This is a genomic window from Streptomyces sp. DH10 (genome assembly GCF_029813805.1).
GTDB lineage: Bacteria > Actinomycetota > Actinomycetes > Streptomycetales > Streptomycetaceae > Streptomyces > Streptomyces coeruleofuscus.
In genome coordinates this window covers 57,672-114,548 of the sequence record NZ_JARVKU010000005.1, presented here as the reverse complement: position 1 = coordinate 114,548, position 56,877 = coordinate 57,672, and the positions used below count along the sequence as shown (strand labels likewise).

Here is a 56,877-nt window from a genome sequence, read left to right as displayed (position 1 = left end):
TGGGCGGCCCCACCTCCGGGTCGTCCGGGCCGACGGGTACGAACTCGGCGGCGTAGCCGTGCCGTTCGGCCACCGCCTCCGCCCAGGCCCGGAACTCCGAGCGGGTCCACTCGAAGCGGTGGTCGCCGTGCCGGACGTGGCCGGCCGGGAGGCTCTCCCAGCGCACGTTGTACTCGACGTTCGGGGTCGTCACGAGGACCGTCCGGGGCCGCGCTGCGCCGAACACGGCGTACTCCAGGGCGGGCAGCCGGGGCAGGTCGAGGTGCTCGATCACCTCGCTGAGCACGGCCGCGTCGTACCCCTTGAGCCGGTTGTCGGTGTAGGCGAGCGAGCCCTGGAGGAGCTTGACGCGCGCGGCCTGCCGCTCCCCCATGCGGTCCGGCTTCAGCCGCCGGGAGGCGATGGTGAGCGCACGCATCGACACGTCCAGTCCCACGATCTCCGTGAACGCCGGGTCCTTGAGCAGTTCCTGCACCAACTGGCCCTGGCCGCAGCCGAGATCGAGCACCCGGGCGGCCCCGGACGCCTTGAGGGCGGCGGTGATCGCCGCCCGGCGCTGCACGGCCAGCGGGGTCGGCCGCTCCTCCGTCTCGGTCTCCGCCTCGACCGCGTTGTCGATCTCCTCGACCTCGCTGTCGTCGGCCTCGGCCAGCCGCACCAGCTCCAGCCGTTCCGTGGCCTGCCGGGTCAGCGACCAGCGGCGCGAGAGGTAGCGGCTGGTGATGAGCTTCTGCTCCGGGTGGCCGGGCAGCCAGCCCTCACCGGCGCGCAGCAGCTTGTCGACCTCGTCGGAGGAGACCCAGTAGTGCTTGGCGTCGTCCAGGACCGGGAGCAGGACGTAGAGGTGGCGCAGGGCTTCGGCGAGGGTGCGGTCCGCGGACTCCAGTTCGAGCCGGACGTAGCGCGAGTCGCCCCACTGCGGGAACTCGGTGTCCAGCGGCACGGGCTCGGCCGTGACCGTCCAGCCCAGCGGTTCGAAGAGCCGCCGTACGAGCCCCGGGCCGCCGCGGGCGGGCAGCGCCGGCACCTCGATGCGCAACGGCCGGGGTACGCCGGGCAGTTCGGGCCTCGCGTTGCAGACGCCCTTCATCGCGCTGGAGAACACGCCGCTCAACGCCACGGCGAGGAGGGAGGAGGCGGCGTACGGGCGGTCGTTGACGTACTGCGCGAGTGCCGCGTCCGGGGCGCCGCCACGACCCTTGCCCTTGCCGCGCCGGACCAGGGCCACCGCGTCGACCTCCAGCAGCAGCGCCGCCGTGCAGCGCTCGGCGTCCGCCTCGGGGTAGAGGACGTGGGCCGTGCCGTAGGACGTGGAGAACGCCTGCGCCTTCTCGGGATGCTTGTGCAGCAGGAAGCCGAGTTCGGTGGCGGGGCGCTCCGGGGTACCGATGGTCGTGATGGTCAGGAACACGGTGGATCGACCTTTGATCAGTGGTCTGAACTGCGAGTACGCCTCACCGTACAGAGCCGGCACCGGCAGCACCCGGGAATTTTCCGCTAGCCTCGCGATCGACCGGGCGTTCGAGGGGGATTCAGGAAGAGCGCCCACGCACGCGGAGATGCGGAGGCCTCACGTGACAGACGCCGGGACCAGCGGGGGACAGATCGACACCGGCAAACCCCACTCGGCACGCATGTACGACTACTACCTCGGCGGGAAGGACAACTACCCGGTCGACGCGGAAGCCGCCGAGCAGGTGATATCCCTCTTCCCCGCCGCCAGGGAAATGGCGCTGACCAACCGGTTGTTCATGCACCGCGCCTCCCGGCTGCTGGCCGGGCGAGGGGTCCGGCAGTTCCTCGACATCGGCACCGGCATTCCGACCGAGCCGAACCTCCACCAGATCGTCCAGGGGATCGTGCCGCAGGCCCGGGTGGTGTACGCGGACAACGATCCGATCGTCCTCCGGCACGCCCAGGCGCTGCTGCACAGCGCGCCGGAGGGAAAGACCGCCTACGTCCACGGCGACGTGCGGGAACCGGGGAAGATCATCTCGGTGGCGCGGGAGACCCTCGACTTCACCCAGCCGGTCGCGCTGTCCCTCGTGGCCCTGCTGCACCTGGTGGGCGACGAGGACGAGCCCGGCCGGATCGTCCGCGAGCTGCTCGAACCCCTGCCGTCCGGAAGCTACTTGACGCTCTCCCACGCGACGGGCGACTTCGACCCGGAGACCTGGGAGCGGGTCGTCGAGGTCTACCGCAAGGGCGGGACGGCGGCGCAGGTGCGTACCCGCGACGAGTTCTCGGCGTTCTTCACGGGCCTTGAGCTGGTGGAGCCCGGGGTGGTGCTGGCCGGTCGGTGGCATCCCGAGCTCGGTGAACAGCGCGAGGGTGCCGGCGGGGGCGACAGCGGGGGCGACGAGATGCCCCTCTATGTGGGGGTGGGCCGCAAGCCGTGACGGACGGCTGTCCGGCGGACCGCGCTCCGCGCCGATCCGCCGGACGCTCATCCTGCGTACGGTGTTACGACAGCTGGGACTGCACCTGCGACGAGATCAGCTCCAGGTGGTCGAGGTCGTCCAGGTCGAGGACCTGGAGGTAGATGCGGCTCGCGCCGACCTCGGCGTAGCGGCCGATCTTGTCGACGACCTCGGCCGGGGAGCCGGCCAGGCCGTTGAGCTTCAGCTCGTCGACCTCGCGGCCGATCGCGGCAGCCCGGCGGGCGACCTCCTGGTCGTCCCGGCCGACGCACACGACGAGGGCGTTGGAGTAGGTCAGGTCGTCACCCTTGCGGCCGGCCTCCTCCGCGGCGGCGCGCACCCGGCCGAACTGGCGCTCGCTGTCCTCGACGGAGGCGAACGGCATGTTGAACTCGTCGGCGTACTTGGCGGCCAGCCGCGGGGTGCGGGTCGGGCCGTGGCCGCCGACGAGCACGGGGACCTTCTCCTGCGCGGGCTTGGGCAGCGCGGGAGAGTCCGTGAGGTCGTAGTAGGTGCCGTGGAAGTCGTAGGTCTTGCCGAGCTCCGTCGACCACAGGCCGGTGACGATCTCCAGCTGTTCCTCGAGGCGGGCGAACTTCTCCTGGGGGAACGGGATGCCGTAGGCCTTGTGCTCCTCCTCGAACCACCCCGCGCCGAGGCCGAGTTCGACCCGGCCGCCGGACATCTGGTCGACCTGCGCGACCTGGATGGCGAGCACGCCGGGAAGCCGGAAGGTGCCGGCGGTCATCAGGGTGCCGAGCCGGATGCGCTTGGTCTCGCGGGCGAGTCCGGCCAGGGTGATCCAGGCGTCGGTGGGGCCGGGCAGACCGTCCACGGAGCCCATGCGGAGGTAGTGGTCGGAACGGAAGAATGCGTCGAAGCCGAGCTCCTCCGTGGCCTTGGCCACGGTGAGCAGAGTGTCGTAGGTGGCCCCCTGCTGGGGCTCGGTGAAGATGCGAAGATCCATGGTTCCATCCTGCACGCCGGGGTGCGCGACGACGAGTTCGGACCCCCGTCCCGTCCGGTCCCCGGTCGGGTGAAATTACATCCATACCGCCGGTCCCGCGTGACCGGGCCAGTGACCGGCCTCGTTGGTGATCGTTGGCTCGGGCGGAGCCGGAGCCCCCGGCTTCCGCACCGGCCTCGAGCGCCGGGGCGTCACCCGCGTCGGCCTCCCCGGGGGCCAGGGGCCGAGGAGGCCGTCATGTCCGAAGAGACCGTGCCGCAGCAGGGCGGGACCGGGCAGCCGAAAGGGCTGTTGCAGCAGATGGAGGAGCTGATGGCGGCGTTGAACGCGGACCTGTCGGCGCTGGACGCGGATCTCCAGGCGGCGGGGGACGCCGACCGGAGGCCGGGCGAGGAGGAGCCGGTCGGCTGAGGTCCGCTCCGCGGGCGGGCCGGGGGTCGGCCTTCCGCAGCCGCGAGGGCCTGTCCGGCCAATCCCCGTCGTCCGCCCGGAGGGCGCGGGCGCCGCGGCGCGGGGCCCCTGCTCGAGCGTAGCCGAAGGCTTGGGAGAGCGCGCGACGCCAAACGCCGGAGCGGCCTCGATGCCGGTCCCCCGCTCGAGCGCAGCCGAGAACTCGGGAGCGGGCGCGTCAGGCGCCGTGGAGCAGGCGGGGTTGGTCGGACACCCCCTAGCCCGCCTCCCTCTCCGGTAACACCTGTTCCCGGTCCGCGAGTCTGCGGAGCATTTCCAGGACGCGGTCCCGGGACTCGTCCGCCGCGTCGATGGCCTCCATGCACTGCCAGTACGTGCCCTCGTCGTCCGCGGCGCAGGCGAGGCCCACGAGGGCGATGCCGACCTCGCCGAGGAGGCCGCCGAGGTACATCAGGGTGTGGCGGGCGTCGCCCAGCTCGGTGAGCTGGCCCGCCCGCAGCTCACCGGGGGCCAGTTCGGGCGGGTCCAGGACACCGCAGCCGCGGCCCGCGAGCTCCGTCAAACCCAGTGCCTCGCCGCGCAGTTCGGGCGGGCCGGCGACCGCGAGGCGACTGCCTATCGCCTGTGCCAGGGCCTGCGCCTGCCACACTTCGGCCAGGATCCCCGGCACGTCGCCGCCCGCGGCCAGGGATCGCCTGCTCGTCACGATGAGCCGCACCGCGTCCATGCGCTGCCCCCGTTTCTGTCCGACGCGCTCCGCGCGTCCGTCCGCCCGAACTCCCTTGTTCACTACCCAGAGTGAAGGGGTGTGAGACGAAAAGCCAGAGGAAGACGGAAATCTCGGGACAACAATTCGGATTCGGGCCGCGCATTAGTTACTCAGAGTACAAGTGGACTGGGCGACTCCTAGATCGGGAACCTCCGCTCGTTCCGGTCGATCTTCGCGTCCAGTGCCGCCAGCGGATCGATGCCGAGCACCTCGCACAGCTGGAGCAGATACGCGAGCACGTCGGCGACCTCGTCCGTGACCCGGTGGGCGGTGTCCGGGTCGTTCATGACGCGGGCCGACTCCTCGGGTGTCAACCACTGGAAGATCTCGACCAGTTCGGACGCCTCCACGCTGAGCGCGGCGGCCAGGTTCTTGGGGGTGTGGTACGGCTGCCAGTTCCGCGCGGCCGCGAACTCGGCCAGCCGGCGTTGCAGTTTCGCCACGTCGAGAGGTTCTGTCACGGCTCCAGGTGTACCACCGTGACGCCGTCCGTCCCGGCGGCCCATGACGCGTCGCTCACCGCGCCGACCAGCCGGATGTGGCCGCGCTCGCACATTCGGGCCGCGAGCCGCAGCAGTTCGCCCCGCTGACCGGGGTCGAGTCCCCGGTCGAGGCCGTCGGCGAGCACGGTGAGGGTCTGGAGGGCGGCGGGCACCTCACCGGCCGGGTCGACCTCCAGCACGCCGGGCCCGGTGAGCAGCACCAGTGCGAGCGCGACGTACCTCAACTCCCCGTCGCCCAGCCGGCCGAGCTCCGTCCGGATGCCGTCGCCCCGGTCGAGCGCCGCCCGCACCGTCCCGTCGGCCGACGGCTCGGCCGGCACGTCCGCCACCGGCCCGGCGCAGCCCGCGCGCACCGCCGCGACGAACTGCGTGTGCCGCCGTGCGCACTCGGCGCGGGTGCGCCACAGGACGTCGGCGAGGTTGCCGCAGCCGCCGAGCAGCCGCCCGGAACCGGCCGGTACGGGGCCGCGCATCCGGTCGGGGTCGGGGTCGCAGGCGAAGACGGAGCGCAGGGCGACCACCATCTGTTCGGCGGCGGCCAGCACCCTGCGCTGCCCGGGCGTCCGGCCGGCCACGCGCAGCGGCAGCAGGGCGGTGCCCAGCCGGTCGTCCGGCAGCGGGCCATGGGGCACCGGAGCCGGCCCCGCCGTGTGCCAGGCGGCCTGCACGGCGCGCTTGCCGGGGTCGCGCAGGGCGGTCTCCAGCAGGACCAGTCCGCCGGCCGTCAGCCGCTCGCCCACGACGCGCAACCGTGGTTCGGCCTGCACGGCGACATCGAGCCGGACCGGACCGGCGGGCCCGTCGGCCGTGCAGCCGATGCGGAAGCCGCGGCGGCGCTGCGCGTCGGGCCGGGCCCGCTCCGGGACACAGGCGACGGGGTCCGGGAACGCCTCGCCGAGCGCCGCGCCTCCCCCGAGCCGGGCGAGCGCCTCGTACGCGCGCAGCGCGCTGGACTTGCCGCAGCCGCTCGGACCGGCGAGGAGGGTGAGCGGCCCGAGCGGGAGTGCGGCGCGGCGGTGGCCGGCGAAGGCGGACAGCCGCAGCTCGGTGATGCGCGGCCGCTCGGGGCGCGCGGTGCCGCCCGCCGGAGGGCCGGGCTGCACGAGGGGGGACGGAGCGGAGGGCTGGGTCATATCCGGACCGTAGGACTCCACCCAGGGGACGAACCGTTCCGTCTCCCCGGGCTTCCTACGAACGGGCGACCCGGCCGGCGTGCTGCGACGGGACGATCCGGCCCGCAGGGCACGTCACGTCACACCCCGGGAACCCCGACCCCCTCCATCAGCCCCGTCACCTCGGTCCCCGCCGGCGTCAGCAGGAACACGTTGCGGTCGACCCGGTGCATCCCGCTGGCCAGGCCGAAGACGACGCCCGTGCTGAAGTCGAGGACGCGCTTGGCGACCTCCGTCTCCGCGCCGGTCAGGTCGAGCAGCACCGGCACGCCCGCCATCAGGGTTTCGGCGACGTCACGGGCGTCGGCGAAGACGTTCACCCGCAGCACGACGAAGCGGCGCCGCGTCTCCGTCTCGGCCTCGGGTATGGACCGGTGGCCGACGGAGGACGGCCAGGCATCCCGGCCCCGCAGCGGCACGACCTGGGCGAGCCCCTCCCACTGTTCGTCGGTGACATCGTGGCTGTTCACCGGCATGCTCCGTCCTGGCTCGCGCTGGCTGTCTCCATCGGCCAATTCTTGCGCACGGTCACCCGTTCGGCCCAACTGCGACACGCTCCGCCACGTCGATGCACCTCACAACGGCCGGAACGCGGCTGTGTGACGGGCGTAACTCCTGGTGATCAAGCAATGTGACACCTGCGTAACGGGGGATTTGTACCGTCGACGGCATGACCACGACGCCACGGCCGCAGCAAGAGACGGAGCAGGTGCGCACCGTCTGCTCGTACTGCGGTGTGGGCTGCGGCCTCGTGCTCGACGTCGGCATGGGGCCGGACGGGCGGCGCACGGTCCTGAAGGCATCCGGTGACAAGGCGCACCCGGCGAACGCGGGCCGGCTGTGCACCAAGGGCGCGACGACGGCCGACATGCTCGCCGCGCCCGGGCGGCTGACCACCGCGCTGGTCCGGGACGACCGGGGCGAGGAGCCGGTGCCCTCGCCCGTCGCCGACGCGATCGCCGAGACCGCCGCGCGGCTGCGGGCGATCGTCGACGCGCACGGGCCGGACGCGGTGGCCTTCTACGTGTCCGGGCAGATGAGCCTGGAGGCGCAGTACCTGGCGAACAAGCTGGCCAAGGGGTTCGTGCGGACGAACGCGATCGAGTCGAACTCGCGGCTGTGCATGGCGAGCGCGGGCACCGGCTACAAGCTGTCGCTGGGCGCGGACGGGCCGCCCGGCTCGTACGAGGACTTCGATCAGGCGGACGTCTTCCTCGTCATCGGCTCCAACATGGCCGACTGCCATCCGATCCTCTTCCTGCGGATGATGGAGCGGGTCAAGGCGGGCGCCAAGCTGATCGTCGTCGATCCACGGCGGACCGCGACCGCCGCCAAGGCCGATCTGTTCCTCCAGGTCAGGCCGGGGACCGACCTCGCGCTGCTGAACGGCCTGCTGCACCTGCTGCACGCGGACGGCCACACCGACCCGGAGTTCGTCGCGGCCCACACCGAGGGCTGGGAGGCCCTGCCCGGGTTCCTGGCCGACTACACCCCGGCGGCGGTCGCGGAGATCACCGGGCTCGCCGAGGACGACATCCGCCGGGCCGCCCGGCTGATCGGCGAGGCCGGCAAGCAGTGGATGAGCTGCTGGACCATGGGGCTGAACCAGTCCACGCACGGCACCTGGAACACCAACGCCCTGGTCAACCTGCATCTGGCGACGGGCGCGATCTGCCGTCCGGGCGCCGGGCCGTTCTCGCTCACCGGGCAGCCCAACGCCATGGGCGGGCGCGAGATGGGCTACATGGGCCCGGGGCTGCCGGGGCAGCGGTCGGTGCTCGTGGAGGACGAGCGGGCGTTCACCGAGGAGGTGTGGGAGCTGCCGCCGGGGACGCTGCGGGCCGACGGGGTAGGGCAGGGCACCGTCGAGATGTTCCGGAAGCTGGCCGACGGGGAGATCAAGGCCTGCTGGATCATCTGCACCAACCCCGTCGCCTCGGTCGCCAACCGCCGTACGGTCATCGAGGGCCTGGAGGCCGCCGAGTTCGTCGTCACGCAGGACGTGTTCGCGGACACCGAGACGAACGCGTACGCCGATGTCGTCCTGCCCGGCGCGATGTGGACCGAGGCGGAGGGCGTCTTCGTCAACAGCGAGCGCAGCCTCACGCTGACCCGGGCCGCCGCGGATCCGCCCGGGGAGGCGATGGCCGACTGGCGGATCATCGCCGAGGTCGCGTGCGCGATGGGGTACGAGAAGGGGTTCTCGTACGACAGCGCCGAGGAGGTCTTCGAGGAGATCCGGCGGTTCCACAACCCGAAGACGCAGTGGGACCTGCGCGGTGTCTCCTACGAGCGGCTGCGCCGGACGCCCGTGCAGTGGCCGGCCGCGCGGGAGGACGGCCCCGAGCGCAATCCCGTCCGGTACGTGGGTGAGGACGGGCTGCGTTTTCCGACGGCGAGCGGTCGTGCCGTCTTCTTCGCCCGGCCCCACCTGCCCGCCGCCGAGATGCCGGACGACGACTATCCGTTCGTGCTCAACACCGGGCGGGTGCAGCACCAGTGGCACACGCTCACCAAGACCGGGAAGGTCGCCAAGCTCAACAAGCTGAACGGCGGGCCCTTCGTGGAGCTCCATCCGCAGGACGCGGATGCGCTCGGGGTCGCGGAGGACGATCTGGTCGAGGTCGCCTCGCGGCGCGGGCGGGCCGTGCTGCCGGCGGTGGTGACGGACCGCGTGCGGCCGGGCTGCTGCTTCGCGCCCTTCCACTGGAACGACCTGTTCGGCGAGTACCTGAGCATCAACGCGGTGACGAGCGACGCGGTGGATCCGCTGTCGTTCCAGCCGGAGTTCAAGGTGTGCGCGGTGTCGCTGGCGAAGGTGGCGACGCCGTCGCGGGAGGCGTCCGCGCAACAGGCCGCGAGCGCCGTGGGCGAGGGACCGGCCGGGGCTCTGACGCCGACGGCGGTCACCCCCGCCGGCGCCGACCCCTTCGGCCTTCAGCCCTCCCCTCCCCCGGTCCTGTCCGCGCAGGAACGGCAGTACCTCACCGGCTTCCTCGCCGGGCTGGGCTCGGGCGCCCCCGGCGTTCCGGTGCTCCCGCCCGACGCGCCCTTCACTCCCGAGCACGCCCTGTGGGTCAACGGGGTCCTCGCCGGCATGTACTCGCGCTCGGCGCCGCCGGCCGCCCCCGCGAGGGAGCCGTCCGGCCGTGAGGTCGTGGTGCTGTGGGCCTCGCAGACGGGAAACGCCGAGGAGTTCGCCACCGCCACCGCCGAGCGGCTGACCGCGACCGGGCACCGTACGACCCTCGTCGGCATGGACGAGGCCGATGTCACCGCGCTCGCCCGCACGGCGGACCTGCTGTTCATCACCAGCACCTTCGGGGACGGCGACGCGCCCGACAACGGCACCGGCCTGTGGGACGCGCTCTCCGGCGACGGCGCCCCGCGGCTGGAGGGGGTGCGGTACGCCGTGCTGGCCTTCGGCGACTCCTCCTACGACGACTTCTGCGGGCACGGGCGCCGGCTGGACGCGCGGCTCGACGAGCTGGGCGGGGTGCGGCTGGCCCCGCGTACGGACTGCGAGCCGGACTTCGGGGACTCGGCGGGGGCCTGGCTCGACCACGTGCTCTCGGCGCTGGGCGGTCCGGCCTCCGCTCCGGCCGACTCCCCGGCCTCGCGACCGGAACCCAAGCCGGAACCCAAGCCGAAGCCCCGGCCGAAGCCCGCCGCCGCGGTCGTCCGGCTCGTCGGCAACCGGCTGCTCAGCCGGCCCGGCGCGGGCAAGGAGGTCCGGCGGTTCACCTTCGACACCAGCGGGACGGACCTGGCCTACGAGGCGGGGGACGCGCTCGGCGTGCGGCCGGTCAACGCGCCGGACCTCGTGGCGGAGTGGCTGGCGGTGACCGGGCTGGACGGCGGGACGGCCGTCGAGGTGGCCGGTGCCGGCGAGGTGCCGTTCGCCGAGGCGCTGGCCCGGCACCTCGACATCACGAGGATCACCCCGGACCTGCTGCGCTTCGTCGCCGAACGCGCCCGCGACAAGCACGAGTTGCGCAGGCTGCTGCGGCCCGACAACAAGGACGGGCTGGCGCAGTGGTGCTGGGGGCGTCAGTCCGTGGACGTGATCGCCGAGTACGCGGTGCGGGCGAGCGCCGGGGAGTGGGCCGGGGTGCTGCGCAAGCTCCAGCCACGGCTGTACTCCATATCGTCCAGCCCGCTGGTCGATCCGCAGCGGGTGTCCCTGACGGTGTCCGTGGTGCGCTACGAGAACCTGCGCGGGCGTCGGCGCGGCGGGGTGTGCTCGCCGTTCCTCGCCGACGCCGGGGCGGACACCGAGGTGCCGGTGTTCGTCCAGCGCTCACCGCACTTCCGGCCCCCGGCCGACGCGTCGACGCCGATGGTCATGGTCGGCCCGGGCACCGGCGTCGCGCCGTTCATCGGCTTCCTCCAGGAGCGGCGGGCCCTCGGGCACCGGGCCCCCAACTGGCTGTTCTTCGGCGAGCAGCACCGCGCGACGGACTTCTACTACGAGGACGAGCTGACAGCTCTGCTCGACGAGGGCACCCTCGCTCGTCTGGACACCGCCTTCTCCCGCGACCAGCGCAACAAGGTGTACGTACAGGACCGGATGCGCGAACACGGGCCGGAGCTGTGGCACTGGCTGCACGACGGCGCCCGCTTCTACGTCTGCGGTGACGCCTCCCGCATGGCCAAGGACGTGGACCGGGCCCTGCGGGACATCGCGGTGGCGCACGGCGGGCTGAGCGAGGCGGAGGCCGCCGCGTACGTGAAACAGCTCGCGGCGGACAAGCGGTACGTACGGGACGTGTACTGAGCGGGCGGCGCCTCCCCGGCGGTTCCTGAGCGCACGGCAGCTCCCCGGCGGTTCCTGAGCGCGCGGGGGCTCCTTACTCGCCTCACACCCGTCTCTTCACCGCCGTCCGGGCCCCGCTCACCTGCGGCGATTAGCGTCCTGCGGCGTGTACTCGGCAGAAACCACACGGGTGGTGCCCGGCCCGCGCACGCAGTCGGCCGCGGCCGGGCCGCCGCCCCCGGCCCAGTGGCACCGCGTCCTGACCCTGCTCGCCGACATCAGCCTGCTGATCGGCACCCGTGCCGTGTGGGCGACGGCGGCCGGTCACCGGCCGGCCGTGGCCGTGGTGATCTCGGCGTGCTACGCCTCGATCCTGGCGTGCGGGGTGCTGGCCCTGGTCGTGGGCCGGGAGCGGTCGCTGGCCCGGGTGGACCTGTGCGTGCTGGTGACGGGCGTGACGCTCGCCCTGTGCGCGTGGACCGTGCTGCACCACGGCTCCGACGAGGCGCTGCTCACCACCCAGGCGGCACGGGAAGTGGCCGCGGGGCACCCGGTGTACGGGCAGCCGTGGCCCTGGCTCTTCGGCCACGGGGCGGCCCTGACGCCGACGGTGACCGGGGGCTACGACCTCACCTACGGCTATCCGCCGCTGGCCCCGCTGCTGGCCGTGCCGCTGCTGTGGCTGGGCCACGGCGGTGCCCCGGCGACGGCGGTGAGCACGGGCGCGCTGGTCGCCGGCACGGTCGTGCTGTGGCGGATGCTGCCGGCGCCGTGGCGGTCGGCGGCGACCATGGTGTGCCTGGGCTTCGGGATGCTGCCGTCGTACGCGCGGCTCGGCTACCCGGCGATCGTGGCCCTGGCCCTGCTGGTGCCGGTGGTGGTGCGCTGGCCGCGCATCGGGGCGGGCGGGCGGCTCGGGGCGGCGGGGCTGGCACGTGCCGCGTGCCTGGGGGCGGCGTGCGCGGCACAGCAACTCCCCTGGTTCCTGGCGCCGTTCCTGCTGGCCGGGATCTACGCCGTGCGGCGCGGCGAGCTGGGCGGCCGGGCCGCGGCACTGGTGGTGCTGCGGGTCGCCGGGGCCGCGGCGACCGTGTGGCTCCTGGTCAACACCTACTTCGTCGTCAGCGAGCCGGGCCCCTGGCTGACGGGGATCGCCCTGCCGCTGACGCAGGGCGCGGTGCTGCACGGGCAGGGCGTGGTGGACGTCTCGCTGTACCTGACCGACGGCAGTGACCGCCTCGACTGGTACTCCTCCGCGAGCCTGCTGCTGCTCGCCGGCCTGCTCGTGCTGTTCGTGCTGTTCGTCCGGCGGCTGGGTCCGGCCGCGACCGTCCTGCCCTGGTGCGCCTTCTACCTGGCGACCCGCTCACAGGACGGCTACTACCTGCTGATGACGCCGCTGTGGCTGGCGGCGGCCGTCACCGCTCCCGCGTCGGCGTTCGCCGGGGCGTGGCAGCCCCGTGCGCGCCTGTTGTCCGGGCCGGTGCGCCGCCCGGCCCGGGTCGCCCTGACGGTGCTGCTGCTCCTGCCCGCGCTGGGCGGCGCCGCCGTGGCGGCCACGGGTGCACCGCCCCTGCGTATGCGGGTCGTCGCGGCCCGCCACCCCACCCCCGCCACCGTCTCCCGCCTCACCCTCCAGGTCACCAACACGGACGATACGGCCCTCGCCCCGCACTTCACCCTGACGACGGGCCAGGGCATGGACCCGTACTGGCGGATCGTCCGTGGTCCGCGCACCCTGCCCGCGCACGCCACCGCCCGCTATGAACTCCGGCCGGCCAAGGGCTTGTTCATCGTGCCCCGGCCGGATGCCCGGATCCGGTTGCGCGCGTTCACGGCGTCGCCGCAGACCCTGTCGAGCACGGACGTGCAGCAGGCGGTGCGCCGGACGGGCTGACACCGCTGCGCGGGGGGCGTCAGCCGGTGGCCCGGACGAAGCGCAGGTTCGCGGTGACCGTGGTCCGGCCGCGGATCATGCCCAGCTGGTTCCAGCCCATGCCAAACTGGTCCCGGTCGACGCTGAACTCCGTCTCCAGCGTGAGTCCCGTGGCATCCCCGTCCTTCAGGCGGGCGGTGAGGGACAGCGGCCTGCTGACGCCGCGCACGATGAGCTGACCGACGACGTGCACCTGGTCGCCGTCGCGGAGCTCGGCGCTGCGGGCCACGAAGGTGATCTCGGGGTGGTGGCCGGCGTCGAAGAAGTCGGCGGACCTCAGGTGGGTGTCGCGCTTGGCGTTCTTGGTGTCGAGGGAGGCGACGTCGAAGGTCAGGGTGCCGACGGCGGACCCGTCGGGCCGGACCTCGCCCGAGCCGCCGATCACGCCGAAGGCGCCCTTCACGGTGACCAGGCCCCACATGGTCTTGTGCTGGATGCCCACGGTCGAGGCGGTCGTGTCGAGCTGCCACAGTCCGGTTTCCACGGCGACGGTCATGATCCTTCTCCACTCTTGTCGTTCAAATTTGGATGACTGCACGCTAGCGGCTCGTCCAAAATTGAACAACCCTCTGTTCCAAATTTGGACGACAGGTAGGCTGGGACGCATGGCCGACCACCAGGAGCACCCCGCCGACCTGCCTGAATGCCCGTCCGCCCAAGGAGGCGGACTGCTGCCGGCGGAGCTGCACGCCTGGATGCTGCTGCTCGCCGCGACGGGGGCGGTGGAGCAGCGACTGCGCGCGGTCGTGAAGGAGAAGCTGGACGTCTCGCACGACGAGTTCCTGATCCTGTGCCTGCTCGCGGAGCAGCCCGAGGGCGGCCTGCGCATGACGCGCGTCGCGGAGCTCCTGGGCCGCCCGAAGACCCGCCTCACCTACCAGATCGCCTGCCTCCAGCACGCCGGCCTCGTCACCCGCAGGTCGGTGTGCGGCGACAAGCGCGGCGTCGAGGTCGCCCTCACCGACAAGGCCCGCCGCCTCCTGACCGAGGCCTCCGGCCCGCTCGCCGAGACGGTGACGCGGTCCCTCGACCGCTTCATGGGCCCGGACCAGCGTGAGGCGCTGTCCGCGCTGGTGCCGGACCTCGCCGAGGAGTCCCGCGCGGACTGAGGGAGGCCGGCCCGGCGCCCCGGGCGACGTTCTCTACACCGTCGTAGAATCCGGGAACACGGGCGCGCCGACGAGCGTTGACCCGGAGACACACCACGTATAAGGAGCCACTTGTTGTCCGCCAGACCGACGGACCCTCCAGGGCACAGTCCCCGACCATCCCGCCACGGCATCAGTGATCGCGGCACACGGCGGGGTGGTGTTCTATGAGTGCCGCCGAGGCCCTGCTGGGTCTGCTCGCCGTGTTCGTGCTGACCGCCGGCACCGGCTACTTCGTCGCCCAGGAGTTCGCTTACGTCTCGGCCGACCGGCTCACCCTCGCGCGCGAGGCCGAGGCCGGGGACAGGAAGGCCGCCCGCGCCCTGCGGGTGCTGGAGCGGCTGTCGTTCATGCTGTCGGGCGCGCAGCTCGGCATCACCGTCACCGGACTGGTCGTCGGCTTCATCGCCGAGCCGTCGGTGTCCGCGCTGCTCGAGCCGGCCCTGTCCGGGCTCGGCCTGCCCGACGCGGCGGTGAGCGGCGTCTCCGTGACGCTGGCCTTCGTCCTGGCCACGGTCGTGCAGATGGTGCTGGGCGAGCTGGCCCCGAAGAACCTCGCGATCGCCGTGCCGGAGCGGCTGGCGAAGGCGCTGGCCCCGTCGACGCTGGCGTATCTGAAGGTCGTGGGCCCTGTCGTACGCGTCTTCGACAGCGCTGCGAACAAGCTGCTGCGCAAGGCCGGCATCGAGCCGGTGGAGGAGCTGCATCACGGCGCCACGCTGGAGGAGCTGGGCCATCTGATCGGGGAGTCGCACGAGCGGGGCGCGCTGCCCAAGGACACCGCCGCGCTGCTGGACCACGCGCTGGAGTTCTCCGAGCGCACCCTCGACGAGGTGATGGTGCCGCGCGCCGACGCCGTCTTCGTGCGCAAGGACGCCGGCGCCGACGAGGCGGTCGGCCTGATCGCCGAGCACGGCCACTCCAACTACCCCGTCCTCGGCGACCATCCGGACGACGTCGCGGGCGTGCTGGGGGTGCGCGAGCTGATGGCGCTGCCCGCCGCCCGCCTCGCCGTCGCGAGCGCCGGTGAGGTGGCCCGGCGGCCGTTGCTGCTGCCGGACACGCTCGCGCTGCCGGACGCGGTGAACCGGATGCGGGAGCAGGACGACGAGTTCGCGGTCGTCCTCGACGAGCACGGCGGCGTGGCGGGCATCGTCACGTACGAGGACATCGCCGAGGAGCTGGTGGGCGACATCGCCGACGAGTCCGACAAGGTCACCGTCCTCGCCGTCGCGGACGGCGACGGCTGGCTGGTGGACGCCGGCCGCCGGCTGGACGAGGTGGCGGAGGCCACCGGTGTCGGGCTGCCGGAGGACGACGACTACGACACCGTGGCCGGCCTGGTCGTGGACCGGCTCGGCCGCTTCCCGACGGTCGGCGACCGGGTCACGGTCGAGCTGCCCGGGGGCGGGCGCGCCGTGATCGACGTCCGCACGCTCGACCGGCACGTGGCCGACCGGGTACGGATCAGCCCGCTCGCGGAAGCCGAGGAAGCAGCGGAAGCCGAGGAGATGGCGTGAGTTTCCCGATGGCGGTCTTCGTGACCGTGCTGCTGCTGATCGGCAGCGGCTTCTTCGTGGCGGCCGAGTTCGCGCTGGTCGCCGCCAAACGGCACCGGATGGAGAAGGCGGCGGCCGAGGGGCGGCGCGGCGCCGGGGCGGCCCTGGCCGGTATGCGCGAGCTGTCGCTGATGCTGGCCGGCGCCCAGCTGGGCATCACCGTGTGCACCCTGGGCCTGGGGTCGGTGTCGAAGCCGGCGATCTCGCACGAACTCGACCCGCTGCTGCGCACGCTGGGCCTGCCCACTGCCGTGAGCTATGGCGTGGCGTTCGCCGTGGCGATGGCCGTGGTGGTGTTCCTGCACATGGTGGTCGGTGAAATGGCCCCCAAGTCATGGGCGATCGCCCACCCCGAGCGCTCGGCGATGCTGCTCTCCCCGCCGTTCCGGGCCGTGGTGCGGGCCGTACGACCGCTGATCCGGCTGCTCAACGCGGCGAGCAACGCGCTGGTACGGCTGTGCCGGGTGGCCCCGCGTGACGAGCTGGCCTCGGCGCACGACCGGGAGCAGCTGACGCACCTGGTGGCGGAGTCCGAGCGGCTGGGCCTGATCAGCGCGACCGACTCGGAGCTGCTGACCCGCTCGCTGACCGAGCCGGAGACGCCGGTCGCGGCGCTGCGGATCCCGGCGGCGGAGCTCACCTGGGTCGAGGGCGGCACGGACGTCGAGGCGCTGCTGCGGCTGGCCGCCGGCCTCGACCGCACCCGGCTGCTCGTCCGGGAGAACGGCACCGTCCTCGGCTCGGTCCACGCCCGTGACGCCCTGGTCGCCAGGGCCCGGGGGCGTGCCACGACCGCCCGTGAACTGGCCCGCCCGGTGCCCGAGCTGACGGAGGCCACCACGGTCGCCGACGCGATCGAGGTGCTGCGCCGCCGCCGGTCCTCCCTGGCCGTGGTCCGTGACAGCGCCGGCCGGCTCACCGGCCTGGTCACCCTGGACGACCTGCTGGCCCGGCTGATGCAGCCGGCCGCGGCGGCCTGACGGAGCGGAATCCGAACCTCCAGCCAATCTGCACACCGTTCGCAAGGACACCGGAGGACGGCACGCCGGGCGCCAAGTCCGTGACGGGACATGGGAATTTGGCGCCGAAGTGCCCGCTTCGGGAATCGGGGCGCAATACGCATGCCTGCGACAGGGCGACGGGGTGTGTGAAGAAGTGGGAACGTTTCGTGTGCCCACGGTCATGGCGGTGAAGGCGGTGGCCGAAAAGCGCGCTGCGGCGGCGGGAGTCGGCTGGAACTTTTCTCCCGCCGAGTGCTTTGATCCTGCGCACGGCGGAGCCGTCGGTGCGGAATCTCGGTTCTGGATCCGGCGACCCCCACGCGCGCCGCCATTGCGAGACATTCACGTGAAGGGAAACACCTCCAATGAACCTCACCTCTCGGGTCGACATCGCCGAGCTGTCCGACGCCGACCTGGAGAACATCTCCGGCGGTATGGCGGGCGGTGCCTCCGCGAACCTCGCGGGCGGCCTCTCCACCGGCCTGGTCGGACCCCTGACCGCCGAGCTCTGCGGCAGCCTCCAGGGCACCCTGTCGTCGGAGGGCGGGGCGGCTTCCGGGAGCGCGGGCGTTCACACGACGTCGCTCTGACGGCATCCGCGCGAAGGGCCCCGGGAAACGATTCCCGGGGCCCTTCGCCGTGCCCAGGACTTCTCCTCGCGGTCACAAAATTGAGGAATTCGCGAAGCTCGTGACGGAATTCTGGACAGGACGGGGGTGGGTAACACCGCAGCACGGGATGGCGCAGACTTACACGGGCCCCCCAGACCCGGCGTAAAGCGATAGGACGAACCCGTGAAACCCGACTCGACCCGGACCGAAGAACTGCCGATCTACGAAAGCCTCATACGCGAACGCGGTGACGTCGTCGAAGAGGCTCGCGCGGTCGCCGAAGAGACGCAGCACCAGATGACGCAGGCCCTGAACGGCCACGCACCGGTGCAGCAGGAAGCCGGCGCCCAGCCGTAGGCATCACCCGCGGGCATCGCCCCGCCGCGGAGCCGCGTTCCCCTTGCCGAAGGCCCACGCCATCCCCGGTTCCGTCACACAGCGGAAGACGCGCCGCACGGACGGCGTGCACAGCGCCGTGACGACCACGGCCGCGACCAGGGTGGCGACGACCGCGCCGACGGGCCGGTGGACCCAGGCCGGCTCGTACCAGCCCCAGTGCTTGGCGGCCTGCGCGACGAATCCGTGCAGCAGATAGCCGTACAGCGTGCCCGCGCCCAGCGCGGTGAACCACGTCCGGCGTCCGGGCACCCAGGCGAGGAAGCAGGCGACCAGGACGGCCGAGCAGCCGAAGGCGGCCAGCGTCATCACGGGTCCGTACCAGAACGGTGCGGCCAGTTCCGGGGCGCTGTCGGCGTGGAAGAACCACGCGTAGTTCATCCGCGGCACCGCCCAGTACGCCACGCCCAGCGCACAGACGGCGACCGGCACGGCGAGGATGCGCACCCTGCGCCGTCTCACCAGCCGGAAGTGCTCCGGCCGCAGCAGCAGGCCGAACACGAAGTACGGCAGGAACTGAAGCGTGCGCTGGAGGTCCAGGTCGCGGCCGAGGGACGGGGAGAGCGTCGCCAGCATCGCGACGACGAGGGCCGTCGGCAGCGGCCACCGCACATGCCGCCAGAAAGGCGTCGTCAGCCGCCAGACGAACAGCGCCGCGAGGAACCAGGTCAGATACAGGGGGTCCAGCAGGCTGACCGGACGGTCGGGATCCTGGCTGGTCCACCGGGTGAACAGGGTGTACGCCGTCTCGAACACCACGTACGGCACGGCGACACCGGTGACCAGGCGCTTGAGGCGCCCCGGGCTCCCGTCGAAGGTACGCGAGAAGTAGCCGGAGACGATGATGAACGCCGGCATGTGGAACGCGTAGACGAACATGTACAGGGCGGTGACGGCCCTGCTGCCCGGCCGCAGCGGTTCCCAGGCGTGCCCCACGGCCACCAGCACGATCGCCAGGTACTTGGCGTTGTCGAAGAACGCGTCCCGCTGCCGCGCCGGGCGGGCCGCCGCGCCCCGTTCCCCGCTCCGAGTCGCCCGGGCCGCTTCGGCCGCCGGGCGGGCCGTCGTCACCGTGTCACTCACGGGCCCTCCCGCAGCGACTCGGAGGGGCTGTGCCTCTTCCTGCCGGGGATAAGGGGGTGGCGTCTGCGCAGAACATCGCCCGCACCCTAATCACAGGGCCGTGCCCCGGTTCAACTCGTAACGGGGGTGGATCGCTTCGGTTCATGCCCGGGTATACGTGTCCGGACGGGCGATCGTCTCCCCAGGTCTCCTTCCGCCGTCTCCCTAGGTCTCCTTCCACACCAGCACGGTCAGCACCGCGCTCGCGACCGTGACCGGGACGGCGGCCTGGTTCAGCAGCCGTATCCGCATGCTCCGGCCCGACGGGAGCCGCTTCGTCAGGGGTACGACGGCGAAGGTGCCGCCGCCGGTCCCGACGATCTCGTGGATCGGGTGGTCCGCGCGGTGCTGGTCGCCCTGGTACTCCGACATGCGCGCCTGGACGACCGCGCCCGTCGGCAGCCCGTCGATGTGGAGGCTGACGCTTCCGCTGAAACGGGCCGGGCCACGGGCGAAGACGCTCCCGCCGGTGGCGTGGTCGCCGGTCTCGTCGGCCCACTCCGTGGTGAACTCGACCGAGTCCCAGGCACCGGGTGCGAGCCGATACCCCCCGGGTATACCGAGGTTGACGTACTGGGGCATGGGGTCCTCTCCTTCCCACAGGCCCGCCGGGAGGGCCAGGGCGTCGGTCACGTCACGGCGGAAGTCGGCCATGTCGAATCCGCGCGGGTCGACCTTCCAGTCGCTCCACTCCAGGTGGCCTATCGCGCTCTTGGGGCCCCAGCCGTGCGCGCGGCAGATCGCGGCGGTGGCCTTGACGATGGCGATGTACTGGTCACTCGGCCACGGGTCCTTGCCGTCGCCCTTGTTCTCGCACTCCCAGCCGTAGAAGCGGGCGTTGCCGTCGACCGCGCCCGCCGAGCCGTCGTGCTCGTGCGTCGCGGGCGGGTACGCGCCGTACGACTCGCCGATGACGGCATTGAGCACGTCACCGTCGCCGCCGCCGGCGTGGTTGGCCCGGCCGTTGCCGGTCAGGTGGACGATGCCGTCCTTGGTGATGCATCCGGTGGCGAGCGGACCGGGCAGGGCGCTGTGGCCGTGGAAGATCAGCTCGACGACGTCCGTGCCGGGTCCGGTGACGGTGTGATGGATCATCACCCCGTGCACGGGACCCCACGGACCCTTGTGATTGCGGTTGTTGGTGCGCCATCCGCCGACCTCGTGTACGGCGCAGCCCTCGGCCTTCAGCGCGGCGACGAGCCGGGCGGCGGTGAGCGGGGTGGCCATGAGTCAGTCCTCCGTTCCAGCGCGTGCGTGCCGGTCTGAAGACGGTGCGATCGCATCTGCGGAGCGTGCCCGGCCGGGGAGCGGGTCTGTCTGCGGTGCGTGTCCGGCGGATCGTTTCACCGGAGCTGCCGCGCGGACGTCGCCAGGCTCTCACCATTCTCGCGCCGCTCGCGTCGTCGCTCACCTCGCCGTACGCCACGTCCGCGAATTCGGCGGGATTACGACCCTCGTGACGCGGCCTGGGCGGTCCGCATCACCGCAGCCCCTCGCTCACGGCGTGCTCAGAGGTCACGTGCTCGGGCGTGCACGTGACCCTCGAGGGGAAACTCGGGTGGCGCCGCGGGCAGGAGGGAGGACAGTGCATAGCCGCACTTGCGCGCGACGCGGCACGAGGCCGTGTTGTCCGCCTGGTGCAGCAGTTCCAGGCGGGTCAGGCCGCTGTCGGCGAAGGTGGTGAAGGCCCAGTCCGTCAGCGCCCGAAGGGCCCGGGGAGCAACGCCCCGGCCGCGCGCGTGCGCCGCGGTCCAGTAGCCGACCTCCGCCGACGAGGAACCGGGGGCGACGTCCTTGAGGACGGCGTGCCCCACGACCTCCCCCTCGGTGGTGTGCTCGTGGACCTCCGAGACGGCGAACGCGAATCGGTGCCCTGCCTCCCATCCGCGTTGCTGGTCCCGAACCCACCGTGCCGCACTGGCGCGGTCGTGCACGACCGCGCTCACCCAGCGGCGCAGGGCCTCGTCCCGGTGCAGGTCGACGAGGTCCGCGGCGTCGGCCGGCCTCCAGGGACGCAGGAGGAGAGCAGGGGCCGATGCCGTGGCCGCGGCGGTCAACCGCGTGGTGATCACGTCCATCTGGCGAGCGTACTCATCGTGGCGGGCGGCACCTCGCGGATCTCGCCGCTCGCCTCGGCACCGGCGATCGTGCGGGGGTGCGGGATGTTCACCGCACGAAACCTCCTCCATGGCCGAATCCGGCCCCACTTGACGGCTGCCATACGACGACGGCCGCGACTTTGACGGGACCCGCACGGAGCCGCCGCCACTGCCGTGGGCAAAGGCACCTTTCTCGCACGGCCCCCGGGCACCGCCGGGCATCATGCGGAGATGCCTGATCACCCAGCCCGGCCGCTCGCCGCCGGCGACCGCGCAATGCCCTGACCGCCTTCATCCGCCGGGCGGAGCTGCTGGAGGAATACGCCCACCTCGCCCGGCTCACCCGCCTCCCCCTGTAACGCTTCTCGCGCCCGGGGCCAAGAACAAGTGAAGTGCCCTTGACGGGACTCCGGTGCACCTTTGAGGAGGACCGGGGAGCCTCCGACGAGAAGGAGTCGTTTGTGGATGGCACGGAACGGTTACGGGGCGGGCCCGCCGCGGCGGTACGTGACCCGCGGCTCTTCGAGGAGTTCTACCGGCGCCACGTGGACGCCGTCATGCGTTTCGTGGCCCGGCGCGTCGACGATCCGCACACCGCTGCCGACCTGACGGCGGAGATCTTCCTCGCCGTCCTCGACTCGGCCCACTCCTACCGGCCCCGCCTCGGCAGCGAGACGGCGTGGCTGTACGGCATCGCCCGCAACGTCGTGTCGTCGGAGCGCCGCCGGGTGGCCCGCGAGGCGGAACGCGATCTGCGTTTCTCCGGGCGGCGGTTGCTGGAGGCCGACGACATCGCCCGCATCGAGGACAGACTCGACGCGGAGAGCCCGGGGCGGCGCGCCCTGGCGGCGCTGGCGAGCCTTCCCGAGGGCGAGCAGGCCGTCATGGAGCTGATAGCGGTCGACCAGCTCACGGTCACGGAGGCGGCGGCCGCACTGGGCATCCGCCAGGTCACGGCCCGGGTCCGGCTGCACCGGGCACGCAAGGCGCTGCGCGAGGAGGCGGACGTCAGGGCACCGGAGGCCGATCCCGATCCCGCGGCACCACAGGCCAGGTCCACGAGTCGCGCGGGGGCGGGGACCCCGGATCCGTCGCTGCTGCACGTCGCAAACGGAGGTGCCCGAGCATGAGGGCGACATTCGAAGACCGTCTCCTCGACGAACTGAAGCAGGAGATCCGGCTCCGCGAGAGCGCCGAGACCGGGCCGGCTGACGTCAGGACGGGCGAGCACGAGGCGAAGGCTCGCCTCCGCCGTTTCCCCGCTCCCCGACGGATCGCGGTCCTCGCGGCGGCCTGTGCGGCGGCCTGGCTCGCCGCGGTGGTCGTGCCCGGTTCACCGGGCGACTCGAAGGCGTACGCCGTGGAGCGGGTCGGAGACGGCAGTGTCAAGCTCACCGTGAAGGAGCAGAGCATCAGTGTCGCGGCCCAGCAGGAACTCGCGAGGAAAGTGCGTCCTTGGGGCATTCAGGTGGCCATTGACGTCCTCGCTCCCGGCCATGTCTGCGAGCGCAGCAAAGTCACCCCGCTCCCGGCGATCGACAAGCACGGCAACCGTGTACCCCTCATCCCCTTGCAGGCCGGCTGGGACGTCACCCTGCGCCGGGGCAACGTGCTGGCCTTCGAGAACACCCGGGGTGACTCCCGGCCCCGCGCGGTCGAGTTGTACGCGACCAAGCGCGAGGCCGAACCCTGCGTTCCGGTGAAGGTCTCCCTGTCCGACGCCCGAAGCGGCCCGCGTCGGTGACGTCGCGGCTGGGCTGGCTGGACGCGTTGCGCGGCATCGCGGCACTCGTCGTGGTGTTCGACCACTCGTCGTACACCTTCATGCCGGAGTTCCGGCGGGAGCTGATGCCGGAGTTCAACACCAGCCGCTACGGCATCATGGTGTTCTTCCTGGTGAGCGGCTATATCGTGCCCGCGTCGCTGGAACGCCGGGGGTGCGTCCGGGCGTTCTGGATCGGACGGCTCTTCCGTGTGTACCCCCTGTGGGCGGCCGTCGTCGCGGCGGTCCTCGTCGCCGGCGTCCTGGGCATCGCGGAGATGCCCGACTTCGGCCGGCAGGGCGCCGTGACGGTGGCCGTCGCCCACGTGACCATGCTCCAGGAGTTGCTGGGGACACCCAATCTCCTGCTGGTCCTGTGGACTCTCTCGTACGAGATGGCCTTCTACCTGCTGGTCGTCGCTCTTTTCACGGTCCGCCTGCACCAGCGGTCGGCGGCGGTCGCCGTCACCCTGGCCGTGGCCGCCGCCGTGAGCGTGGCGGCAGGGGTGGTGCTGCCGGTCTCCGCCCTCTCGGCCAGGGTCGGCACCGGCCCGCTGGTCGCCGTCACCTCGATCGCCATGGCGGTCGCCATCTGCTGTGCGAGTGCCACGTCACCCGTGCTGCGGGTGTTCGGGGGCGTGTTGGGCGGTGTGACGGCACTCGTCCTGATTCCGTTCAACGGCACGGTCCCCCTCTGGGAGGGCCTGGTGATCCTCGCCGTGATGTTCCTCGGCACCGCCGTCCACCGTGCCGAGCACGGTCGGAGCACCTGGCGGCGCACGGCCCGCGCAGGTGCCGTCGTGGCCGCCTGCGCGGTGGGCAGCGCGTACTGGCACGGCGACGGTTCCCACTTCACGCGGCGCGGCTGGATCACGGCGTTCCTCCTGGCCGTACTCACCTTCGGAGCGGGACTGGCGTGCCGCCACCGGCGGATCCCCCACCAGCTGACCGGGCTGGGAACGCTCAGCTACTCGGTCTACCTGCTGCATCCGCTCCTGCTGGCCGTGTTCGACCACACGATCGGCCGGCGGCGGCAGGACCATCCCGTCCTCGAAGCGGCTTTCTTCGCCGTACTCCTGCCCTTGTGTCTGCTGACGCACCGCTACGTCGAAGCGCCGAGCCAGGCCTGGGGCCAAAAGCTCGCACGCCTTCCCGGGATCAGCGGAACACCACTCGTTCGCGTGGATCGCTCGGCCGTTCAGCCCAGAAAAACCCCACTTCAGGCGGCTGTGCCGCATCAGCGGGACTAGCTTTCCGCCGAGTTGGACACGCACTGCCGATCGAGGGGCTCATGGCGACACATACCGAACCGGTTGCTCCGGTACCGGCGGCGGAACGCCGCGGCCCGGGCCAGGTGATCGTCTCCTGGCTGACGACGACGGACCACAAGAAGATCGGGCACCTGTACCTGATCACGTCGTTCGTCTTCTTCCTGATCGCCGGGGCGCTGGCGATGGCCATCCGGGCCGAGCTGGCCCGGCCCGGGATCCAGTGGCTGTCCAACGAGCAGTACAACCAGGCGTTCACGATGCACGGCACGATCATGCTGCTGCTGTTCGCGACGCCGACGTTCGCCGGGTTCGCCAACGCGGTCATGCCGTTGCAGATCGGCTCCCCGGACGTGGCCTTCCCCCGGCTGAACATGCTCTCGTACTGGCTGTTCCTCTTCGGTGGCCTGATCGTGCTCGGCAGCCTGCTCACCCCGCAGGGCGCCGCCGACTTCGGCTGGACCGCCTATACCCCGCTCAGCGGCGGGGAGCGCACCCCACAGGTCGGCGGGGACCTGTGGCTCATGGGCCTGGCCCTGTCCGGCTTCGGCACCATCCTCGGCTCCGTCAACTTCATCACCACGATCATCTGCATGCGCGCGCCCGGCATGACCATGTTCCGGATGCCGATCTTCACCTGGAACGTGCTGCTCACCTCGGTGCTGGTGCTGCTGGCGTTCCCGGTGCTGGCCGCCGCGCTGCTGGTGCTGGAGGCCGACCGCCGCTTCGGGTCGCAGGTGTTCAACGCGGAGAACGGCGGCGCGGTCCTCTGGCAGCACCTGTTCTGGTTCTTCGGCCACCCCGAGGTGTACATCCTGGCCCTGCCGTTCTTCGGCGTGATCACCGAGATCATCCCCGTCTTCGCGCGTAAGCCGATCTTCGGTTACACGGGGCTGATCGGCGCCACGCTCGCCATCGCCGGGCTGTCCGTGACGGTGTGGGCGCACCACATGTTCGCCACCGGGGCGGTGCTGCTGCCGTTCTTCTCCTTCATGACGTATCTGATCGCCGTGCCGACGGGGGTGAAGTTCTTCAACTGGATCGGCACGATGTGGAAGGGCTCGCTGTCCTTCGAACCGCCGATGCTGTGGGCGGCCGGGTTCCTGGTCACGTTCCTCTTCGGCGGTCTGACCGGCGTCATCCTCGGCTCGCCGCCCCTGGACTGGCACGTGACCGACTCCTACTTCGTGGTCGCGCACTTCCACTACGTGCTCTTCGGCACGATCGTGTTCGCGATGTTCGGCGGCTTCAGCTTCTGGTGGCCGAAGATGACCGGCACGATGCTGGACGAACGCCTCGAGAAGATCCACTTCTGGACGCTGTTCACCGGCTTCCACACCACGTTCCTGGTGCAGCACTGGCTGGGCGCCGAGGGCATGCCCCGCCGGTACGCCGACTACCTCGCCGCGGACGGCTTCACCTGGCTGAACACCATCTCGTCGATCGGCGCGTTCCTGCTGGGCCTGTCCACGCTGCCGTTCCTGTACAACGTGTGGAAGACCGCCCAGGAGGGCAAGCGGGTCGAGGTCGACGACCCCTGGGGATACGGGCGTTCGCTGGAGTGGGCGACCTCGTGTCCGCCCCCGCGGCACAACTTCGTCACCCTGCCGCGCATCCGCTCCGAATCCCCCGCCTTCGACCTGCACCATCCCGACGTGGCGCAGCTGGACGAGGCGGAGAACACCGGCAAACGCGATGTCGTCGAGCCCGGCGGGCACAAGGGCGAACGGCCGTGAGACCCGGCGGCCACGAAACTCCGTACGGCGATTCGCGGCACGCGCTGGCCGACGAGGCCGAGGGCTACCTCCTCGCACACGCCCATCGCGACCAGGCACGACGCGAAGCGGAGGACCTCTGCGCACGGATGCCGTGGCTGACCACGGCCCAAGCCGAGGAACTCATCGCCCACTACGTCCGCCGGCGCCTCGACGTGACCCGTCAGCTGCTGCGCAGCACCGTCCGGCGGGCCGAGGAACTGCGTCAGGAGTACGAGAGCCGCTACGCCGCCCTCCGGCACACCCTGCTCCGCCGCCACGCCGCCTGCGCCTGCGCCGTCCTGGCCTGCGCGGGCGGGGTGAGCGCCCTGACGGTCCTGCTCACCCGCTGACCAGTTCGTGTTCCGGTTCCGGCCGCGGCGCCGGCACGGCCTTCTGTTCCCACTGACCGGTGGTCCGTACGTAGCCGTAGATCACCGAGGCCATCACCAGGATGAGCAGCGGCCCGGACAGCCAGGGACGTTCGGCCATCTCCATCGGCAGATAGCGATAGGACGCCAAGAGCGCGGCGAAGACGGCCACTCCGTAGGTGACCAGCTGGACTCCCGAGCGGTCCCAGCCGCGTTCGAGCGAGCGCAGGGCGGCCTCGATCGTGACCGTGAACACCACACCGGCCACGAGGTCCACACCGTAGTGGTAGCCGAATCCCAGCGTCGCGGTGAGCGTGGCGATCAGCCAGAACGTGCCCGCGTACCGCAGCACGCGCGGGCCCCTGCGGGAATGGATGAAGATCGCGGTGGCCCAGGCCGTGTGCAGGCTGGGCATGCAGTTGCGGGGGGTGATCTCGTCGAACGGTATCTCGTGCGGAGCGGCGCTGATCGGCGGCGGCAGGTCCGGCCACAGGTTGGCCACCGCCCAGTGCCCGCCGTCGGCGCCGTAGGCGAAGATCGGGCCGACGACCGGGAAGATCATGTAGATGCCCGGCCCGAGGACGCCGATGACCAGGAAGGTGCGCACCAGATGATGGCGCGGGAAGCGGCGCTCGGCCGCCACGTGACGCAGCTGGTACAGCGCGACGACGACGGCGGCCACCGCGAGTTGGGCGTAGACGTAGTCGAGGGCGCGGGCAGCGACCGGGCCGCCGGCCGTGACGATCCGGCCCACCAGCCACGACGGGTTGCCCAGCGCGTGGTCGGCGACCGCCAGGTACGGGTCGAGCACCGTCGGGCGGGTCTTGGAGGTGATGAGCAGCCAGGTGTCACCGGTCTTGCGGCCGGCCAGCAGCAGCAGGCCCAGCCCGGCACCCTTCAGCAACAGGACACGTTCCTGGCCGGTGCGGCGCGTGACGGCGATGACCGCGACGCCCAGAATCACCCAGAACGCGCCGTTGCCGAAGGGATGGCCGTCGGTCAGATCGTCACCGACGGCCCACCGCACCACCAGGAAGACGGCGTCGATGCCGATCGCGGCGCCGAGCGCGACGTACCGTTGCCGCCGGGTCAGCACCACCATCGTCAGCGCCATGCAGGCGTACAGCAGGAAGCCCGACTTGGGAGCGACGATCACCTCTTGCACCTGGCTGGTGATCGGCCCGGGCATCCCGTAGCGGCGCGCGGCGATCTCCAGCGCGATGAGAAACCCGAGGGTCACCAGAGCTGCCGTGGTCCACAGCATCGTGCGCGGCTGGGGCCATGCGGCGAGCGCGATTCGGCGTCTTATCCGCGAGAAAATCCGCGTTGTTATAGGTATCAATTGTTTTAGTCGATTTGTTGGTTGTCATGAGTGTGATCGTCACGCGATCGAACATGCTATCGGAGTGGTGCGTCGCAACCGCTGACTTTCGCCGCCTCGCCTCCGAGCCGTCGCTCGCCGGCGAACTCAGTCGCCCACGCGGGCGCTCTCCGGAGGGTGTCCGCTCCGGAGCATGCGCAGCACAGCCCGTTCGGCGGGTCCGTGCGTGGCCGGGATGCCATACGCACCCTCGTCGCCGAGGTGGGGCAGCGCGGCGGCGACCGTCACGCCCTCCTCGTACAGCTCGATCACCCGCGGGTTGATGTAGGAAGCCCGGCAGACCGCGGGCGTGTTGCCGAGGTACCCGGCCACTTCGCGTGTGGCCCGGGCGATGGCACGGCGCCGGGCGGTCTCGCTGCGCGCCACGGGGTGGGAGACGGCCAGCGCCACGGCGGCCATGACGGTGGCGTGCCAGGTGCGGAAGTCCTTGGCGGTGATCTCCAGGCCGGCGAGTTCCCTGAGGTAGGCGTTGACGTCGTCACCGCTCACGTCGTGCCAGGCACGCCGTTCCCAGTAGGCCAAGAGCCGGTCACCGCCGCCCCGGCGCCGCAGCAACGCGGTGAGGCTGCGGCAGGCGGCGGGGTCCGCGACGGTCTGGATGATCTCCCTGCCGTGTTTGCCGGTGTAGGTGAACAGGACGGCACCCGCGTGGCAACGGGAGTGCTCGCGCAGCAGCGTGGTGAGGCCGTAGCTGCTGTTCTGTTCGGTGTACCGGTCGCTGCCGATACGGAAGAAGCCCAGGTCGAGCAGGCGTACGGCCGTGGCCAGGACGCGCTGCCGGGTCAGCCCCCGATCGCTCAGATGCCCCTCGACGGCCTCGCGCACCGCGGGCAGGGCCTCGGCGACGTCGAGCACGTGCTCGTGCTTGGCCTGCTCCTGCTCGGCACGGAACTGCGGGTGGTACAGGTACTGGCGGCGTCCGGCGGTGTCGGTACCGACGACCTGCAGATGGCCGTTGAGCCGGGCGCAGATCCACACGTCCTTCCAGGCGGGCGGTATGACCAGCCCCCGGATCCTGGCCAGCGCCTCGGGATCGCGGAGTGGCTCCCCGTGGGCGTCCAGGTAACGGAAGCCGCGTCCGTGGCGCAGGCGGCGGTACCCGGGGTCGGTGGGACGGCTGTGGTGAAGACGCATCCCTGCCTCCTCGGGCGGACTCGACCGTGCCGGGACCGGCCACTCCTCCCGTGCGGTGCCGTCCGGTACCCAGCCGGCCGTGCGCTTGTCCCTCGTGGCGCCGGCACTACACGGATGCCCGCCCGTATCGCCCATACGCCGGGCAAGCCACCGTTCGGCGCCGCCTCCGTCGGGCCGGCAGCGGCTGATCGACCGCTCGGGGCGAACCGGGCCCCGCCCGTGGCGGAGCGGGGCCCGCACGCCACGTCGCCCACTTCGGTCCTGTCAGTCCTGCTTTCCGCGCCCGGTGAGCATGTCGCGCAGGCGGTCGACCATGCCCGCACCGGGCGCGAGGAGTTTGTTGGCGGGCGGGGTGTCCGGCGCGGAGGGGTGCGGGCGGGTGGGCGCGTGCTCCTTGGCCGAGCGGACCTCCTCACCGAGCTTCGTCAGGGCATCGGCGGAGCAGACGTCGGCCAGCATCGGGAAGAGCCGGTTCTCCTCGTCGCTGACATGGGCGGTGACGGCGTTCTTCAGCCGCAGGATCAGCGTGTCGAACCGCCCGTCGCCGGGCCGGCAGTCCTCGAGTTCCTTGAGCATGCGCTCGACCTCGCTGTGGTCGGCGATCTCCTTGTCGGCGAGGTCGTCTCCCCCGTCGACGTACCGTCGCACCGCCGGGTACAGATACTCCTCCTCGGCCACCGAGTGCCGGATCAGCTCCATCGTGAGCCGGTCCGCCAGTTCACGTCGCCGCTCGTCGGCCCCGGGCAGCGCCTCGATCTGCGCGAAGAGGTCGTCCACCTCGCGGTGATCCGTGGTCAGTTCCTGGATGACGTTTCCGCCGTGTCCCATGGGTTCTCCACTCCTTGTCGTTCTCTGAGGCCGGGGGGCGCGGCCGGCGCCGTCCAGCACTCCGTCCGGCTCGCCACCCAGCAGGGATACCTGCCACGCCCGAACCGGTGACCTCGTGCGGGTCCGCCACTTCACTCCGGTGGCGGACAGCATCCGGCCGGTACCCACAGACCGCCGCCAAGTGAAAGCGAGCGGACTGGGGGAAGAAGCAGCGGCAACCGAGGGAGGCTGCCGTGGACGACGTATTGGGGCTGGGAGACGTCTTGGCGGAGGCGGAGGATGCCTCGCCGGTGGAGTCCGTCGATGTGGTGGCACGAAACCTGCTGAAGCGATTCGGAGCGACCTGCGTGTCGTTCCTCTTCGTCGACCTGATCGGGGAGGAGCTCGTACGGCTCACCACGGCCGACGGGCCGGACAACGGGCGCCGAGCGACACGTATCGGCCTGCGGGGCAGCGTGCACGAGAAGGTCCTGATGTCCCAGCGTCCGCACGTGGAACCGGACGAGGAGGGCGGCCACCGGGCCATCTCGCCGGTGACCAACCGCGGTGACTGCGTCGGGGTGCTGGAGATGACGTTGCCGCACGCCGACGAAAGGGTGCTGCGTCAAGTCGACGAGGCGGCACACGCGTTGGCGTACATCATCGTCACCGACCGGCGTTTCACCGACCTCTACCACTGGGGCAGACGCACCCCGGCGACCAGTCTGGCCGCCGAGATCCAGCATCAGTTGCTGCCGTCCGCCGCATGCTGCGAAGCCGAACAGTTCGCCGTCGCCGGCGGGCTGGTGCCGGGCGACGACATCAGCGGCGACACCTACGACTACGCCCTGGACCGGGACACCCTGCATCTGTCCATCACCGACGCCATGGGGCACGACACCGAATCCGCGCTGCTGGCCACCCTTCTGCTCGGGGCACTGCGCGGCGCCCGGCGCGCCGGATGCGGCATCGCGGAGCAAGCCCGCCAAGCGCACCAGGCGCTCCTCGACCACGACCGCGGCATGGCCACCGGCCAGCTGCTGCGCATCTGCCTCGACAGCGGCAGCGTGCAACTGGTCAACGCCGGTCACCCGCGGCCGCTGCTCCTGCGCGACGGCACCGTCGAGGAACTCGCCCTCTTCGCCAACCTGCCCTTCGGCGTCACCTCGCCCACCGCCTTCCGGGTCCAGGAGCTGGACCTGCGCCCCGGTGACCGGCTGTTCATGCTCACCGACGGCATGCAGGAACGCGGCGCGGCCGGTGTGGACCTGCCCGCGCTCATCCGCGACACCCGTACCCACCACCCACGCGAGGCTGCCCGGTACCTGGCCACCGCCGTCCGCGACGCCTGCGGAGGCCACCTCGAGGACGACGCCACCGTCCTGTGCCTGGACTGGTACGGCGCGCGGACGGACGCGCCGCGCTGGCGCGCCCCATGACCGGCTTCGAACTCCCTGTCACGGACCACGCTTATGGAGGCTTTATGCGGGCACACGGGTGATGCCCGAAAGGGCACCGAACGGAAGGAGTTGTCGTGTCGTTCCTCTGGGCGATCATCGCCGGGCTCATCATCGGCCTGCTGGCCAAGCTCGTCATTCCCGGACGCCAGCCCATCCCCCTGTGGCTGACGGTCATCATGGGCATCCTCGGTGCCGTCGCCGGCAACGCGCTCGCCACCGCCTTCGGCGTGCGCGACACCGGCGGTATCGACTGGATCCGCCACATCTTCCAGATCGGTATCGCAGCCGTCCTCATCGCGTTCGTCACCCCCATGTGGGCCCGACGGCGCGCATGAGGGTTCATCCGTCTCCCAAGGTTCATCCACCTCACGGGACGACGTGTCAGGCGTGCGCGTAGTGACCTGGAACCCCTGGGGCCGCTTCGGGCCCTGACGGGCAGCGGACCCCAGGGATCCAGGCCCACCGTGCTCGACGACCCGATGCCCGTCACCCCCGGCCGCCGGCCTGAACTCGCGCCCGGACACACCGCAATCCCATCCTCCGGCCCACGTCCTCGTCGACGTGGGCCGCCGTGCGTCCCACGGAGCCCACCCTGCTTGGTCGCACGAGTACGAAGCCGGCCTCGCTCCTTGCCGTGTCAGCGCCGCGTCAGCTCGACAGAAGAGAGTCATGTACGACGCGGGATTACTCGACCGCGGCGATCTCGCGTCCAGAAACTCAGTGGCGGCGCCAAGGAGATGAGATGTTCGCAAGGCTGAGGGAACCTGGATCCGCTCCCATCCGCACAGGAAATCGCGCGACCCCCGATTCCGCCCGGGGCGGGGTCCCCATTCCCGGCTTGAGCCTGGGGGAGACACTCAGCGGGCTGTCCGCGATCCGGCGTAATCAAGTAGCGTTCCTCAGCAAGGCCGTCCAGACCCACGGCGACGTATTCCGGATGCGGTTGCTGGGCAATCCGCTGGTGATGCTGAACCACCCCGATCACGTGCACCGGGTCCTGGTCGAGAACAGGGAGAACTACGACAAGGAGAACTTCCTGTACCGGACCGTCCGGCCCGTACTGCGGAACGGTCTGATCGGCGCGATAGGCGGGGAGTCCTGGCACCGGCAGCGCCGGCTGATGCAGCCGTCCTTCCACCGCCCGAAGATCTCCGCCTTCGCGGACACCATGACCGAGGAGACCTCGGCCATGCTCCGCCGGTGGGGGCAGCGCTACCGTGACGGCGACGTGGCAGCGGTGGTGCCGGACGTCGGCCACGTCGCGCTGCGCATCGTGACCAGGAACCTGTTCGGCGCGGACGTCGGCCCCACGACCGAAGCCATCGAGAACGACTTCACCCATGCCAACAAGATCATGGGGGACTTCTTCCGTTTCCCCTTCCCTCCGTTGCACTGGCCCACTCCGAGTCATCTCCGGCTGCGGAAGCTGATCTCGAACCTGGACAGCTTCGTCGCGGAGATGATCGAGCAGCGCAATACGCGGACGGACGGCAGCCCCACTCTGCTCTCCATCCTCGCCGACGCGGTCGACGAGGAGACCGGCCACCGGATGGACCCGGTGCAACTGCAACAAGAAGTCGTCAACATCATGGTGGGCGGCTATGAGACCACCACCGGCGCGGCGTCCTTCCTGCTCTATCTGCTCGCCAAGCACCCCGATGTGCAGGAGCGGATGCACGACGAGCTGGTCGAGGTGCTGGACGGCCGGGCACCTGACTTCGCGTCGGTGGGCAAACTCAAGTACACGCGCATGGTGGTCGACGAGACACTGCGGCTGCGCGGCCCGGCCTGGCAGACCATGCGCCGGGCCGTGGGCCCGGACGAGGTCGGTGGTTTTGGCATCGCCGCGAACACCGGCATCTACATCAATTTCTACACCCTGCACCGCCACCGGGACTTCTGGACCGATCCGGAACGATTTGATCCGGAGCGGTTCGCGCCGGAGGCCGCGGCCGACCGGCCGAAGAACGCGTACATCCCGTTCGGCGCCGGGCTCCGGGTGTGCATCGGCAAGCACTTCGCGCTGACCGAACTCACCATCATCGCCGCGATGATCTTGCAGCGGTACCGTCTGCGGGTGCCCGAAGGGCACCCGCCGGTCGGCCTGGACCAGCTGGTGACGCTGCGTCCGAAGAACGAGGTGCTCCTGCGGCTGGAGCGCCGATGAGCGCCGGTGCCGACTCCCTGACGAACCTCGCCGACGTCTTCGAGGTCTTCCCGCCCGAGCTCAATCCCCATGCGGACGCCGCTGTCTCGCACCTGGTCCAGTGGACCGAGGAACGTGGCCTGGTCGGCAACGTGGCGGCGAGGAAGCGCTTCGAGCACGCCGATTTCGGCTGGTTCGCCGCCGTCACGTATCCCACCGCGGACGAGCAAGGGCTGTGCCTGGTCGCGGACTGGTTCGCCTGGCTGTTCCTGCTGGACGACCAGCTGGACGACGGTGGTCTCGGCAAGGATCCGGCCAGTACCGGCGAGCTGATGTCCCAGCTCTTCGAGGTCCTCGGCGGGAACGGAGAGGACGTGGCCACGGGCGCACCGGCCCTTGTCACCTCCCTCGCCGATCTCTGGCGGCGCACGAGCGCGGGTCCCGCGTGGCGCGAGCGGTTCGTCCAGCATGTGATCTCCGGGGGGCTCGCGGCCCGCTGGGAGGCCGAGAACAGGGCGCGGGGCACGGTCCCGGACGTCGAGTCGTACGTGGAGAACCGGCGGCACACCGGTGCGATCTACGTCTGCATGGATCTGATCGAGGTGGTCGAGCGCCTCGACCTGCCGGCCCCGGTGTACGAGAGCGAGCCGTTCACCCGGGCGCTGCGGTCCGCCTGCGACGTGGTGTGCTGGACCAACGACCTGTACTCGCTGGACAAGGAGTCCGCACTGGGCGAGTACCACAACCTGGTCACCGTCGTCCAGCACGCCGACGGGCTGAGCGCGGACCGTGCGGCCGACCGGGTCACCGGCCGGATAGCCGGCGAGATCGAGGAGTTCCTGCGGTACGAGGCCGAGGCGCTCCACGCCTGGCCCGGACACCTCGGCCAACTGTCCGCGTACTTCGCCGGCATGCGGTCCTGGATGCGCGGCAACCTGGACTGGTCGGCGAACACCCGGCGCTACCGGGATGCCGCGGCGAACCAGGCGGATCCGGCCGAGTACCTGGAGTCAGCCCTGGTGAAGACGTCCGCCGGCGAGCTGGATGAGGCGCGATGACGACGATTGCGAGCATGACGCCGACGGCATTCGCCGGCGTCGCCCAGGCACGGCAGCTTCTCCCCCCGGTACTGCGTGACTGGGTCGGCCGGCTCGGCGGCGAGCTCAGCCGGATCTGCGGCTACCAGCTCGGCCTGTGCGATGCGCAGGGCAAGCCGGTCCGGGGCGATGCCGGGAAGCTGATCCGTCCGGCGTTCTCCCTCATGTGCTCCGCGGCGGCCGGGGGCGACGTCGCCGACGCCCTGCCCGTCGGCGCGGCGATCGAGTTGCTGCACAACGCGTCGCTCATACACGACGACATCATGGATGGCGACCGCTCGCGCCGGCACCGCCCGACGGCATGGGTCCAGTTCGGCGTGGCTCAGGCGCTGCTCGCCGGTGACGCCCTCATCGCCCTGGGCTTCGAGGTGCTCGCGAGCCGACAGCACCCGGCTGCCCCGTCGTCGGTGGCGGAGCTCGCCCGCACACTGCGCCGGCTGGCTATCGGTCAGCAGAGCGACCTCCGCTTCGAGAGCGAACAGAACATCGGTATCGAGGACTGCCTCGCCATGCTCGACGGCAAGACCGGGGCGTTGCTCGGCTGCGCCTGCCGGCTGGGGGTCAGCCAGGCAGCGGTGCCGCCGGACTGGGCGGACCGGTTCGAGCTCTTCGGCGGCCACCTCGGCGTCGCCTTCCAGCTGGTGGACGACGTCCTGGGAATCTGGGGGGACCCGGCGGTGACCGGCAAGCCTGTCGGATCCGACCTGAGGGCCCGTAAGAAGAGCGCCCCGGTGGTGGCGGCGTTGCTGGCCGGCACGACCGCCTCGAAGCGGCTGGCCCGCTTGTACGCGTCGTCCGACGACCTGTCCGACGACAAGGTCGCCGTGCTGGCCGAACTCGTCGAAGACGCCGGAGGCCGGCGCTGGGCGCTGGCCGAGGCCGACCGCAGGGTTTCCACCGCATGGGAGCTCCTCGACCCGCTCGACCTCGACGCCGCCGGCCGGCGTGGCCTGGCCGAACTCACCGACGCGCTGACCGCCCGCCGGTACTGACCGCGCCTTCGCTTCTCCGGTACCGCCGGGCTTTGCCGGTACCGCCGCGTTTCTCCGGTACCGCCGCGTTTCTCCGGTACCGCCGCGTTTCTCCGGTACCCGGGAAGCGACGGCGTACCGGCTGTCATCACGCTGTCAGCGGGCCCGGCCACAGTGGCGCCATGACAGACGTATCAGAGGGTGCCGACAACCTGGCGGAGGGCCTTCCCCCGCAGTGGGCGGCCGGCGAGCGGGCGGCACCGCCCCTCGTCGGCGACGAGCGCGAGATCCTGACCGGCTTCCTGGAGTGGCACCGGACCACGTTCGAGCTGAAGTGCTCCGGGCTCGCTCCGGAGCGGCTGTCCGACAGGAGCGTGCCGCCGTCGGGGCTGAGCCTGCACGGCCTCGTCCGGCACCTGGCGGAGGCGGAACGCTGGTGGTTCCGCATGACGTCAGCCGACGAGCACGTGCCGTTCCTGTACCACTCCCCCGACGCCGCGGGACAGGACTTCGGCGTCCTCGACGGCGATGTCGAAGAGGCGTTCACGGTGTGGCGGGCGGAGTGCGCACGCGCCCGCGAGATCGTTGCCCGCACGCCGTCACTGGAAGAGACGGCCATCAACAAGTTGACCGGGGAACCGGTCTCGCTGCGCGGGGTCCTGGTTCACATGATCGCCGAGTACGCCCGCCACAACGGGCACACCGACCTGCTCCGCGAGCGCATCGACGGCGCCGTCGGCTATTGACCGTGCGGGCGGGCCTGTCGCCGCTGTCAGCCGGTTGTCAGTGGATTCCTGATGCAATGAGCCGGGTCCGAGGAGGAGCCGAACGTGGTCGGCGAACGACGAGCAGGAGGCTCTTGATGTCCTGGACGGAATGCAGCGAACCGCGGCCGTTCGCCGCGATGCGGCTGATCTGCTTCCCGCATGCCGGCGGGTCGTCGTACTTCTTCCGGGACTGGCGCAAAGGACTGCCCGAGTTCGAGGTGCACGCGGTCTGTTACCCGGGCCGGGCGGACCGGTTCGGGGAACCGACGGCCACCGACCTGGTGGCGATGGCGCAGGAGATCGCCGAGGCCGTGAGGCCGCTGACGGACCGGCCCACCGCGCTCTTCGGACACAGCATGGGCGCGGTGGTGGCCTACGAGACGGCCAGGGCGCTGGAGGCCACAGGTGCCCGGCTGTCGCATCTGTTCGTGTCGGGTGCCCGCGCGGGCCATCTGGTGCGGCGGGACGCCCGGGCGGCCGGGATGACCGAGGAGAGCGTCATCGCGACTCTCATGGAACTGGACGGCACCGACACCGAGTTGCTGGACCACCCGATGTTCCGCGAGCTGATCCTGCCGTACGTCCAGGCCGACTTCCGGATGCTGGGCGGCTACGAACACCGCGCGGGTGCGCTCCTCGACTGTCCCGTCACAGCGGTGGCGGGGACCAGCGACCCCCGGGTGACGACTGAGCAGGTGGCGGAGTGGGCGAACGTGACCCAGGGGCCGTTCCGGCAGCGGATGGTGCCTGGTGGGCACTTCTACCTGGCGGACTCACCGCAGTACGGGCTGATACGCGAGGCGTGCGCCGACCGGGGCGAGACGAGAAGCCGGTAGCGCGGTCGGCAGGCCGATGACGGGTGCCGTGTTCCGGCCGGCCTCGTTTCGACGACGTTCGATCAATGGGGGACGCAGGTGCGGTTGAGGAACGGGAAGAGAGCTGCCGCGACCGTCATGGTCGTGCTGCCGCTGGCGGTGATCGTGTGGGCCGCGGTGGCGGTCGTCACGGCGAAGTCGCCGGGCGGGGAGGCGGTGCACGAGGTGGCGCGTCTCGACAAGGGCGGTCATTTCTTCCTCGCGGTGGCGGCCATCCTGCTCGCCGCCTTCGTGGGCGGATGGCTGGCCGACCGGCTGGGACAGCCGCGGGTGGTCGGCGAGATCTGCGCGGGGCTGGCGATGGGGCCGACCGTGCTGGGGCGGTTCGCACCCGAGGCGAAGGACTGGCTGTTCCCGGCCGACTCCCTGCCGATGCTGGACGGGCTGGCTCAGATCGGGCTGGTGTTCTTCATGTTCGGGGTGGGACGCGAACTGACCGGAATGCCGCTGCGCGGCGTCGGACCGCAGGTGCTGATGGTGAGCCAGGCCTCACTGCTGATCCCGTTCGCGGCCGGCACGGCGGCGGCCGTTCCCCTGGTCCACGACTTCGCGGGGCCGGCAGGCGACCCGACGGTCTTCGTCCTGTTCGTGGGGTGCGCGCTGAGCGTCACCGCGCTGCCCGTACTGGCCCGTATCCTTACCGACCTGCGGCTCACCCACACGCGCCAGGGGCAGTTGAGTCTGTTCGCCTCCGCGCTCGGGGACGGCGTGGTGTGGCTGGTGCTCACCGCGATCCTGGCCGTCGTCCACGGAAGCAGCCCCACGGGTGTGCTGTGGAACGGCCTGTTCGCCGCCCTGCTCACGGTCGTCTTCCTCGGTCCGCTGCGCCGAGGACTGGCCGGCTGGGCCCGGTCCCGGGCGGCGTCCGGTGCGGGCGCCGGGGGCGATGCCACGGTCACGGTCCTGCTGGCGGGCGGTGTCGCGGCGACGGCCACCCTCACCACGGCCATGGGCGTGCACCAGCTCATCGGGGCCCTGCTGGCCGGGCTGGCCTGGCCGACGGGCAACGCCCGCATGGCCCGGGTGGCGGACCGGCTGTCGGGCACGTCCAAGACCGTGCTGCTGCCGTTCTTCTTCTTCGGGTTCGGGCTCACCATCGACCTCGGGTCGTTGCGCTTCGACCGGTCCTCGGTGCTGACCCTCGTGACTCTGCTCTTCCTGGCCGTCGTGACCAAGGTGTGCGGGCCCGCGCTGAGCGCCGTCATCACCGGTATGCGGCCACGGCCGGCCCTCACCCTGGGCATCCTGCTCAACGCCCGCGGCCTGACCGAACTCGTCATCCTCCAGATCGGCTACCAGGCGGGCGTCATCGACCAGCGGCTGCTCAGCATCCTCACCATCGTCGCTCTGGTCACGACGATGCTGACACGGCCGCTGCTCCGGCTGATCGGGCCGGAGGGCGTCGAACCCGCACCCGCGCCGCGCGTGCCCGAGGAGAGGGCCCTGCCGGCGAAGGACGTGCCCGAGCACCCCTCGCTGTCCCGCTAGTGCTTCCGCGACAGGCGGCTCACATGATCGACGAGATACTTCCCACGGCCGTCCTGGGCGCCGAGTCCTTCGGGGACGAGCCGGACGCGTGGCTGTTCCCCGAGGAGAGGGCGGCGCTGGGAGAGGCCGGCGAGGCGCGCCGACGGGAGTACACGACGGTGCGCCACTGCGCACGGCGGGCGCTGGGCGGGCTGGGCCTGGCACCGGCGCCGCTGCTGCCGGGCGTACGCGGCGCCCCGCGGTGGCCCGACGACGTCGTCGGCAGCATGACCCACTGCGCGGGATACCGGGCCGCTGCCGCCGCGCACCGGTCCGACGTGCGCGCCCTCGGCATCGACGCGGAGCCCCATGCGCCCCTGCCGGAGGGCGTGCTGGAGTTCATCGCGCTGCCGAAGGAGTCGTCGCATGTCGCCGGCCTCTCCCGCCACACCCCCGAAGTGCACTGGGACCGGCTGCTGTTCTGTGCCAAGGAGGCCGTCTACAAGGCATGGTTCCCCGCGACGCACACCTGGCTGGGCTTCGACGGGGCTGTGATCTCACCGGCGCCCGACGGCACCTTCCACGCCCGCGTCCTGGCTCCGGCGCCCGCGCAACAGGTCCCGGCCCCACGGGAGTTCGACGGGAGGTGGCTGGTTCGGGACGGTTTCCTGCTGGCGAGCGTCGCATCCCCCGCCCTTGTTTGACTGAGCTTCTGGCATGTGTAAGATTTGACTTACACATACAGTCCGATGCGCTGGGAGGTGAGGGCGGTGACCAGCGAAGAGCTTCTGGCCTTCCTCTCCGCCGTTGGCCATGCCCAGAGGCTCCGGGCCATCGCAGGCCTTGCCGACGGCCGTATGTACGTCAGTGAACTGGCCCGGCAGCTGGGCATGTCCCGCCCCCTGCTGTACATGCATCTGGAGCGACTGGAGAAGGCCGGGCTGGTCGTCGGCCACCTGGAACTCTCCGACGACGGCAAGGCTTTGAAGTACTTCGAGCTGGTGCCGTTCGATCTGCACCTCAGCGTGCAGACGATCCTGGACGCCCTGAGCGCGGACGAGCGGCAGGCGGGTACGGCGGATGGGCCTGTGGATGAGGAAGGTTAGAACGTTATGAGGGGGACCCGGACATGACCGGCGCCATCGTCGCCATCGCCATCGTCTCGATCGTCGTCGGGGGTATCACGGCGGCGGTGGTCTCGCACTTCAGACTCCAGCGCCACCGCGCCGACGCCGTGGCCATGGCCTCGTACCGCAAGCTCGCCGAAGAGGCGGTCGCCCGGCAGGAGGCCCTTCAGGCCGAACTGGCCGAGCTGAAGGCCCGGGTGAGCTCGATCGACGACATGCTGCGGAGGATCGAGTGAGCAGGCCGGCACCCGGGCGCCTGCGCCCTCCGGCCTCCCTGGTCAGACTTCCGTTATCCACCGCCCCCTGGCTCGCCGCCGGATACCTCGCAACCTATCCCCTGGTCGGGGGCGCCCTGTTCGCCGTGGCGACGGCCGCCTTCGTGGGTGGCGTCGTGCTCAGCCAGTTCACGGTGACCGTGCCGCTGATCATCGGCTCGGTGTGGGTGATCCGGAGCTGCGCGCAGGTCGAGCGGGGCCGCGCCGTACTCGTCGACCGGCCGATTCCGTACCGGTACAGCGAGGTCACCGAGACCGGTCTGCCCGCCCACCTCAAGACCCGCTGCACCGACCCGGCGTTCGCCCGCGACTGCGCCTACCTCATACTCCTCTTCCCGCCGCTGCTGGTCCTCGACCTCTTCGCGCTGGTCGTCTGGCTGGTGTCCCTCGGCTGCGTCACGCTGCCCCTGTGGTACCGGGCCGTGGAGGTCTCCGGCGGCCCGGCAGGCCCGCACGGCACGTTCAGCTGGGTCCACACCCTGCCCGGGGCGCTGGCCCTCGCGCTCGTCGCGATCGCCCTGCTCCCCTTCGCCGCCCGGCTCCTGCTGGCCACCGCCCGGCTGCACCTGACCGTCGCCCAAGCAGTACTCCGCCCGCCCCGCGACCCGCTCGCGCAGGCCAAGGGCGTGCTCGACGGCCCCGGACCGCTCTCCACCGTGCCGGGCGGCCGTCGCACCGGAACATCCACAGAACCGACAGAGAACGGGGAAACCCATGAACCGAACATCGGCCGGGCCGGCTGACGCCGTCGTCCACTTAGACTCCGTCCACAAGGTCTACGGCGGCGGAAAGAACAAGGTGGCCGCCCTTGATGGTGTGAGCATCAGCCTCCAGAGGGGCACCTTCACCGCGGTGATGGGCCCGTCCGGATCGGGCAAGAGCACCTTCCTGCACTGCGCCGCGGGACTGGACCGGCCGACCTCCGGTTCCGTCCGGCTGGACGGGGTGGACCTGTCCGGGCTCAAGGAACGCGACCTGACCAAACTCCGGCGCGAGCGCGTCGGTTTCGTCTTCCAGGCGTTCAACCTGATGCCCGCGCTGAACGTGCGGGAGAACGTCACCCTGCCCTTACGCCTCGCGGGACAACGCCCCAGGACCGCCGAGGTCGACGAGGTCATCGAACGCGTCGGCCTCGCTTCGCGTCAGAAGCACCGCCCCGGCGAACTCTCCGGCGGCCAGCAGCAACGAGTGGCGATCGCCCGCGCTCTCGTCACCCGGCCCGCCGTGGTCTTCGGTGACGAGCCGACCGGAGCCCTGGACACCCGGACCGCACGCGAGGTCCTCGGACTGCTGCGCGAGGCCGTCCAGTGGTCCGGGCAGACCATCGTGATGGTCACCCACGACCCGATGGCCGCCGCGCACGCGGACCGCACCCTCTTCCTCGCCGACGGCAGGATCGTCGACGCGCTGGAACGCCCGACCGCCGACATGGTCGCCGAGCGCATGACGCATCTCGGCGCCTGGGCCGAGGAGCACCCGGCACGCGACGGACAGTACGGAGCGGCCCGGTGATCGGCCTCGCACTGCGCTCCCTGAAGTTCCACAAGGGCGGCTTCATCGCCTCGTTCATCGCGCTCTTCTTCGGCGCCACCATCGTGATCGCCTGCGGCGGGCTGATGGAGACCGGAGTGCGCGGACTGGCCGAGCCGCAACGGCTCAGCGCCGCACCCCTCGTCATCACCGGGGAGCAGAGCTACCCCGAGTCCAACAAGGTCTTCCGGGAACGGGTCCGGCTCGACGCCTCCGCCGTGTCCAAGGCCGCGGCCGTCCCCGGGGTCCAGGCGGCCGTGCCGGACGTCTCCATCCCCGCCGCGGTCGTCCCGGCCGGCGGCAAGGGCGGCGTCACCGCCACCGGTCACGGCTGGGACTCCGCCCGGCTCGGGTCCTACCGCCTGGTCCAGGGCAGCGCACCGGAGGCCGCCGGCCAGATCGCGCTCGACTCGCGGCTCGCCGCCCGGGCGGGCGCGAAGGCGGGCGACCGGGTCACGCTCGGCCTGCACGGCACCATGGCCACGTACCGGGTGACCGGGCTGGTGAACGGACCCGGCGCGGCCGAGACGCTGTTCCTCTCGGACAGCGACGCGGCGCGTCACGCCCCTCAGCGGGACAAGGTCGACTCCATCGGCATCCTCACCCGCCCCGGCGCCGACGCCGGCCAGGTCCGGGCCGCGCTCGCCGAGGCGTTCGCGGGCGCCCCGGTCGCGGTGCTGTCCGGCGACGAACGGGGCCGTGCCGAATTCCCCGACGTCGTGACCGACAGCAAGAACCTGGTGTCCATGTCGGCCGTGTTCGGCGGCATGTCCGTGATGGTCACGGTGTTCGTGGTGGCCAGCACACTCGGTCTGTCGTTGCAGCAGCGGCAGCGGCAGATGGCACTGCTGCGCGCGATCGGCTCGACGCCCGGCCAGGTCCGGCGGATGGTGCTCGCCGAGACGTTCACCATCGCCTTGTTCGCCACCGCACTGGCCTGCGTGCCCGGGCCGCGGGTGGGGCACTGGCTGCTCGGCCGGTTCGTGGACGCGGGCGTGGTGCCCGACATGCTGATCCACCGCGCCGGCTGGGTCCCGATGCTCGTGGGCGTCGGGGCGGGACTGGTGACCTCGCTCGGGGCCGCCTGGATCGCGGCCCGTGCCGCCTCCCGGACCCGTCCGACCGAGGCGCTGGCCGAGGCGTCCCTGCAACGTCGCCGGCTCAACTGGATCCGGCTCCTCTTCGCCGTCCTCTGCCTGGCGGGCGGCGCCACCCTCGCGATCGTCACAGTGAACGTCGACGGCACGGTGGCGGGCAGCACCGCCACGCCGGCCGCGATGCTGTGGACCGCCGGCTTCGGCCTGCTGGGCCCCACCCTGAGCAGGCTGATGACGGCCCTGCTGCGCTGGCCGCTGCGCGCGGTCACCGGCTTCTCCGGACAGCTGGCCATGCTCAACGCCAAGGCCCGCCCGGCCCGGCTGGCCGGAGCGGTCATGCCGGTCATGCTCGCCACCGGTCTGGCAACCGCCCTCATCTACCTGCAGACCACCCAGAACCAGGGCGCCCAGCAGGCGTTCGAGGACAACCTCCGAGCCGACCTCGTACTCACCTCGGTGTCCGGCGGGATGCCCTCGTCCCTGGCCGACGGCATCGGCAAGGAGCCCGGCGTGGCGGCCGCCTCGGCCTATGTGCCCAGCTCCGGCTTCCTGGAGCCGTCCAAGGAAGAGATGGACGCGTACGACGGCAAGGGCCGCAGGCCGAAGGGCGAGCGCGTGCAGATCACCGGCGTGTCCGCGGCAGGCATCGAGCGCACCACGGCGATCCGTACGGTGAGCGGCGACCTCGCCGACCTGAAGGGCGACACCGTGGCCCTGCCCGAGTCCTCGTCCGGGGGACACCGGATCGGTGACCGGATCCCCATGCGCATGGGTGACGGCAGCGTGGTCGAGCCCCGCCTGGTGGCGACGGTCGGGGACCAGCGCGGGTACGGCGCGGCCCTGATGCCCGCTGCCGTGGTGGCCGCGCACACCACCGACGGCGTGGTGCCGCAGATCCTGGTCGCGGCGGCCCCCGGCACCGACCCCGCGCAGCTCGCCGCCGAACTCACCGGCTCCGGCGCGCCGTTGCCCGGGCTGCGCGCGGTCGACCGGGCGGACCTGGTCAGCGCCTCGGCCGAGCAGAACGACACCCAGACCTGGGTGGCGTACCTCCTGGTCGCCATGGTCGTCGGATACTCGGTCATCGCCCTGGTGAACTCCCTGGTGATGGCGACCGGCGAGCGGCGCCGCGAGTTCACCCTCCAGCGTCTCGTCGGCGCGACGCGGGGGCAGGTGATGCGGATGATGACAGTGGAGGCACTGCTGACCGCGCTGGCCGGTCTCGCGCTGGGCATGCTGGTCGCGGTCCTGACCCTGGTTCCGCTGAGCAAGGCCGTGCTCGCCCGGGCGCTGCCCGCCGGGTCCCCGTCGATCCTGCTGGCCGTCCTCGTGTCCGCGCTCCTCCTGACGGTCGGTACGACGCTGCTGACCACCCGCGTGGCGCTGCGCACCCGGCCCTCGGCGGCCATCGGAAGCCGGGAATGACCTGAGCGTCGTCCGCATTACCCGCGGTCACCTGCATGTTTCGCCCACCACTTAAGAACGTGGTGGGCGAAGCCTTGTAAAACCTATTCTCACTCTTATGGCGTTGAAGCCCATCGGAAACCATCATCGTGGAATTGGAGCTTTTCGATGCTGAATAGAGTTGTGATCGTGGGGGGCGGTACAGCCGGCTGGATGACCGCGTCGTACCTCAAGGCGGCTTTCGGAGACCGTATCGACATCACCCTCGTCGAATCCGGAAAAGTCGGCACCATAGGCGTCGGTGAAGCAACGTTCAGTGACATCCGGCACTTCTTCGAGTTTCTTGGACTCAAGGAATCGGACTGGATGCCGGCGTGCAACGCCACGTACAAGCTCGCGGTCCGCTTCGAGAACTGGCGCAAGCCGGGCCACCACTTCTACCACCCGTTCGAGCAGATGCGGTCGGTCGACGGCTTCCCGCTGACGGACTGGTGGCTCAAGAACGGCCGCACCGACCGCTTCGACTCGGACTGCTTCGTGATGGCCAACATCTGCGACGCCGAGCGCAGCCCCCGTCACCTCGGCGGCGCCATGCTGTCGCAGCCGTACGACGAAGGCACCGAAGAGCCCCAGGGCCTGACGATGTCGGAACACCAGGGCAAGACCCAGTTCCCGTACGCCTACCACTTCGAGGCCGCGCTGCTGGCGAAGTTCCTCACGGCGTACACGGTGGAACGCGGCGCGAAGCACATCGTCGACGACGTCAAGGACGTCAAGCTCGACGAGCGCGGCTGGATCAGCAGCGTGGTGACCGCCGAGCACGGCGAGCTGACGGGTGACCTGTTCATCGACTGCACCGGCTTCCGCGGGATGCTGCTGAACAAGGCCCTGGAGGAGCCCTTCATCTCCTTCCAGAACACCCTGCCCAACGACAGCGCGGTCGCCCTTCAGGTGCCGCAGGACATGGAGGCGCGGGGCATCCGGCCCTGCACCACCTCCACCGCGCAGGACGCGGGCTGGATCTGGACGATCCCGCTCTACGGCCGCATCGGCACCGGGTACGTCTACGCCAGTGACTACCTGTCCGCCGACGAGGCCGAGCGCACCCTGCGGGAATTCGTGGGCCCGAGCGGGGCCGACGCCGAGGCCAACCACATCAAGATGCGCATCGGCCGCAGCAACCGCTCCTGGGTCAACAACTGTGTGGGGATCGGCCTGACCAGCGGCTTCGTCGAACCGCTGGAGTCGACCGGCATCTTCTTCATCCATCACGCGGCCGAGCAGCTGGTCAAGAACTTCCCCGGGGCCGACTGGAACCCGGTGCACCGCGACAGCTACAACAGCGCCGTCGCGCACGTGATGGACGGCGTCCGCGAGTTCCTGGCCCTGCACTACGCCGCCGCCGGGCGCAACGACACGCAGTACTGGAAGGACACCAAGACCCGGGAGCTGCCCGACGGTCTGGCCGAGCGGATCGAGCACTGGAAGTACCAGCTGCCGGACAGCGAGTCGGTCTTCCCGTACTACCACGGGCTGCCGCCGTACTCGTACATGTGCATCCTGCTCGGGATGGGCGGCATCGAGCTCAAGCCGTCCCCGGCGCTCGCGCTCGCCGACAACAGCGCGGCGCTGAAGGAGTTCCAGTCGGTGCACGACCAGGCCGAGGCCCTCATCGGCCGGCTCCCGACGCAGTACGAGTACTTCACGCACATGCGCCGCGTCCGTCGCCCCAGGGAGCTGCACCCCGTGACCGAACTGATCCGACTCAACGAACCCGCGCGGCCGGCCGCCGCGCACCCAGGGCCCGTGGCCGAGGGCCAGCGCGCCATGATGAGCGGCTTCCCGACCGGGGTCGCCGTCCTCACCACCGCCGACCACGACGGCACGCCCCGCGGGATGACCATCTCCTCGGTGTGCAGCGTCACGTTGGACCCGCCCATCCTGCTGGTGTGTCTGCGGATCGGCAGTCCCACCCTGCGCTCGGTCCTGGACACCGGCCGGTTCGCGGTGAACCTGCTGCACGGTGCCGGCCGGCCGACCGCCGAACTGTTCGCGTCGGGTGCGCCCGACCGTTTCGACCGCGTGCGCTGGGAGCACGACACGAGCGACCCGTACGCGGCCGGTCCCCATCTCCTCCACGACGCGCATGCCATCGCGGACTGCCGAGTCCGTGACGAACACCGCAGCGGGGACCACCTCGTGGTCTTCGGCGGCGTCCTGCGGGTCACCACCCCGTTCCCAGGCCGGCAGCCGCTGGTCTACGGCAAGCGGGAGTACCGGACATGGCCGGTGGGACCGGATCGTCCTTAGCCCGTTGCCCCTGCGTCCCATGAGGCTGAATCCAATGAGCCCCTCATCATCATTTCAACTCGGCAATCTCAGAAGCGTGTTGAGCTGGCACCGCCCGCTCATGGCCAATGTCGCCTTCATGACCACGCTCGTCCTCGTCTCGACCGTCGGCCTGCTCGTGGACGACCGGGTGCTCCTGAACGAATCGACCTGGCTCAAACCGCTGAAGTTCAGCTTCGCCTTCGCCGTCTATTCGGGGACGCTGGCGTGGTTGCTCACGAAACTGCAGAAGGCCAAGCGGTTCGGCTGGTGGTTCGGCACCGCGTTCGCCGTCTCCGGAGCCTTCGACGTGGCGGTCATCGCGCTGGCCGCGGCTCGCGGGACCTTCAGCCACTTCAACGCCCGGGAGGACAAGCTCAACCAGCTCGTCCAGACGGTGTTCGAGTACGGGGTGCCACCCTTGCTGATCTCGAACCTCGTCATCGGGGTGCTGGTCCTGGTGCAGCGCACCGGTGACCGGGCATTGTCGTGGGCGCTGCGGGCCGGACTCGCGCTGTCCACGGTGGGCATGGTGATTCCGCTGGCGCTGCTCCCGATGAGCGACGTCGGGGAGGGGCACACGGTCACCGACGCCAACGGCGACGAGGTGCCGATGTCCGCCGGCCACGGCATCGGCGACCCGGACGGCACCGGCATGCCGCTGACGAACTGGAGCACGACCGGCGGTGACCTGCGGGTGCCGCACTTCATCGGACTGCACGGCATCCACGTCCTGCTGGTGGTGGTGCTGGCACTGACCGCTTCGGCCACTCGCCACGCCTGGCTGCGGGACGAGCGGTCACGGGCCGGGCTCGTCGGCGCCGTCGCGCTCGGCTACGCCGGACTGCTCGCGGTGACGACCTGGCAGGCGGCGCGCGGTCAGTCGCTGGTCCACCCCGACTCCTCGACGGCGCTGGCCCTGGCGGGCGTCGCCGTCGTGACCGTGGCCGCCGGCCTGGCGGCGGTCGTGGGCGGACGCCGCCGCGCGGCGCGGGCTCGGCGGGAACTGGTCACGGCGGTGTGATGCCGACCGCCGTCGGCGGGGAGTCCGGCGCGACCTGACCGTCCTTGTCAGGTCGCGATCCTCGAGCGGCCCGGCGGCCGCCCGGTCAGACCCCGGCGGAGGACGGTACGGGCTTGGGGCCGAGTACGTGGCCCGAAGCGGCCGTCCTGCCGTCCAGCAGGGCCATCCCGAGCGGGGTCACCGAGTGCAGCACGGTGTTGCGCACCCGCCGGGTGGTGATCAGCCCGGACTCGCGCAGCACCGCGGCGTGCTGACTGGCGCAGGGCGCCGAGACGCCGAGCCGGTCGGCGAGCTGGGTGGTGGTGCGCGAGGCCCGCAGCTCACGCAGGGCCGCCGCCCTGGTCTGGCCGACGAGGGCGGCCAGCCCCTGCGACGGGAGTGAGGTGTCGTCCCACAAGAGGGCGGACTGCTCCGCGTTCGGCAGCGCGGAGAAGACCAGGACGGCCTGGCCGTGCTCCTCGTCGGCGCGGAAGAGCCGGGCGGGGCGGTGGGCGAGGAACACGGACGGGCTGAGCACCAGACCCTTCCCGTCGAGACGTACGTCGCTGTCGGGGCCGTCGTACAGTTCCAGCACCTGACCGTTCCAGACGGCTCTGCGCCCCAGCCCGGCGAGCAGCTGCTCGACACCGCCCGCCATGACCATCCGGCCGCGGGCGTCGCACTCGGCCTCGTAGTGGGCCAGCATCCGGCTCCAGTACGGGGCCACCGCGGCCCGCCAGAAATCGGCCGGCGTCGACGCGGAGGCCGTCCGCCCGCCGGATTTCGCGCGCAGCCTCGTATAGACCTGGCGCTGCCATCGCGCGTACAGGGGGCTGACTCCACGAGTGAACAGTTCTCGGGCGAGTCTGGCCTCTATTTCCGGTCCCGCGGTGAACTGGAGCCGTGTGCGCGCGAGATCGGCCGTGGTGAAATGGATTCTCTGCAAGGAAATACCCCCGTAGGTGCACGACGTTCGGTCATGCCTCCGCCCCCATCGGTCGGCCGACGGGGGAAACGATTTTGTTGGTGTCCAGGTGCGGCCGGATCAGCTCAAATGGCCGGTGATCCGGGCGAAGGCGTCGTCAAGTGTGGGCCGGCGCACGGCGAAGTCCACGACGGTCACGCCCGCCTTTTCCAATGCCGTCGCAGCGGCGGCGATACTGCCCATCCCGGCCTCGAGCGGCAGCGAGATGACGCCCTCGTCGCGGTCCGCCGCCGGATCGTCGAGCGTATGGGTCCGCAGGGCCGCGAGGGCGTCGGCGACCGCGCCGGGGCCCGCCACGCGGATCTCCAGCCGGTCCGGTCCGACGGACCGCTTCAGCTCGTCCGGGGTGCCCTCGGCGACGATCCGCCCGGTGTCGACCACGGCGACACGGTCGGCGAGGAAGTCCGCCTCGTCCAGGTACTGGGTCGTCAGCAGGACGGTCATGCCCTCCGCCACCAGATCACGCACGGCGTTCCACAGCGCCATGCGGCTCACCGGGTCGAGGCCGGTGGTCGGTTCGTCGAGGAACAGCACCGAGGGCGACGCGACGAGGCAGGCCGCGAGGTCGAGCCGGCGCCGCATGCCGCCGGAGTAGGTCTGTACGGGCCGGTCGGCGGCGCCGGCCAGGTCGAACTGGTCCAGCAGCCGCTCGGCACGCTGACGGGCGCCGCGCCGGCCGAGGTGCAGCAGCACGCCGATGAGGGTGAGGTTCTCGCGGCCGGTGAGCAGGCCGTCCACGGCCGCGTACTGGCCGGCCAGACCGATCCGGCGGCGGACCTCCCCCGCCCGGCGGACGACGTCGAAGCCGGCCACTTCGGCGTGGCCGCTGTCCGGCGCCAGCAGGGTGCTGAGAATGCGTACGGTGGTCGTCTTGCCCGCCCCGTTGGGGCCGAGCAGGCCGAGGACGGTGCCCTCCGCGACGCTGAGGTCGACGCCGCTGAGGGCCTCGTGGTCCTTGAATCGCTTGCGCAGGCCCTCGGCCCGGATCGCGGTCTCCACAGTGTGCCGGCGGTCAGGCGCCGAGACCCGAGGCGGGCTCCCGGAGGCTTCTGGGCCGCATGTCGGTCCAGTGCTCACTCACGTGGGCCAGGGCGGCCTCCCGGCTGCTCTCGCCCAGCGACACCGTCCAGCCGTCGGGCACTGCGGCGAAGGCGGGCCACAGGCTGTACTGGCCCTCGTCGTTGACGACTACGAGGAACGTGCCGTCCTGGTCGTCGAAGGGGTTCGTCACGTCGGCTCTCCGAATCTGAGAAGTCTGAGGAGGAGGGCCGTGGCGGGCCCCGATACGAACATCGTGTCGGGGCCCGCTGACACGGCACTGACCGCGCCCTGAAAACCGGGCGTCAGGCGGGAGCGGCCGCCGCCCGGCGGGATTCCACGAAGCGCACGACGTGGTTCACCGTGCGGAAGTTCTCGATGTCGAGGTCGGTCGGATGCACCGTGATGCCGAAGGTCCGCTCGACCCACATCACGAGCTGCACGGCGAACAGCGAGCTCACGCTGCCCGTGGCGAAGATGTCGTGGTCGTCACCGGGTTCGCCGTCCTGGACGTGCTCGCCGATGAAGCTGCGCACGGTCTTGGTGATGTCGTCTGTCATCAGGCCCCTGCCCTTTTCCCGGTCACGACCGGCTCGTACGAATAGAAACCCTGACCGCTCTTGCGGCCGAGGCAGCCCGCGGCGACCAGCTTCCGCAGCAGCGGCGCCGGCGCGAACTTGGGATCGTTGAAGTTGTCCAGGAGGACCTCCAGCGAGTACATGACGGTGTCCAGGCCGATCAGGTCCGCGGTCTCCAGCGGGCCCATCTGGTGGCCGAGGCACTGCCGGAAGAGCCGGTCGATGTCACGGGCCTGCGCCACGTTGTCCTGCAGCAGGAGGATCGCCTCGTTGACGCTGAGCATCGCGACGCGGTTCGTGACGAAGCCCGAGGAGTCCTCGACCACCACGATGTCCTGGCCCACCGTGCGGAACAGCCCGCGCGTGACCTCGATCGTCTCCGGCGAGGTGTGGTAGCCCCGGATCACCTCGACCAGCTTCTTCAGCGGCACCGGGTTCATCAAGTGAGTGCCGACCACGCGGTCCGGGCGGCCGGTGACCGATGCCATGCGGGTGATGGGGATGGCCGAGGTGTTCACCCCGAACACGCAGTGCTCCGGAGCCACCGCGTCCATCTCGCGGTACAGCCGCTCCTTGATGTCCCAGTTCTCCGTCACGTTCTCCACGACGAAGTCGGCGTCGGCGAGCCCGTCGAGACCCGTGTCGAACCGGATCCGGGAGAGCACCTCCTCGGGGGTGCTCTTGGCCAGCTCGCGGTCGAGCATCGCGTACAGCCGGGCGTTCTCCCCGATCACGTCCCGGGCCCTGGACAGGGCGGCCTCGGTGGTGTCCACGAGCACCACCGACAGGCCCGCGGCGGCGAAGGCGTGGGCACCGCCGATGCCCATGGTGCCGGCGCCGAGGACGGCCACGCGGCGGATCTGGCTGGTCTCAGTCATCGCTTCCCTTGCCTGGTTGTGGTGTGGTGGCGCACCGCTCGGCAAGCGGGGCCGGCCAGTCGGCGACGTCCCATCCGTACTGGCAGAGAACGGCGTAGGTGAACCGCTCCAGGCCGAATCCGACGCAGGCGGAGTGCACCGTGGCGCCGTCGGGTCCCTTGATGCCGAAGGCGTCGCCGAAGTGCTTCTCGTGCAGGTTGAACGAGCCGATCGAGATGCTGTCCCCGGGCGCGACGTCCAGGTGGAGTTCGTGTTTGAGTTCCAGCAGACGTTGCGAGGAGACCTGGGCCGCGGTCGCCGCTCCGGCGAAGAACGGGTCGCTCGCCACCTCGCACCGGCCGGCCAGGCCGAGCTGTTCCACCAGCTCGACTGCGCGCCGGCGGAACCGGTCGCGGGCCTCGCGGACGAACTCGGCCGTGCCCAGGAAGACGGTCTCGCGGATGGTGAAGTCCGACAGCCGCTCCAGGGTCCGGTGGTAGCGGGACTCGTGCCGGAAGGAGCCGCCCTTGGCGGTCACCACGGTGTTCTCGTCGGGGAGGGTGGCCCCGGCGAACTGGTCGAAGGTGTGGTAGCACATCGTGGGCGGCAGGCACCGGTCCACCGGTGCGCAGCGGTGCAGCACCCGGTCCCCGACGGTCTCCCGTGCCCCGACCTCCTCGGCGAAGGCCCGGTAGGTGTCGACGTCGCCGTTGAGCCGGGCGGCGAACATCATGTGCTGCGGGAAGGAGGAGAGGTATCCGCTGCGGTGCAGCGCGGTGACCGGCAGCAGGGTCGGGTAGCGGTACTCGCGGGCCCCGAACTCCTCGCGGATGATGTCCCGCAGCAGTCCGTCGAGCGCGTCGAGCGCGGCCAGTGCCGGGGCGCCGAGCGCCACCTGCCCGGGCCCGATCTCGTGCACCACGCCGTCCGCCAGCAGCCCGGCGAAGGTGTCGCCGTGCGGGGTGCGGTCCGCCGTGGAGCGCCACAGCACCTTGGGCGGGGTGTGCAGTTGGGGGCGCACCTCGGTGTCGACGATGTACCGGAGCTTCTTGCCCAGGGTCTCCGCGTCGACCGGATGCTCGGTGGTCACCTCGACGGCGTCGACCCCGTCGCCGGTGCCGGGGACGAGCCGGAAGCCGATGATGGCCTCGGAGATGTAGTGGACGCGCCGGCTGAGCTCGTCCAGGTGGGCCCCCGCGACCGGTTCGTCGAGGGCGAGTCGGTAGGAGTGCATGTCGGCCTCTCGTCCTTACGCCGCTGTCGGCAGGCCCATGAGGCCCGCGATGATGGACCGCTGGATGTCCGAGGTGCCGCCGTAGATCGTGCCCGCGAGCACGTCCCGCACCTCCCGCTCGATGCCGAGCTCCTCGGTGTAGCCACGGGCGCCGTGGATCTGCATGGCGTCGAGCGCGGTGGTCTTCAGGCCCTCGCTGACATAGAGCTTCAGCATGGACGCCTCCTGCATCGCGAGGCGGCCCTGGGAGCGCAGCCAGCCCACCTTGTAGAGCATCAGCCGCGCCAGCTCCAGGCGGACCCGCATGTCGGCGATCCGGTGGGAGACGGACTGGAACGATCCGATGGGGCGGCCGAACTGGCGGCGGCGGGCGGCGTACGCGGCGCAGCGGTCCGTGAGCCGGCTCATGACGCCGACCTGGCTGGCGAACATGAAGCCGCGCTCCCACTCCATGGTGGAGGTGAACAGCTGGTACCCGGCTCCCTCCGCGCCCAGCCGCTGGTCCTCCCCGAGCACGCAGCCGTCGAAGGTGATCTCGCCCATCAGCGTGCCGCGCAGTCCCGCCTTGGGGATGTCGCGGGCGGTCAGTCCCGGGGTGTCGGCCGGCACGACGAAGGCGGACAGGGCGCGCTGCGGGGCCACGTCGTCCCCGCCGGTGCGGGCGAACACGATGAACAGGTCCGCGCGCGGGCCGTTGCTGATGAACTTCTTCGTCCCGTTCAGCACGTACCCGTCACCGTCGCGGACGGCGGTGGTGGTGAGGGAGAGCATGTCGGAACCGGTCTCGGGCTCCGACAGGGCGTGCGCGCCGACCAGCGAGCCGTCGCAGAGCGCGGGCAGCCAGCGCCGGCGCTGCTCCTCGGTGCCGTGGTCGGCGATGTAGACGGCGCAGGCGAAGAGGTGGTTGTTGATCGCGAAGACCAGGCCGTTGTCGACGCAGCCTTCGCCGAGCGCCTCGTAGGCCATGATCGCGGTCAGGGGGTCCAGACCACCGCCGCCGTACTCCTTCTTGATCGGCCAGCCCAGGACGCCGAAGTCGGCGCAGGCCTTCCAGCCGCTTTCGTCGAAGGTGGCGTTGCGGTCGTGCTCGGCCGCCTGGGCGCCGAGGTCGTCACGGGCGAACCGGACGACCTTCTCACGCAGCGCCTGTTGCTCTGGCGTGGGTGCAAAATCCATCAGTCTTCTCCGTGGTCGGGGAGCGAGGTCCGAAGCGGTGGGGGCTCACACCTCCCACAAGGTCACCGCCCAAGCGGCCACCGGGCTGTTGTTGAGCACGAGCACCAGGTCACCCTGGTCCAGTTCGCCGCTCTCCAGCAGGGCGTTGAGGTTCAGCACCACGTCGGCGGCGCCCAGGTGGCCGTACTCGGCGAGGTGCCGGCCGCAGACGGGGTGGATGGGCAGGCCGAGCAGCGAGGTGTAGAAGTCGTAGGCGGAGGCGGTGACGTTCTGCATCAGCGTGACCTTGATCCGCTCCCGGTCCGCCCCGGCGTCCGCGAGGACCTGGTCCACCATCGCGCCGAGCCTGCGCGAGCTGAGGGTGGCGAGCTGGAAGCGGTAGCGCGACGAGTCCTGGCACACCTCGCGCCACTCGTACCAGGGGGTTTCCTTGTAGTCGACGCGGAACAGGTCGTGGAAGCTGCCGTCGGCCTGCTCGCGATGGGCCCGCAGGACCGGCCGGCCGCCACGGACCATGGTCATGGCGTACGCGCCGTCGCCGACGACCGTGACGGGGACGCGGATGCGGTCGACTCCGGTGGGCCGGCTGGCGTGCGCGATGACGACCTGCTCGCGGCCGGGGTCGGCGAGCAGCAGATCCCTGGCGAGCGCCCAGGCGGTGCTGGATCCGGTGCAGCCCAGCCCTTCGACGGTGAAGGGGAACGCGGAGTTCAGCTTCGCCTCGCTCTGCACCCGGCCGGCGTCCGAGCCCAGCAGCACGTCCGGTGCCCGCGGCGCCACGAGCAGCAGGACGTCCGGTTCCCCCGGATACGCCTCGAACAGTTCCCGGCAGGCCCGCGCGGCGAGCGGCGCCTGCTCGGTCTCGTCGAAGACGCCGACGGTCCGCACCCCGCTTCCCCGGGCGAAGTCCGCCGCGGCGGTGTCCAGCATCGCGAACTCGGGGAGGTCCTCGACGGCCACCTTGGTGTCGGGCAGCACACAGTGGATCGCACCGATGCCGATGTCCGTACCGCTGTTCATGCGGCGCTCCCTTCAGCGGCCCGCTCGGCGGTCAGGGCGACCGGCAGGCCCCTGTAGCCGTTGACGAAGTTGGAGAAGAGCCGCAAGGGCGGGCCCTCCAGGCCGATGCCGGCCACCTGGACGCGCAGCGCGTCGAGCATGGCGTTCACATGGACGCGGCCGAGGAAGGCACCGAGGCAGAAGTGCGGGCCGTGACCGAAGGCGACGTGCTTGTTGGGGGTCCGGGCCAGGTCGAAGACGTCCGGGTCGGTGAAGACGGTCTCGTCGAGGTTCGCCGAACTGTTCCACAGGCTGACCACGTCGCCTGCCTTGATCGTCTGGTCGCGCAGCGGTACGTCCACCAGGGCACGGCGGCCGAAGTGCATGGCGGGGGTGGTCCAGCGCAACACCTCCTCCGTGGCGCTGTCGACGCTCACCGCGCCGGACTTCAGGGCCCGCCACTGCTCGGGGTGTTCGGCCAGGGCGATCAGGCCGCCGACGGAGGACATCCGGCTGGACTCGTCGCCGCCCAGGATCAGGCTGTAGCAGTTGAAGACGATCTCGTCCTCGGTCAGCGGCTCGCCGTCGACGGTGGCCGTGGCGAGGGCGCTGATCACGTCGTCGCCCGGGTGACGACGGCGACGGGCGGCCAGGTCGGAGAAATACATCAGGATCTCGTTGCGCGCGAGCCACTCCTCCATCTCGCTGTCGTCGGCGCTGTGCCGGGAGAGCGTCATGGTGTTCCAGGCGACGAGCTGCTCGCGGTCCTCCGGCGGGATGTCCATGAGGTCGCCGATGGTGTTGATGGGGATGTGGTCGGCCACGTCGGTGACGAAGTCCAGCTCACCGTGGGCCAGGGCTTCGGCGACCAGGGCCCGGGTGCGCCGGTGCACGCCCGCCACCACCGGCTCCAGCACCCGGGGCGAGAAGGACTTGAGCATCAGGTTGCGGATCTCGCGGTGCCGGGGGCCGTCGGTGACGGCGAGCATCTTGCGCGAGGCCGAGTCCTCCCCCTGGAGCAGGGTCGCCAGGACGTTGCCCCGCTCGGAGGTGAACCGCTTGTTGTCGCGGTAGAGGGTGACGACGTCGTCGTAGGTGGAGATCACCCAGAATCCGGGGCCGCGTTCGGTGGCCCGGTGGCGGAAGACGGGCTGTTCCTTGCGGAACCTGCGCCACATGTCCGGGAGGTCCACGTCGAGGAAGGTCTGCGGGTCGGTGAGGTCCACCGTGGCCAGGTCGTCCACGGTCTGCCGTGCTGGGGTGGTCATGTTCTCTCCAGGGGTCAGGCGCCCGCAGTGCGGTAGCGGCGGAGGCTCACCAGTGAGCAGAGGGCGAGGAGCAGACCGAGGGACACCCCGGCCACCAGCCAGGGGTGTTCGGCGGGGTAGCTGCCGCCGGTGCCTGCGGGGTTGCCCCACAGCCGGCGGCAGCAGGCGATCACGGCGCTGACCGGATTCCACTCCGCGACCGGCCGGATCAGGGACGGGATGTTCTGCGGGGCCAGGAACGCGTTGGACAGGAAGGGCAGCACGATCACCACGAAGGGCGTGATCACACTGATCGTCTCCACGTTGCGCAGGGTCAGCGCGAACAGCACGCCCAGCCACAGCATCGCGTAGACGAACACGGCGATCAGCGCGAAGCCGGCGAGCACGGACCAGGGCCCGTTGTGCGGGCGCCAGCCCAGCAGCAGTCCGGCGCCGGTGACGACGGCCAGCCCCAGCAACCCCACCAGGAGGTCGGCGAGGGTGTGCCCGAAGAGCACCGCGGAGCGGCTGATCGGCAGCGAGCGGAACCGGTCGGTCATGCCGCCGTGCAGGTCCAGCGCCACGGAGATCGCGGTGGGCCCCACGCAGGCGAGGGCCACCTGGACGGCGCCGCCGGCGAAGACGTACTCCCCGTACGTGCCTCCGGCCGGCAGCGTGATGGAGTCCCGGAACAGGTAGCCGAGCATCACCATGCTCACCAGCGGGCTGAGCGCCACGCCCAGCACCCGGGCGGGCGCCCGCCGCAGGTGCCGCAGCCGGCGGCCGGTCACGGCGGCGACCTCGGTGAGGAGCGCCGCCACGGGGGCGGGCCGGGGGGCGACGGCGGCCGTCATGACTGCCCGCCCTGGTTCTCGGCGGTCTCGGCGTGCCAGCGGGCCAGTTCGGCGGTGACGGCCGGGCCGATCTCCCGCAGGGGTCCGTCGCTCATCATCTCGTCGTGCGTGCAGGCGAGGTGCTGGACGTCCATCGGCCCGTCGAAGACCGGCTCCCACAGCCCGGGCTTGTTCGCCCGCTCGCCGTCGGAGAGCGGGGACTCGGAGACGAAGAGCTGCATCCTTCCGTCGTAACGGCCCGGCGCGTACCGGGACTTCAACGTCTGGTGATGGCTCATCAGGTCGATCATCGCGGCCATCCGCCGCTCCCCCATCCGCGCCAGCGGGCTGTCGTCGCGGCGCAGGGTCTCGAAGATGTCCTGGACGGTCAGGTCCCGGTCGCCGAACTCGGAGCGGTGGTGTCCGATGCCCTCCAGCAGCCAGGCGTAGAGCGACTGCTCCTCGCGGTCGTCGGGGATTCCGGTGCGTGGGTAGGCATCGAGGACGGAGAGCACGCCGACCTCCTCGCCGGCGGCCCGCAACTGGACGGCCATCTCGTAGACGATCGTGCCGCCGAACGACCAGCCGAGCAGGTGATACGGGCCCTCGGGCCGAACCTCCTTGATCATCCGGATGTAGTCGGTGGCGATCTCCTCGACCGACCCGGGCAGCGGCGCGAAGTCCACCACGCAGGGGGCCTGGATGCCGTAGATCGGGTGCTCGGCACCGATGTGCCGGGCGAGCGGCAGGTACGGCAGGCTGAAGCCGACGCCGCTGTGCACGCAGAACACCGGCGGCAGGCTGCCGGTCGGCCTGATGCACAGCATCGCGCTGAACGGATCGGCCATGTCGGGCTTCGCCGGGGCGGCGAGCGCCTGCGACATCACCTCCGCGCCACTGCGGTGCTCCGGCCCGTCGGCGTCGGCGACCGGGCCGCCACGGCAGACCTCGGCGAGTTCCGCCACGCTCTGGTGCACGAAGACGTCGGCGACGGTGACGTCCAGACCGGCCTTGCGCGCCCCGCTGACCAGCAGCA

54 protein-coding genes (2 of these 54 running past the window's edge) are annotated in these 56,877 nt (G+C 71.1%); 30 read left to right on the top strand and 24 right to left on the bottom strand.

From position 1 onward, the window contains the following. Positions 1–1,411: the 5' portion of a 3' terminal RNA ribose 2'-O-methyltransferase Hen1 gene (locus QC385_RS12365; RefSeq protein WP_279541340.1), read on the bottom strand. 53 nt of this gene lie to the left of the window's left edge; 1,411 of the gene's 1,464 nt are visible here — the first part of the coding sequence; the start codon lies at positions 1,409–1,411; its stop codon lies off the left edge, out of view. Positions 1,412–1,574: 163 nt separating this feature from the next. Between QC385_RS12365 and QC385_RS12360 the strand changes: the two genes are divergently transcribed. Continuing rightward, positions 1,575–2,399 carry an SAM-dependent methyltransferase gene (locus tag QC385_RS12360; protein WP_279541339.1) on the top strand — a complete coding sequence of 275 codons (825 nt, stop codon included), beginning with the start codon at positions 1,575–1,577 and terminating at the stop codon, positions 2,397–2,399. A 64-nt stretch (positions 2,400–2,463) separates the two neighbouring features. On the opposite strand, the gene QC385_RS12355 is transcribed toward QC385_RS12360, so the two are convergent. Beyond that, positions 2,464–3,387: an LLM class F420-dependent oxidoreductase gene (locus QC385_RS12355; RefSeq protein ID WP_279541338.1), complete on the bottom strand. Its 924-nt coding sequence runs from the start codon at positions 3,385–3,387 to the stop codon at positions 2,464–2,466. Between the two features lie 237 nt (positions 3,388–3,624). Here QC385_RS12355 and QC385_RS12350 point away from each other — a divergent pair, with 237 nt between their 5' ends. Continuing rightward, a complete protein-coding gene (locus QC385_RS12350; protein WP_167409526.1) occupies positions 3,625–3,798 on the top strand; it encodes a hypothetical protein in 174 nt (57 codons plus the stop codon). Positions 3,799–4,054: 256 nt separating this feature from the next. On the opposite strand, the gene QC385_RS12345 is transcribed toward QC385_RS12350, so the two are convergent. The 4 genes from QC385_RS12345 to QC385_RS12330 form a co-directional block, all read right to left on the bottom strand. Beyond that, the gene (locus QC385_RS12345; RefSeq protein ID WP_059417896.1) at positions 4,055–4,525 is read right to left on the bottom strand and encodes a DUF6099 family protein; all 471 of its coding nucleotides are present in this window, start codon (positions 4,523–4,525) and stop codon (positions 4,055–4,057) included. Between the two features lie 179 nt (positions 4,526–4,704). After that, positions 4,705–5,028 (bottom strand): nucleotide pyrophosphohydrolase, encoded by a 324-nt coding sequence (locus QC385_RS12340; RefSeq protein ID WP_150483515.1) that lies wholly within the window; start codon positions 5,026–5,028, stop codon positions 4,705–4,707. Continuing rightward, positions 5,025–6,203 (bottom strand): AAA family ATPase, encoded by a 1,179-nt coding sequence (locus QC385_RS12335; protein WP_279541337.1) that lies wholly within the window; start codon positions 6,201–6,203, stop codon positions 5,025–5,027. The genes QC385_RS12340 and QC385_RS12335 overlap by 4 nt, the downstream gene beginning before the upstream one ends. 119 nt (positions 6,204–6,322) lie before the next feature. Next, complete coding sequence (locus QC385_RS12330; RefSeq protein ID WP_279541336.1) at positions 6,323–6,718, bottom strand: cell division protein SepF; 396 nt, start codon at positions 6,716–6,718, stop codon at positions 6,323–6,325. Between the two features lie 194 nt (positions 6,719–6,912). Between QC385_RS12330 and QC385_RS12325 the strand changes: the two genes are divergently transcribed. After that, positions 6,913–11,019, top strand: coding sequence for a bifunctional nitrate reductase/sulfite reductase flavoprotein subunit alpha (locus tag QC385_RS12325; protein WP_279541335.1), 4,107 nt, complete (start codon positions 6,913–6,915; stop codon positions 11,017–11,019). A gap of 169 nt (positions 11,020–11,188) precedes the next feature. Then, the gene (locus QC385_RS12320; protein ID WP_279541641.1) at positions 11,189–12,895 is read left to right on the top strand and encodes a hypothetical protein; all 1,707 of its coding nucleotides are present in this window, start codon (positions 11,189–11,191) and stop codon (positions 12,893–12,895) included. Between the two features lie 19 nt (positions 12,896–12,914). On the opposite strand, the gene QC385_RS12315 is transcribed toward QC385_RS12320, so the two are convergent. After that, on the bottom strand, positions 12,915–13,430 hold the full coding sequence (locus QC385_RS12315; RefSeq protein ID WP_279541334.1) for a YceI family protein: 516 nt from the start codon (positions 13,428–13,430) through the stop codon (positions 12,915–12,917). Between the two features lie 109 nt (positions 13,431–13,539). On the opposite strand from QC385_RS12315, the gene QC385_RS12310 reads away from it, so the two are divergent. The 5 genes from QC385_RS12310 (at position 13,540) to QC385_RS12290 (ending at position 17,610) form a co-directional block, all read left to right on the top strand. Beyond that, the gene (locus QC385_RS12310; RefSeq protein WP_279541333.1) at positions 13,540–14,043 is read left to right on the top strand and encodes a MarR family winged helix-turn-helix transcriptional regulator; all 504 of its coding nucleotides are present in this window, start codon (positions 13,540–13,542) and stop codon (positions 14,041–14,043) included. A 206-nt stretch (positions 14,044–14,249) separates the two neighbouring features. Beyond that, positions 14,250–15,602: a hemolysin family protein gene (locus tag QC385_RS12305; protein ID WP_279541332.1), complete on the top strand. Its 1,353-nt coding sequence runs from the start codon at positions 14,250–14,252 to the stop codon at positions 15,600–15,602. Then, positions 15,599–16,621 carry a hemolysin family protein gene (locus QC385_RS12300; RefSeq protein WP_279541331.1) on the top strand — a complete coding sequence of 341 codons (1,023 nt, stop codon included), beginning with the start codon at positions 15,599–15,601 and terminating at the stop codon, positions 16,619–16,621. Before QC385_RS12305 ends, QC385_RS12300 begins: the two co-directional genes overlap by 4 nt. Before the next feature lie 386 nt (positions 16,622–17,007). Then, the gene (locus QC385_RS12295; protein WP_279541330.1) at positions 17,008–17,232 is read left to right on the top strand and encodes a hypothetical protein; all 225 of its coding nucleotides are present in this window, start codon (positions 17,008–17,010) and stop codon (positions 17,230–17,232) included. Positions 17,233–17,436: 204 nt separating this feature from the next. Further along, positions 17,437–17,610 carry a hypothetical protein gene (locus QC385_RS12290; protein WP_279541329.1) on the top strand — a complete coding sequence of 58 codons (174 nt, stop codon included), beginning with the start codon at positions 17,437–17,439 and terminating at the stop codon, positions 17,608–17,610. A 3-nt stretch (positions 17,611–17,613) separates the two neighbouring features. Here the strand turns inward: QC385_RS12290 and QC385_RS12285 are convergent, their stop codons facing one another. The 3 genes from QC385_RS12285 to QC385_RS12275 all read right to left on the bottom strand — a co-directional run bounded on the left by QC385_RS12285 (position 17,614) and on the right by QC385_RS12275 (position 20,849). Further along, positions 17,614–18,732 carry an acyltransferase family protein gene (locus QC385_RS12285; protein WP_279541328.1) on the bottom strand — a complete coding sequence of 373 codons (1,119 nt, stop codon included), beginning with the start codon at positions 18,730–18,732 and terminating at the stop codon, positions 17,614–17,616. Positions 18,733–18,936: 204 nt separating this feature from the next. Continuing rightward, positions 18,937–19,998, bottom strand: coding sequence for a peptidoglycan recognition protein family protein (locus QC385_RS12280; RefSeq protein ID WP_279541327.1), 1,062 nt, complete (start codon positions 19,996–19,998; stop codon positions 18,937–18,939). 281 nt (positions 19,999–20,279) lie between these two features. Then, positions 20,280–20,849 (bottom strand): GNAT family N-acetyltransferase, encoded by a 570-nt coding sequence (locus tag QC385_RS12275; protein ID WP_279541326.1) that lies wholly within the window; start codon positions 20,847–20,849, stop codon positions 20,280–20,282. A 482-nt stretch (positions 20,850–21,331) separates the two neighbouring features. Between QC385_RS12275 and QC385_RS12270 the strand changes: the two genes are divergently transcribed. Genes QC385_RS12270 through QC385_RS12250 form a run of 5 tightly spaced genes read left to right on the top strand, consistent with a single transcriptional unit; the run spans position 21,332 to position 26,007 of the window. After that, on the top strand, positions 21,332–22,000 hold the full coding sequence (locus QC385_RS12270; RefSeq protein ID WP_279541325.1) for an RNA polymerase sigma factor: 669 nt from the start codon (positions 21,332–21,334) through the stop codon (positions 21,998–22,000). Continuing rightward, positions 21,997–22,614 carry a hypothetical protein gene (locus tag QC385_RS12265; protein ID WP_279541324.1) on the top strand — a complete coding sequence of 206 codons (618 nt, stop codon included), beginning with the start codon at positions 21,997–21,999 and terminating at the stop codon, positions 22,612–22,614. Before QC385_RS12270 ends, QC385_RS12265 begins: the two co-directional genes overlap by 4 nt. Continuing rightward, entirely contained in the window at positions 22,611–23,882 is a 1,272-nt protein-coding gene (locus QC385_RS12260) for an acyltransferase family protein (RefSeq protein WP_279541323.1), read from the top strand. The genes QC385_RS12265 and QC385_RS12260 overlap by 4 nt, the downstream gene beginning before the upstream one ends. Positions 23,883–23,923: 41 nt before the next feature. Beyond that, the gene (ctaD, locus tag QC385_RS12255; protein WP_279541322.1) at positions 23,924–25,636 is read left to right on the top strand and encodes an aa3-type cytochrome oxidase subunit I; all 1,713 of its coding nucleotides are present in this window, start codon (positions 23,924–23,926) and stop codon (positions 25,634–25,636) included. Beyond that, a complete protein-coding gene (locus tag QC385_RS12250; RefSeq protein ID WP_279541321.1) occupies positions 25,633–26,007 on the top strand; it encodes a hypothetical protein in 375 nt (124 codons plus the stop codon). Before ctaD ends, QC385_RS12250 begins: the two co-directional genes overlap by 4 nt. Here QC385_RS12250 and QC385_RS12245 read toward each other — a convergent pair. From QC385_RS12245 to QC385_RS12235, 3 genes are all read right to left on the bottom strand, one after another. Continuing rightward, positions 25,997–27,289 (bottom strand): phosphatase PAP2 family protein, encoded by a 1,293-nt coding sequence (locus tag QC385_RS12245; RefSeq protein WP_279541320.1) that lies wholly within the window; start codon positions 27,287–27,289, stop codon positions 25,997–25,999. The genes QC385_RS12250 and QC385_RS12245 overlap by 11 nt on opposite strands. A 204-nt stretch (positions 27,290–27,493) precedes the next feature. After that, positions 27,494–28,540, bottom strand: coding sequence for a DNA topoisomerase IB (locus QC385_RS12240; RefSeq protein ID WP_279541319.1), 1,047 nt, complete (start codon positions 28,538–28,540; stop codon positions 27,494–27,496). A gap of 264 nt (positions 28,541–28,804) precedes the next feature. Continuing rightward, positions 28,805–29,368, bottom strand: coding sequence for a hemerythrin domain-containing protein (locus QC385_RS12235; protein ID WP_279541318.1), 564 nt, complete (start codon positions 29,366–29,368; stop codon positions 28,805–28,807). Between the two features lie 233 nt (positions 29,369–29,601). On the opposite strand from QC385_RS12235, the gene QC385_RS12230 reads away from it, so the two are divergent. The 16 genes from QC385_RS12230 (at position 29,602) to QC385_RS12155 (ending at position 46,915) form a co-directional block, all read left to right on the top strand. Beyond that, the gene (locus QC385_RS12230) at positions 29,602–30,786 is read left to right on the top strand and encodes a PP2C family protein-serine/threonine phosphatase (RefSeq protein WP_279541317.1); all 1,185 of its coding nucleotides are present in this window, start codon (positions 29,602–29,604) and stop codon (positions 30,784–30,786) included. 95 nt (positions 30,787–30,881) lie between these two features. After that, complete coding sequence (locus tag QC385_RS12225) at positions 30,882–31,142, top strand: GlsB/YeaQ/YmgE family stress response membrane protein (RefSeq protein WP_086843141.1); 261 nt, start codon at positions 30,882–30,884, stop codon at positions 31,140–31,142. A 503-nt stretch (positions 31,143–31,645) separates the two neighbouring features. Beyond that, positions 31,646–32,974, top strand: a complete 1,329-nt coding sequence (locus QC385_RS12220; RefSeq protein ID WP_279541316.1) for a cytochrome P450 — start codon at positions 31,646–31,648, stop codon at positions 32,972–32,974. Beyond that, entirely contained in the window at positions 32,971–34,011 is a 1,041-nt protein-coding gene (locus tag QC385_RS12215) for a terpene synthase family protein (protein WP_279541315.1), read from the top strand. The genes QC385_RS12220 and QC385_RS12215 overlap by 4 nt, the downstream gene beginning before the upstream one ends. Before the next feature lie 14 nt (positions 34,012–34,025). Continuing rightward, a complete protein-coding gene (locus QC385_RS12210) occupies positions 34,026–35,042 on the top strand; it encodes a polyprenyl synthetase family protein (RefSeq protein WP_279541314.1) in 1,017 nt (338 codons plus the stop codon). Positions 35,043–35,203: 161 nt separating this feature from the next. Continuing rightward, entirely contained in the window at positions 35,204–35,767 is a 564-nt protein-coding gene (locus QC385_RS12205; protein WP_279541313.1) for a DinB family protein, read from the top strand. Positions 35,768–35,883: 116 nt separating this feature from the next. Further along, positions 35,884–36,624, top strand: a complete 741-nt coding sequence (locus QC385_RS12200) for a thioesterase II family protein (RefSeq protein ID WP_279541312.1) — start codon at positions 35,884–35,886, stop codon at positions 36,622–36,624. Between the two features lie 84 nt (positions 36,625–36,708). Beyond that, complete coding sequence (locus tag QC385_RS12195; RefSeq protein WP_279541311.1) at positions 36,709–38,151, top strand: cation:proton antiporter; 1,443 nt, start codon at positions 36,709–36,711, stop codon at positions 38,149–38,151. A gap of 23 nt (positions 38,152–38,174) precedes the next feature. Next, positions 38,175–38,834, top strand: coding sequence for a 4'-phosphopantetheinyl transferase family protein (locus tag QC385_RS12190; protein ID WP_279541310.1), 660 nt, complete (start codon positions 38,175–38,177; stop codon positions 38,832–38,834). Positions 38,835–38,900: 66 nt separating this feature from the next. Continuing rightward, positions 38,901–39,236, top strand: a complete 336-nt coding sequence (locus QC385_RS12185) for an ArsR/SmtB family transcription factor (RefSeq protein WP_279541309.1) — start codon at positions 38,901–38,903, stop codon at positions 39,234–39,236. Positions 39,237–39,259: 23 nt separating this feature from the next. Beyond that, positions 39,260–39,493 carry a hypothetical protein gene (locus QC385_RS12180; protein WP_279541308.1) on the top strand — a complete coding sequence of 78 codons (234 nt, stop codon included), beginning with the start codon at positions 39,260–39,262 and terminating at the stop codon, positions 39,491–39,493. Beyond that, on the top strand, positions 39,490–40,275 hold the full coding sequence (locus tag QC385_RS12175; RefSeq protein ID WP_279541307.1) for a sensor domain-containing protein: 786 nt from the start codon (positions 39,490–39,492) through the stop codon (positions 40,273–40,275). The genes QC385_RS12180 and QC385_RS12175 overlap by 4 nt, the downstream gene beginning before the upstream one ends. Next, the gene (locus QC385_RS12170) at positions 40,247–41,044 is read left to right on the top strand and encodes an ABC transporter ATP-binding protein (RefSeq protein ID WP_279541306.1); all 798 of its coding nucleotides are present in this window, start codon (positions 40,247–40,249) and stop codon (positions 41,042–41,044) included. Before QC385_RS12175 ends, QC385_RS12170 begins: the two co-directional genes overlap by 29 nt. Further along, positions 41,041–43,584 (top strand): ABC transporter permease, encoded by a 2,544-nt coding sequence (locus tag QC385_RS12165; protein WP_279541305.1) that lies wholly within the window; start codon positions 41,041–41,043, stop codon positions 43,582–43,584. Before QC385_RS12170 ends, QC385_RS12165 begins: the two co-directional genes overlap by 4 nt. Positions 43,585–43,776: 192 nt before the next feature. Next, the gene (locus QC385_RS12160) at positions 43,777–45,873 is read left to right on the top strand and encodes a tryptophan 7-halogenase (protein WP_443032897.1); all 2,097 of its coding nucleotides are present in this window, start codon (positions 43,777–43,779) and stop codon (positions 45,871–45,873) included. Positions 45,874–45,991: 118 nt separating this feature from the next. Further along, positions 45,992–46,915, top strand: coding sequence for a hypothetical protein (locus tag QC385_RS12155; protein WP_279541303.1), 924 nt, complete (start codon positions 45,992–45,994; stop codon positions 46,913–46,915). 85 nt (positions 46,916–47,000) lie between these two features. On the opposite strand, the gene QC385_RS12150 is transcribed toward QC385_RS12155, so the two are convergent. The 11 genes from QC385_RS12150 to QC385_RS12100 form a co-directional block, all read right to left on the bottom strand. Beyond that, on the bottom strand, positions 47,001–47,840 hold the full coding sequence (locus tag QC385_RS12150; RefSeq protein ID WP_279541302.1) for an ArsR/SmtB family transcription factor: 840 nt from the start codon (positions 47,838–47,840) through the stop codon (positions 47,001–47,003). Positions 47,841–47,939: 99 nt separating this feature from the next. Beyond that, positions 47,940–48,878 carry an ATP-binding cassette domain-containing protein gene (locus QC385_RS12145; RefSeq protein ID WP_279541301.1) on the bottom strand — a complete coding sequence of 313 codons (939 nt, stop codon included), beginning with the start codon at positions 48,876–48,878 and terminating at the stop codon, positions 47,940–47,942. Positions 48,879–48,891: 13 nt separating this feature from the next. Then, positions 48,892–49,110 (bottom strand): MbtH family protein, encoded by a 219-nt coding sequence (locus QC385_RS12140; protein ID WP_279541300.1) that lies wholly within the window; start codon positions 49,108–49,110, stop codon positions 48,892–48,894. A 112-nt stretch (positions 49,111–49,222) separates the two neighbouring features. Beyond that, the gene (locus QC385_RS12135; RefSeq protein WP_279541299.1) at positions 49,223–49,477 is read right to left on the bottom strand and encodes an acyl carrier protein; all 255 of its coding nucleotides are present in this window, start codon (positions 49,475–49,477) and stop codon (positions 49,223–49,225) included. After that, on the bottom strand, positions 49,477–50,373 hold the full coding sequence (locus QC385_RS12130) for a 3-hydroxyacyl-CoA dehydrogenase family protein (RefSeq protein ID WP_279541298.1): 897 nt from the start codon (positions 50,371–50,373) through the stop codon (positions 49,477–49,479). The genes QC385_RS12135 and QC385_RS12130 overlap by 1 nt, the downstream gene beginning before the upstream one ends. Next, positions 50,366–51,586, bottom strand: a complete 1,221-nt coding sequence (locus QC385_RS12125; protein ID WP_279541297.1) for a hypothetical protein — start codon at positions 51,584–51,586, stop codon at positions 50,366–50,368. The genes QC385_RS12130 and QC385_RS12125 overlap by 8 nt, the downstream gene beginning before the upstream one ends. A gap of 15 nt (positions 51,587–51,601) precedes the next feature. Beyond that, positions 51,602–52,762 carry an acyl-CoA dehydrogenase family protein gene (locus QC385_RS12120; RefSeq protein WP_279541296.1) on the bottom strand — a complete coding sequence of 387 codons (1,161 nt, stop codon included), beginning with the start codon at positions 52,760–52,762 and terminating at the stop codon, positions 51,602–51,604. A gap of 45 nt (positions 52,763–52,807) precedes the next feature. Next, entirely contained in the window at positions 52,808–53,782 is a 975-nt protein-coding gene (locus QC385_RS12115) for a 3-oxoacyl-[acyl-carrier-protein] synthase III C-terminal domain-containing protein (protein ID WP_279541295.1), read from the bottom strand. Continuing rightward, positions 53,779–55,029: a cytochrome P450 gene (locus QC385_RS12110; protein WP_279541294.1), complete on the bottom strand. Its 1,251-nt coding sequence runs from the start codon at positions 55,027–55,029 to the stop codon at positions 53,779–53,781. The genes QC385_RS12115 and QC385_RS12110 overlap by 4 nt, the downstream gene beginning before the upstream one ends. 14 nt (positions 55,030–55,043) lie before the next feature. Next, entirely contained in the window at positions 55,044–55,862 is an 819-nt protein-coding gene (locus QC385_RS12105; RefSeq protein ID WP_279541293.1) for an ABC transporter permease, read from the bottom strand. After that, positions 55,859–56,877, bottom strand: the final stretch of a protein-coding gene (locus QC385_RS12100; protein ID WP_279541292.1) for a non-ribosomal peptide synthetase. 10,807 nt of this gene lie beyond the right edge of the window; only the last 1,019 of its 11,826 coding nucleotides appear in the window; the start codon falls outside the window, past its right edge — the gene reads right to left on this strand; the stop codon is at positions 55,859–55,861. Before QC385_RS12100 ends, QC385_RS12105 begins: the two co-directional genes overlap by 4 nt.

What these genes read in the sequence shown, in the direction of transcription:
- QC385_RS12310 (WP_279541333.1), top strand. Translation starts at nt 13,540, where the DNA reads ATGGCCGACCACCAGGAGCACCCCGCCGACCTGCCTGAATGCCCGTCC.
- ctaD (WP_279541322.1), top strand. Translation starts at nt 23,924, where the DNA reads ATGGCGACACATACCGAACCGGTTGCTCCGGTACCGGCGGCGGAACGC.
- QC385_RS12105 (WP_279541293.1), bottom strand. Translation starts at nt 55,862, where the DNA reads ATGACGGCCGCCGTCGCCCCCCGGCCCGCCCCCGTGGCGGCGCTCCTC.
- QC385_RS12325 (WP_279541335.1), top strand. Translation starts at nt 6,913, where the DNA reads ATGACCACGACGCCACGGCCGCAGCAAGAGACGGAGCAGGTGCGCACC.
- QC385_RS12190 (WP_279541310.1), top strand. Translation starts at nt 38,175, where the DNA reads ATGATCGACGAGATACTTCCCACGGCCGTCCTGGGCGCCGAGTCCTTC.
- QC385_RS12315 (WP_279541334.1), bottom strand. Translation starts at nt 13,430, where the DNA reads ATGACCGTCGCCGTGGAAACCGGACTGTGGCAGCTCGACACGACCGCC.
- QC385_RS12350 (WP_167409526.1), top strand. Translation starts at nt 3,625, where the DNA reads ATGTCCGAAGAGACCGTGCCGCAGCAGGGCGGGACCGGGCAGCCGAAA.
- QC385_RS12205 (WP_279541313.1), top strand. Translation starts at nt 35,204, where the DNA reads ATGACAGACGTATCAGAGGGTGCCGACAACCTGGCGGAGGGCCTTCCC.
- QC385_RS12275 (WP_279541326.1), bottom strand. Translation starts at nt 20,849, where the DNA reads ATGGACGTGATCACCACGCGGTTGACCGCCGCGGCCACGGCATCGGCC.
- QC385_RS12280 (WP_279541327.1), bottom strand. Translation starts at nt 19,998, where the DNA reads ATGGCCACCCCGCTCACCGCCGCCCGGCTCGTCGCCGCGCTGAAGGCC.
- QC385_RS12240 (WP_279541319.1), bottom strand. Translation starts at nt 28,540, where the DNA reads ATGCGTCTTCACCACAGCCGTCCCACCGACCCCGGGTACCGCCGCCTG.
- QC385_RS12345 (WP_059417896.1), bottom strand. Translation starts at nt 4,525, where the DNA reads ATGGACGCGGTGCGGCTCATCGTGACGAGCAGGCGATCCCTGGCCGCG.
- QC385_RS12215 (WP_279541315.1), top strand. Translation starts at nt 32,971, where the DNA reads ATGAGCGCCGGTGCCGACTCCCTGACGAACCTCGCCGACGTCTTCGAG.
- QC385_RS12305 (WP_279541332.1), top strand. Translation starts at nt 14,250, where the DNA reads ATGAGTGCCGCCGAGGCCCTGCTGGGTCTGCTCGCCGTGTTCGTGCTG.
- QC385_RS12160 (WP_443032897.1), top strand. Translation starts at nt 43,777, where the DNA reads ATGACCGCGTCGTACCTCAAGGCGGCTTTCGGAGACCGTATCGACATC.
- QC385_RS12120 (WP_279541296.1), bottom strand. Translation starts at nt 52,762, where the DNA reads ATGGATTTTGCACCCACGCCAGAGCAACAGGCGCTGCGTGAGAAGGTC.
- QC385_RS12180 (WP_279541308.1), top strand. Translation starts at nt 39,260, where the DNA reads ATGACCGGCGCCATCGTCGCCATCGCCATCGTCTCGATCGTCGTCGGG.
- QC385_RS12245 (WP_279541320.1), bottom strand. Translation starts at nt 27,289, where the DNA reads ATGCTGTGGACCACGGCAGCTCTGGTGACCCTCGGGTTTCTCATCGCG.
- QC385_RS12235 (WP_279541318.1), bottom strand. Translation starts at nt 29,368, where the DNA reads ATGGGACACGGCGGAAACGTCATCCAGGAACTGACCACGGATCACCGC.
- QC385_RS12135 (WP_279541299.1), bottom strand. Translation starts at nt 49,477, where the DNA reads ATGACAGACGACATCACCAAGACCGTGCGCAGCTTCATCGGCGAGCAC.
- QC385_RS12110 (WP_279541294.1), bottom strand. Translation starts at nt 55,029, where the DNA reads ATGACCACCCCAGCACGGCAGACCGTGGACGACCTGGCCACGGTGGAC.
- QC385_RS12210 (WP_279541314.1), top strand. Translation starts at nt 34,026, where the DNA reads ATGACGCCGACGGCATTCGCCGGCGTCGCCCAGGCACGGCAGCTTCTC.
- QC385_RS12155 (WP_279541303.1), top strand. Translation starts at nt 45,992, where the DNA reads ATGACCACGCTCGTCCTCGTCTCGACCGTCGGCCTGCTCGTGGACGAC.
- QC385_RS12130 (WP_279541298.1), bottom strand. Translation starts at nt 50,373, where the DNA reads ATGACTGAGACCAGCCAGATCCGCCGCGTGGCCGTCCTCGGCGCCGGC.
- QC385_RS12265 (WP_279541324.1), top strand. Translation starts at nt 21,997, where the DNA reads ATGAGGGCGACATTCGAAGACCGTCTCCTCGACGAACTGAAGCAGGAG.
- QC385_RS12295 (WP_279541330.1), top strand. Translation starts at nt 17,008, where the DNA reads ATGAACCTCACCTCTCGGGTCGACATCGCCGAGCTGTCCGACGCCGAC.
- QC385_RS12115 (WP_279541295.1), bottom strand. Translation starts at nt 53,782, where the DNA reads ATGAACAGCGGTACGGACATCGGCATCGGTGCGATCCACTGTGTGCTG.
- QC385_RS12355 (WP_279541338.1), bottom strand. Translation starts at nt 3,387, where the DNA reads ATGGATCTTCGCATCTTCACCGAGCCCCAGCAGGGGGCCACCTACGAC.
- QC385_RS12335 (WP_279541337.1), bottom strand. Translation starts at nt 6,203, where the DNA reads ATGACCCAGCCCTCCGCTCCGTCCCCCCTCGTGCAGCCCGGCCCTCCG.
- QC385_RS12330 (WP_279541336.1), bottom strand. Translation starts at nt 6,718, where the DNA reads ATGCCGGTGAACAGCCACGATGTCACCGACGAACAGTGGGAGGGGCTC.
- QC385_RS12170 (WP_279541306.1), top strand. Translation starts at nt 40,247, where the DNA reads ATGAACCGAACATCGGCCGGGCCGGCTGACGCCGTCGTCCACTTAGAC.
- QC385_RS12200 (WP_279541312.1), top strand. Translation starts at nt 35,884, where the DNA reads ATGTCCTGGACGGAATGCAGCGAACCGCGGCCGTTCGCCGCGATGCGG.
- QC385_RS12125 (WP_279541297.1), bottom strand. Translation starts at nt 51,586, where the DNA reads ATGCACTCCTACCGACTCGCCCTCGACGAACCGGTCGCGGGGGCCCAC.